This is a genomic window from Micromonospora sp. M71_S20, from assembly GCF_003664255.1.
GTDB lineage: Bacteria > Actinomycetota > Actinomycetes > Mycobacteriales > Micromonosporaceae > Micromonospora.
The window spans coordinates 574,747-632,417 of sequence record NZ_RCCV01000004.1 but is presented as its reverse complement, the minus strand read 5'-3'; the positions used below and the strand labels follow the sequence as shown (position 1 = coordinate 632,417).

Sequence of the window (57,671 nt, the reverse complement as noted above, 5' to 3'; positions counted from 1 at the left end):
AAGGACGTGTTCAGCTCGTGCAGCAGCTGGGCGTTCTGGGCGTCCCCGGAGCTGTTGGCGAACTGCGGCTCGTTGACGCTCTCGAAGTGCAGCTTCGGCGAGGCGTCCCGGAACGCGGTCGCGATCTGGGTCCAGAGCGCGTTGTAGCGGTTGAGGACAGTGGTCCGGTCGGCCGGCATCTCATTGATCCACTGCCACGAGTCGTGGTGAATGTTGATCATCACGTAGAAGCCGTCGTCCAGGGCCCAGCCGACGACCTCCTTGATCCGGTTCAGCCACGCCGGGTCGACGGTGTACGCCGGCGCCGGGCCGTGGTGGTTGCTCCAGGTGACCGGGATCCGGATGCTGTTGAAGCCCTGCGCTCGGATGGCGTCCAGCTGCGCCTGGGTGACCCGCGGGTTGCCCCAGGCCGTCTCGTCGCTGCCGACCGCGTCGAACGTGTTGCCGAGGTTCCAGCCCGGCTGCATCGCGGCCACGTAGGCCAGCGGGTCGCCGACCGGCGGCGGGGTGGTCGGCGGCGGCGTGGTGGGGGGCGGGGTGGTGGGTGGCGGAGTGGTCGGCGGGGCGGTGGTGGGGCCGACGTCGCCGGTGCAGGTGACGCCGTTGAGGGCGAACGACGTGGGGGCGGTGTTGGCGCCCGACCACGAGCCGTTGAAGCCGAAGGACACCGTGGCGTTGGTGCCGATCGCGGCGTTGTAGCCGACGTCGGTCGCGGTGGCGTCGGCGCCGAGGGAGGTGACGTTGGCGTTCCACGCCGAGGTCACCCGCTGCCCGGAGGGGAACGTCCAGGTCAGCCGCCAACCGTCGATGGGGTCACCGAGGTTGGTCACGGCCACGTTCGCGGTGAAGCCACCGGGCCACTGGTTGGCCGAGTACGCCACCCGGCAGCCGGCCGCCGCGTGCGCGCTCACCGCGAACGTCAGACCGAGGCTCACCAACAGCAGGGTGAGGGCGCTGGTGAACAGGCTCAGCCGCCATCGGGTTCTTCTCGTCGTGCCTCGCATCTCGGCCATGACGCTCCTCGCCTGGGGTGCCGCTGGGACGGGCTCGCGGCAGGCGCCACCACGAACGCGGCCGCACCCGATCGCGAACCGCAGATTAAGTTTGGATTCCAAACTTTGTCAATCGGCGTGCCTCTATCTGAGCAAGGAGTGCGGGACAGCGACGCGGGACGGCCGGAGGTCCGGCCGCCCCGCGCCGTGCCTCACTGGTTGCGGCGGTACACCTCGATGTACGCCGCGGCGCGGTACTGCTGCCGCACGTCCTGGGCCAGCACACCGATCCACAGCGGGCCGGTGCCGGTCTTCGAACTGACCGTCGTGTGCGCCTGGTCCAGGGCGCCGGTGGGCAGGAACGCCGGCTGCTCCACCACCGCGGAGTGGTACGCGTCCGTGCCCCCCAGCCACCAGACCAGCACGTCCCTGGCCGCGACGTTGCGCGCGTTGTCGATCCGCCCGAGGGTCTGGTACTCGTCGGCCAGCACCTGCGGCAGGAAGCCGCCCCACACGGTGTACTTGTGCGCCCCGAAGGTGCCCAGCGAGTAGCCGTGGCAGAAGAACCTCTGGTCACCGGTGACGGTGGGCCCCGCCCGCCACGCCTCCACGCGGGTGCCGAGATCGGTCCGTACGGACAGGTTCATCCCGCTGACGTTGTTCGCCAGCGCGGGCTGGTGGAGGATCTGGTCGCCACTGGTCAGGTCGAACGGCTGCATGGGACTCCTCGGACGCACGTGCGGCGGATGTGAGCAGGGTTCGACCCTCGGCCATCCGGTCACGCACGGCAAGCGTGCGGTCACCAACCCGACCCGCGCGGGAGCGTGCGATGCTACGACGCCGGAAAGCCCAGCCGCGCGCTCCGGTCGGGGCCCGCCCGGACCACGTCCATGACCTGTGCCGCCACGGTGGCCGTCCGGCGGTCGCGGAGATCCAGGACGGGGCCGGGGACACTGACCCGCCCGGTCACGAGCAGCCGCATGATGTCCAGCAGGGCGTCGAACCGGCCGGTCAGGTCGAACCGCCGGCCGTCGGGTCCGACCACCACGGCCGGGCTCACCCCCGCGGCGAGGGCGCTGCGCTCCCAGTCGATCTCGTACGACCGGCCGTCCGGGCCGACCCGCACGACGAGCTGCTTCGTGCGGTGCAGCAGCGCGAGGTAGGTCATCGGCACGGTCAACTTCTTCCCGACGTCGATCGGGCGGGTGCCGTCGGCGGGGAAGAGTCGCAGGACGGTCTCCAGCACCGGGCCGGCGTACTGGAAGGTCGTCGTGCCCCGCAGTTGCAGCAACCGGCCGCGGATCAGGTGCCCGCCGCGGCGTGCCCACCGGCGGTCCACGCCGCCGAACGCCCCCTTCTCGCCGGCCAGCAGGTCGACCACCCACCTGGCCCGCCCGTCCGGCACCGGCTCGGGCGTCGGCCATCCGCCGGCGGCCCGTTCGACCAGGCCCTGGAGCCGCCTCGCCACGGCGGGGTCGGCACGTCGCAGGTCGATCGTGTCGCCGTCCATGGCGATCCGGCCGGCGGCCCCGGTCCCGGTGATCCGGCACAGCTCCAGCAGGAGATCCGGGCGTCCGGTCAGCGCGGCGTACCGGCCGTCGAGACCGAGCAGCCCGCACGTCGGGACGCCCGACAGCAGGGCGCTGCGCGGCCAGTCGATGCCGAACTCCTCGGGGACGTCGGGATGGACGACGGCGGCGAGTCGCCCCGCGGTGACGGCCGCCAGGCACAGCGACGGCACGCGCCACGTCTGCGTCGACTCGAACGGTTCGCCGCCGTCGGGGTGAACCCGCAGCCTGAGCCGGATGCGCGGCTTCGGCTCGTCGGGGTCGGCGTCGCTCCCGTACTCCTGGTACGTCGCCTCCCAGTCCTCGCCGTACGACACGAACGTCGCCTCGCGCACCTCGGCCACGGCCAACCGGCCGCCCTGGATCGGGATCCGGGCGCGGGGCGTCCACAGCACGAAGGTGTGATCGTCGCAGTGGAACGCCGTGGAGACCCGGTCCCGGTCGGTGATGACCCGGAAGTGCTTCCGGGTGAAGCGGAACGCCGCGACGGCAATCGCGAGGGTGCACACCAACCCGGTGAGAAGGAAGGCCAGCGGGACTCCCCGTTCGCCGCCGCCGGCATCGGCGACGCCCAGGGCGCCGCAGACGAGCAGGATCGGCCCCGCCACTCCGAGGAGGGTGAAGAGCGCGAGGTTGCCGACGAACGTACGGGCGAAGTTCTGCACTGCCCCTCCTCGGCCGGTGTCGGTCCTTGATACCACCGCGCCAGACTCTCCGGAGGGCAGCGCGCCCGGCCGCAGTCGGGCGGTGCCCGCCGACCGTGCGGGCGGCGGGCACCCTGGTGTCGGGCGTCAGCCGGCGCAGCAGCCACCGGTCTGACCGCCGGCGGGCGCGGCATCGAGGGTCGCCAGGTGCAGCGGCGTGGACAGCAGGCCCCCGGAGAGGCCGGTGGCGAGACCACGACCCGCCGGCTCGACGGCGGGAGCGGGACCGCAGCAGCCGTCGCCGTCGACGGGCTCGGTGGGGTTGCCGTTGCACACCCCGGTCTCGGGCAGCTCCAGCTGGACGTCGCGGGCGGCCTCCCAGTCCCCGGCGAGGGCGGCGACGACGGAGCGGACCTGCTCGTAGCCGGTGGCCATGAGGAACGTCGGCGCCCGACCGTAGCTCTTCATGCCGACGGCGTAGTAGCCGGTCTCCGGGTGGGACAGCTCGTCGACCCCGTGCGGGGGCACGGTGCCGCAGGAGTGCTCGTTGGGATCGATCAGCGGGGCCAGGGCCCGGGTGGCACCCATCACCGGGTCCAGGTCCAGTCGCAGCTCGGAGGCGATCGAGTGGTCGGGCCGGAAGCCGGTCGCGGCGACGATCCGGTCGACCGTGATCGACTCCTCGCCGCCGTCGGCGTGCCGGACGACCACCGCGACGCGGCCCTCGGCCGGGGCGAGCGCGTGCACGGAGAAGCCGGTGAGCAGCCGGATCCGGCCGGCATCGACGTGCCCGCGCAGCCGGGAGCCGAGGGCGCCGCGCGCCGGGAGGGCGTCGGCGTCCCCGCCGCCGTAGGTGCGGGTGGGGCTGGCCGAGCGGATCGCCCAGGTGACCGTGGTGCCGGGTTCGGCGCCCGCCAGCTCCGCCAGGGACAGCAGCGTGTTCGCGGCGGAGTGACCGGCGCCCACGACGAGGGTGTGCCGGCCGGCGAACCGGGTCCGGTCCGCGCCGAGAACGTCCGGCAACGCGTGCTCCAGGAAGGCGGCGACGTCGGCCTCGCCACGGGCAGGCAGGCCGCAGGCGCCGAGGACGTTCGGGGTGGACCAGGTGCCGGAGGCGTCGACGACCGCACGGGCGAGGAGCTCCTCGCCGTCGGCGAGGCGGATCAGGAATGGCGTCCGCTCGCGGCCGGCGGTGCGCAGCCGGTCCAGGCCGAGGCGGCTGATCGCCTCGACCCGGGCGCCGTGGCGCAGGTGCGGCTTGAGACCCGGCAGGTCGGCCAGGGGCTGGAGGTAGTCGCTGACCAGTTCGGCGCCGGTGGGCAGTGCCTCCGGGTCGGGGGCGACCCAGCCGGCGTCGGCCAGGAGCCGGCGGGCGGCGGGATCCACGTTGTACCGCCACGGGGAGAACACCCGCACGTGGCCCCACTGCCGTACCGCCGCGCCCGGGGTGTCGCCGGCCTCCAGGACGGTGAAGGCGATGCCGCGCTCGTGCAGGTGCGCGGCGGCGGCCAGGCCCACCGGTCCGGCGCCGATCACCACGACGGGCAGGTCGTTCAGGTTCTTCATCAGACCACTCCACTGCGTAGACATTTGTCGAATCAAAAGGGCTGAGTGCGGTCCCGTCACCGGGGCGGGACCGGTCAGGTGATGACGGGACTGCGCCGCTCGATCAGGACGACGTCGCGCCACCGGCCCCGGTGGCGACCCACCCGTTCGCGGACGCCGACGACGCGGAAGCCGGCCCGCCGGTGCAGGCCGAGGCTGGCGGTGTTCTCCGGGAAGACACCGGACTGGATGGTCCAGACGCCGGCCGCCTCCGTGGACGCGACGAGCGTGTCCAGCAGGAGCCGGGCCACGCCACGCCCCCGCGCGCCGGGGTCGACGTAGACGGAGTGCTCCACCACGCCTGCGTAGACGGCGCGGGTCGAGGTCGGCGAGACGGCGACCCAGCCGACCACGGTGCCGCCGTCGACGGCCACGAAGCGGTGCTCGGGCAGCCTGGCCGCGTCGAAGGCGGCCCAGGTCGGCGCGCTCGTCTCGAAGCTGGCCTCACCGTCGTCCAGGCCGGCCTGGTAGATCGCCAGCACCCGCTCGGCGTCGTACGGACGCATCGGGCGGACGGTGGTGTCGGCCATCAGCAGCCTCCGTGCGGACCGGAACCGGCGACGGCCGGGGCGGGGCCCGGTTCCTCGCCGGGCCCACCGGCCCTCGCCCGACCCGCCGTCGACCATCGGTCCTCGCCGAGCATGACGTCCCCCTCCTCGAACCCTGCCTTGACGTTCGTCTAAGCAGACGGTTGCACGTTGATTAGAAGAATGTCAACCTAGAGGAATGTCAAAGCAAGCGGCGCCGCTCGCCCTCCTGGATCTCACCGCCGACGCGGCCTGCTGCCCTCCCCTGGCGCAGCGCCGCGTGCCGGCCGAGACGGCCGCGGCGCTCGCTCCCGCGTTCAAGGCGCTCGGGGATCCGGTGCGGTTGCAGCTGATGTCGATGATCGCCTCCGCGGAGGGCGGCGAGGTGTGCGTCTGCGACCTCACCCCCGCCTTCGACCTCACCGGGCCGACGATCTCGCACCACCTGAAGACGCTGCGCGAGGCCGGCCTGGTGGCCGCGGAACGGCGCGGGACCTGGGTCTACTACCGCGCCCGCCCGGCCATCCTGCGCCAGCTCGCCGCGCTGCTCACCGTCGAGCCGGCCCCCGCCCCGTAGACCACGGCTGCTGTTCCCGCACGACGGCGTCGGGAGGCTCCCGGGTCCGGTCACCCGTCGTCGGGCGCCTCGGCTCAGGCTCATGACCGGTCGGGTCGGGATCTCGCCGGCGGCCGGGCCGGGGCCGATCCGCGTCAGCCGGCCGCTTCGACGTACGCCGCCAGGTTGGCCAGCGAGGAGGCGATTCCGGCCTCGTGGTCCGCCTGGTCGATGCCGGGTGGCACGTCCGTGGCGGTGACGGTCACCTCGGTCCCCGCACCGGTGGCGGCGAGATGCCAGGTCATCGTCATGGTTCCCGCGTACGACGGGTCGTCGGCCTCGAACACCGCCCGCTGCACCACGCGCTCGGGCGGCACCAGGACGGCAAACCCGACGTCGACGACGTCCGTCGCATCCGACGTCTTGCCGGGGCTGTCGGTGGAGTCGAGGTAGGTCAGCACCATCCGGAACCCGCCACCGGGCCGGGGATCCCATCGCTCGACCCGCCCGCGCATGCCGTCCGGCGGCAGCCATGCCTCAAGCGACTCCCGGTCGAGCAGGGCGCCGTAGACGGTCGCCGGTGGTGCCGCGATCACCCGGCTGGCGCGGTCGGTCCTTCCCATGACCCGATCCTAGGACCGAGGTTCCGTCCGGCCCGTCCCCGTCGCCCGCACCGGGGCGGTGGGGTCAGCTGAGCTTGGAGCCGGTCACCGTGGGATTGCGGGCGCCGAGGAAGAAGATGCCGGGGTAGCCGCGCGTCTCGAAGCCGTCGCTCGGATTGCGGCGCAGGGTGGAGTTCTCGATCCGCATGGTGCCGGTGCGGTCGTTGCTGACGAAGAAGACGGCCCCGCCGCCCTCGTTCGCCCTGTTGCCCTCGATGATCGTGCCGGCGATCCGGACGGTGAACCCGTTGCCGTCGCAGTAGATCGCCCCGCCGCTGCCGCCGCCCGGCGTGCCGGCCCTGGCCGGGTTGGCCCCGGTGCCGACCGCCCGGTTGTCGCGCAGGACGCTGTTGAGCACCACCCAGCTGACGCCGATGCTGCTCAACGCGCCGCCGTTGGCGCAGACGCCGCCGTCGAACGTGCTGCCCACGACGTACACCGGCTTGTTCTCGTACTGGCTGAGTACCCGGATGGCCGCGCCGCCCAGGTCGGGGCCGGTCCGGTCGCAGCGGTTGCGGACGAAGCGCGAGTTGACCACCTTGAACCGGCCGCCCCGGACGAAGATGGCCCCGCCGCCGCCACCCTCGGCCCGCTCGCCGGTGGAGTTGCCGTCGGCGAAGGTCAGGTTCTGCACGGTGAGCTGCGGGTGGTCCTGGTTCTGGCAGTGCGAGGTGGTCCAGCCCTGCGCGCCGTCGCAGGTGTTCATGTAGAGGATCCGCCGCCGTCCCGCACCGCTGAGGGTGACCCTGCCGCCGCCGTCCAGCACGACCCTGGGCCCGTTGGCGTTGCGGACCTTGGCCGTCGCCGTCATCTTGATCGTCACCGGTTCCGACCCGCAGTCGAACGTGATGACGCCGCCGGCCGCGACCGCCTTGACCACCGCGGCCGAGGTGCAGCTGGCAGCGGTACCGCTGCCGATCGTCCGGGTCGGCTTCGACGTGTCGACGGCCTGCGCCTCGGCCGGCACGGCCGCGCCGCCGTTCGGGTTGCCGGCCTTCAGCGCCCCGGCCTTCGTCGAGGGCTTCGGGCTGGCGCTCGCCCCGGGCCCGCCGAGGCCGGAACGGGCCGCCGGGACCCCGCGGCCGGGCGCCCCGACCCCGCCGGCCGACGTCGGCGCGGCGGCCGGGGCCGGCGGCGGGTCGCCGTCGGGGGCGGAGTCCCCGCAGGCGGGCAGGCCCGCCCCGGCGACAGTCAGGACGAGCAGGGCGGCAAGCGACTTCACACGCACCCCGTGATGCTAGGAGCCACCGGACCGGTGAGCGAATCCGCCGCACGGGCGGACGAGCCCCCGGTCGATCGACCAGCGATCGACCGGGGGCTCGCCGTCCGGAGTTTCGTCAGGCGAGGTCGAACCGGTCGAGTTCCATGACCTTGGTCCAGGCCGAGACGAAGTCGGCGACGAACTTCTCGCGCGCGTCCTGGCTGGCGTAGACCTCGGCGAGGGCCCGCAGCTGGGAGTTGGAGCCGAAGATGAGGTCGACCGCGGTGGCGGTCCACTTCACCTCGTCGGTGGCCAGGTCCCGGATCTCGTACACGTGCTCGTCGGACTCCGACGCCTTCCACCGGGTGCCCGGGGAGAGCAGGTTGGTGAAGAAGTCGTTGGTGAGCACGCCGGGCCGGTCGGTGAGGACGCCGTGCCGCGTGCCGCCGACGTTCGCCTCGAGGGAGCGCAGGCCGCCGACGAGGACGGTCATCTCGGGCGCGGTCAGGTTGAGCATGTAGGCACGGTCGAGGAGCAGCACCTCCGGCTGGGTCTTCTCACCGGGACGCAGGTAGTTGCGGAACCCGTCGGCGCGCGGCTCGAGGACCCGGAAGGACTCGACGTCGGTCTGCTCCTGGGTGGCGTCGGTGCGGCCGGGGTGGAACGGCACGGTGACCTCGACGCCGGCGTCGCGCGCCGCCTTCTCGACGGCGGCCGAGCCGGCCAGCACGATCAGGTCCGCGAGCGAGATCTTCGCGCCGCCGGCGGAGTTGAACTCCCGCCGGATGCCCTCGAGGGCCTCCAGGACCGTCGCGAGCTGCTCGGGCTCGTTGACCTCCCAGCTGCGCTGCGGCTCGAGACGGATCCGCGCGCCGTTGGCGCCGCCGCGCTTGTCGGTGGACCGGTAGCTGGCGGCCGAGGCCCAGGCGGTGGAGACCAGCTGGGCGGTCGTGAGGCCGGCCTGGAGGACCTTCGCCTTGAGGGCGGCGACGTCGGCGTCACCCACGAGCTCGTGGTCGACGGCCGGCACCGGGTCCTGCCACAGCTGGGGCTCGGGGACCCAGGGCCCGAGGAAGCGGCTGACCGGGCCCATGTCGCGGTGCAGCAGCTTGTACCAGGCCTTGGCGAACGCCAGCGCGAACTCGTCGGGGTGCTCCAGGAAGCGGCGCGAGATCTTCTCGTACGCCGGGTCGACGCGCAGCGACAGGTCGGTGGTGAGCATCGTCGGCTTGTGCTTCTTCGACGGGTCGTGGGCGTCCGGGATGATCGCCTCGGCGTCCTTGGCGACCCACTGCTTCGCGCCGCCGGGGCTCGTGGTGAGCTCCCACTCGTAGCCGAAGAGGATCTCGAAGAACCGGTTGCTCCACTGCGTCGGCACGTCGGTCCACGTCACCTCGAGACCGCTGGTGATCGTGTCCCCGCCCTTGCCGCTGCCGTGGGTGCTCAGCCAGCCGAGGCCCTGCGCCTCCAGCGGAGCGGCCTCGGGCTCGGGGCCCACGTGGTCGTCGGCGACGCCGGCGCCGTGGGTCTTGCCGAAGGTGTGGCCGCCGGCGATGAGGGCGACGGTCTCCTCGTCGTTCATCGCCATCCGGGCGAAGGTCTCGCGGATGAAATGCGCCGCCGCGGCCGGGTCCGCGTTGCCGCGGGGGCCCTCCGGGTTGACGTAGATGAGACCCATCTCGGTTGCCCCGACGCCGGCCGCCATCTCCTTCTCGGAGGCGTAGCGCTCGTCGCCGAGCCAGGTGTCCTCCGGACCCCAGAAGATCTCCTCGGGCTCCCAGACGTCCTCCCGGCCGAAGGCGAAGCCGAAGGTCTTGAAGCCCATCGACTCCAGGGCGACGTTGCCGGCGAGCACGAGCAGGTCGGCCCACGAGATCTTCTGGCCGTACTTCTGCTTGACCGGCCACAGCAGCCGGCGGGCCTTGTCGAGGTTGGCGTTGTCCGGCCAGCTGTTGAGCGGGGCGAACCGCTGCCCGCCGTCGCCGGCACCGCCGCGACCGTCCTCGATGCGGTAGGTGCCCGCGGCGTGCCAGCTCATCCGGATCATCAGGCCGCCGTAGTGGCCGAAGTCGGCCGGCCACCAGTCCTGCGAGGTGGTGAGGACCTCGACGATGTCGCGCTTGAGGGCCTCGACGTCGAGCTTGGCGAACTCCCTGGCGTAGCTGAAGTCCGCCCCCAGCGGGTTGCCCTTGGACGAGTGGGCGTGCAGCACCGACAGGTCGAGCTGGTTGGGCCACCAGTCCCGGTTGGTGCGCGGACGGCCTCCGGTCTTCGGCGTCGGCGAGTCGATCGCCGGGTTCTCGCTCTCGCTGCCGTGCGCGGTCACGGAGTCGTGCGCGACCGGGCAGCCGGCCGCCTCCTTCTTGTCCACGCCCTGCGCGCTGACGGGGCCGTTGTCCTGGGTGTCGCTCATGTGCTTCCTTCCGAACTGGCGGATCACTGAACGGTGCGTTCGGTCGCGCAGTCGGGGCAGGTGCCCCAGTAGACGACCTCCGCCTCGTCGACCGCGAAGCCGCGGTCGTCGGAGGCGGTGAGACAAGGGGCATGGCCGACGGCGCACTCGACGTCGGCGATCGCGCCGCAGGAGCGGCACACGACATGGTGGTGGTTGTCGCCCACCCGGGACTCGTAGCGGGCGGTCGCCCCGGCGGGCTGGATGCGCCGCACCAGACCGGCGTCGGTGAGCGCCCGCAGCACGTCGTACACCGCCTGGTGGGAGACCGTGGGCTGCTCCGCCCGCACCAGGGCGATCACCGTGTCGGTGTCGACGTGCGGATGGTCGCGCAGCGCTCTGAGCACCGCCAACCGGGGCCGCGTCACGCGCAACGAGACCGCCCGCAGCTGGGTCTCGAAGTCGGGCGTCACGTGATGAACATAGTCCAGTATTTTGGAACGGATCAAGTTTTTCCCGGGTTCGACCCGCGCACCTCCGACGCGGCCCCCGGCCGCCCGACCGTGGGTCCGAGGTCGATCACCGACGGCTTCCGGATCGGCTGTCGGACCGCAGCAGCTCGTCCACGCTGTCGCGCAGCGCCCTCCGGTTCGCGTGCCCGGTCTTGAGCAGCAGGCTGGCGACGTGCTTCTCGACCGTACGCGGCGAGAGGTGCAACAGCGAGGCCAGGTCCTGGTTGTCGTGGCCCTTCGCGAGCAGCACGAGCACCTCGTGCTCGCGGACGGTCACCCCGACGGCGCGCAGCCGGGCCGGGATGCGGTCGTGACCCGAGCGCCGTTGCCCGAGCGATGCGCCGGCCTGACGGAGCAGGCCCCGGCAGGCGCCGGCGATCACCGGCGCGTCGACGTTGTGGAAGTGATCCTCCGCCGCCCGCAGCCAGGCGACGGGCTCGCCCCACCCGTCGGCGAGCGCGGCCTCGGCGACCAGACGCAACCCCAGGTGGTAGGACATGCGGTACGGCGCCGCGGCCTCCAGGGCCAGCGCGACCTCCGCGGCGGCCCGCTCGCGCTGCCCCGCGCGCCCGTACACCACCGCCTTCGCCAGGTGCAGGAACTGCCGGTTCCAGCGCAGGCTCGCACCCGGCGCCAGCGCCACCGCCTCCATGCCGGTGCGGTCCAGCGACCCGGCCAGCGCGTCGAGCAGTGGCCGCAGTCCGAAGCGACCCGTCATGTAGTAGGTGTTCGGGTGGTCGTCCTCCCACGCCCGGGCCAGGTCGAGGGCCCGGATCGCCGCCGGCCGGTGCTCCTCCAGCAGCGCGCAGACGGCTTCGCAGAAGCCGTAGGCGAGGGGCACGTGCCCGGACTCTCCCCCACCGACCGCCCGGAACTCCTCGAGCCGCTGCTCCATCAGTCGCCGTCGTCCCCGGTGGGCGGCGGAGGCGGCGGCCGTCACCAGCGCGAACTGCTGGTCGTCGATGTTGCGCAGCCGGGCGGTCGCCGCGGCGCACCGGGCGGCGAGTTCGTCACCTGTCGCGTAGTCGCCCTGCATGACGGCACGGATCGCGTACACGCCCTCGATGCTCTGCCCGAGCATGATGGCGCCCGACAGCTGCGCGGCCTGCTCCGCCTGGCGCAGCAGCGTCTGCTCACCGGTCCGCATGCTCTGGTTGACCCCGAGCCGGAACAGCGCGTTGATGCGCCACAGGGGCAGGCGGTGTTCCTCGGCCATCGCCAGCATCCTGGTCAGGTAGGACTCCGCCTCGTCAAAGCTCCGGCTGCGGGCGATCATGGCCAGGAGTTGCAGTGCCTGGCACGCCGTCTCCGCCATCGGCACCCGCTCGGCGACCGCCAGGGCCTGGAGCACGAGCTGCTCGGCCTGCGTGGTCCGGCCGCAGCCGTCGCCGTCACCGAAGATCAGGTGCGCCTCGACCACGTCCACCCGGGCCGCCGGCCCCGGCGGCGGGTTGCTGCCGAGGATCGCCCGGGCGATGCGCACCTGGGACGCGCCGTCGGACCACCGCCCGGTCGTGACCGCGACCCAGGCGAGCCGGGTCCGGATGCTGACGTGCTGCTCGACGCCGAGGGTCACGGCGTTCACCCAGGTCGCGTCGTCGACCAGGGCAAACGCCCGGCTCGCGTGGCCGGCTTCGGCCAGGGCGTTGAGCAGCGACTCGAGGATGCCGGCGCGTGCCTCGGGGTCGGGCGGGTCGGACATCAGCTCGTACGCCCGGTCGAGCAGGGTGACGGCCGAGGTGGTCGCGCCGTCGCCGAGGGCCCGCCGGCCCGCCTCCGCGAACAACAGGCCCGCGGCGTGGTTGTCGCCGGCGGTCTGCCTGAGTTCGGCCGCAAGCTGGCACCAGTGTCCGGGCAGCCCGGCGTACGCCGACTCCAGCGCGTCGGCGGCGCGTTTGGCCAGCGCGGACCGTTCGGCGGGGGTGAGCGTGGCCAGGATCGCGTCGGCGGTCAACGCGTGGCGGAAGGAGTACCAGTCGGGGGTCGACCGGTCGGGCATGATGACCTCGACGTCCACCCCGGAACGCAGGTGGCTCAGCATGGCCCGCTCCGCGAGACCGGTCGCCGCCCGGACCGCGGCCACGGGGAAGCGACGGCCCAGCACCGCGGCGGTGTGCAGCAACGTCCGCGCCTGCGGATCGAGGCTGGCCAGCCGGCGTGTCACGCTGAGCGTGACGGTGTTCGGCAACGCGATGGCCGGGTCGTCGCTGAACCGCCAGCCGTCGCCGTCGCGGACCAGTGCGCGTGCGCCGATCATGCTGTTGAGGAGTTCCTCGGCGACGAACGGGTTTCCTTCGCTGTCGCGTACCAGCCGGTCGGTCAGTTCGGCGGGCAGGGTTTCGGTGTCGAGGCAGGCGGAGGCGAGTTCGTGGACCTCCTGATCGGACAGGGGGCGCAGTTCGACGACGGTCGCGGACCGCCGCACGGCCGCGGCCCAGGCCAGCTCCGTCGCGGGGCCGCTGCCCGGGCGCATGGTGGCCACCATCAGGATGGGCAGGTCGGCGAGGTTGTCGACCAGATACTCCACGACGGCGTGGGTCTCGGCGTCGGCGTCGTGGATGTCCTCGAGGATGAGGACGCAGCCCCGGCCCCCGGCCACGGCGGTGACGAGCCGCAGGACGGCCTCGGCGAGTTCGACGATCGAGGCCACCCGTTCCGGCACCGCGGGGTCCCGCCATTCGGGCACGAGCCGGGCGAGGGCCGGCCGGTAGGGCGCCAGCTCGGTGTTGTCCGGCAGCCGGCCCGTGCGCGACAGCGAGAAGATCGCCTCGGTCAGCGGGCGGAACGGGACGATGGGGCCGGTGGAGCTGCTACGGCCCCGTAGCAGCTCCATACCGGCCTCCGCCGCCGCGTGCGCGCAGTGTTCCGCGAGCCGGGTCTTGCCGATCCCCGCCTCGCCGATCAGGAAGATCGTGCCGCCGGACGAGGCCCGCGTGGCCGTCAGTCGAGCGTTGACGGTGCGGAGTTCGGCATCACGTCCGATCACCACCGGCGAGGAGAAACGCATGCCCGCAGGCTAACGTGAGCGGCACCCGCATTACCGCGTCGAACACGGGGCACCCGCTGTCGATGACACGACACGGGAAGGCGCCGCTCCCCGGCGGGGGCTCACTCCGACGAGTGACCGCCCGTACCGCCGGTGTCGATGATGGCCGCGATGGCGGGCGCGGCGATCATCAGGCCGGTCAGGATGCCCGTCCGCCTCCCGACGTGCCACAGGAAGCTGAGTTTGATCTCGCCCGCCGGGTGCGTGTCGGCCGACCCCGGTTCCTCCACCGCCCCCGCCGGTCGAGGAACAGTCAGGTCGTTCCGCATGTCTTCCCCCTTGTTCCGCATATCTTCCCCCTTATCTGGTTCTCGACACCGCGTCAGGATGTCGTCGGCTCGGCATGCAGCAGCAGTGCCGAGGGCACATGATCGGCGAAGCCGATACGGAGCAGTCCGTGGCCGATCCCGGCCAGGCCGTCCAGCAGGCCGGGGACACTCACGCCGCCGGCGGCACCGCACCTCGGGCCGGCCTGGTCCAGCGCGGCGACCAGTTGCCCGGCCTGGTCGGAGCGAACGCTGACGGCGGCCCGCCGACCGCGTGCGGCGGCGACCGACAGCATCTCCTGCCTGCCCAGCTCCCCGTGGCAGAGGCTGTGGTCGCCGACCAGCCCCGATCTCGACACGGCGGTCGCCGCGCGGTCCACGAAGGCGGCCAGCGCGGGGTCCGCCAGCAGCCGGCCCTGGTCGGCGATGGCGACCGCGATTCCGGGGACGCCGTGGCACCACGAGTGCGCCGACAGGTCCGGGAAGGGGCCGGTGGCGGCACGGGCCAGCATCTCGCTTCCGGCCTCGGCGTACCGTTCGTCGCCTTCCGCCTGCGCGAACCGCAGCAGGGCCCAGCCGATCCCGGCCGTACCGGTGGCGAAGCCGGGCTGTGCGGGCAGCGACGGAGCGGCCGCCAGCAGCCGCTTGGCGCAGTCACGGGCCGTCTCGGCGGCGAGCGGCAGGCCGGTCAGCTCGCTGACGGCGAGCATCGCGGCGAGGCAGCCGGCGAGCCCGTCGAGCACGCCCAGCTGGGGTTCCGTCGCGGCGGCGATCGCCGCGAGGCGTACCGCCGGCTCGACGGAGTCGCCGAGCGCGTCGTCCTGGAGCAGGTCGGCGAGCCGGGCCGCCGCGTAGGCGATGCCCCCGAGGCCGGTGAACCCGCCGCTGCCGACCGTGCTCGCCAGGTGCGGCCGGGCCTCCATCGCGGTGAGCAGCACGGGGAGCTGGCGCACCGCCCGGTTGGCGGCCTCGGCGTAACGGTCGACGTCCGTGAGCCGGGCCAGTTCGGCCAGGAAGAGGGCGGTGCCCGGGTATCCGTTACCCAGCCCCGCGCCCAGCGGCATGATCGTGCTGTGCCCGCCGTCCACCGGTTCGAGGCCGAGCCAGTTGGCGAACACGCCGTCGTCGTACGCGTCCGCGATGATCTTGTCGGCGATGCCGCAGGCGACCGTGAGCAGCCTGCCCGGGTCCGGTGCCGTGGCCTCCCACCGGACGGGCACCGGCTCGGCGCACTCGTGGCGTGCCCCGCCGAGCCGGCCGGCGAGCGCGGCCTGGACGATCCACTCCTGGTCGCGCTGGTCGACGGCGCCCATCGCGGCGATCTTGCGCAGCGTGGTCGCCAGCACCGGCTCGTCGAGCACGTCGACGAATCCGACGCCGTCGCCACCGGTCAGGTCGCGGTCCTCCGGGCGGCAGGTGAACAGGGGGACGTCGCCGTCCCAGAGCTGTTCGATCTCGCGGGACACCAGGCGGTTCCGCACCGGGTCGTCCACCGAGGCCGCCCAGAGCAGGTCGAAGATCTGATCACGGTCGAGCGCGTCGCGCAGCACGTCGGGATGGGTGGACTCGCTCAGCAGCACGGTGTAGGTCCGCGTCGACCGGGCGATGACCCGCAACTCGTCGGCGGCGAACCGCCGGAGCAGGCCGTCCGGGCCGGTCAGGTCGCCGGCGCACCGGGCGATGGCGCGGTAACCGGCACGGAAGCCGGCGAGCAGCTCGCCCGTGTACTCGGCGGCATCGGCCGGGACGCCGTGCAGCGTCGGGCGGTTCTCGGCCGCCCGCACGGGCGCGGCACCACGTACCAGGTGCATCGTGTCGGTGCCGGCCGCGGCCCACTCGACGGCCTCCCGGAGCTGTTGCGCGCCGGGGTCGCCACCGAGGCCGGAGATGTCCAGCAGGCCGCGCTCGCCGATGAGCGGCTGCGGCAGCAGGGCGGTGCGGTACACCGATGTCCGCAGCGCCCGGGCGGCGGGGTCGGGCGCGGCGGTCGGTACGGGCAGGTCGGGGTGCAGCAGCGTCTCGACGTCGACGAGGACGGGCTGGTCGGCGCAGGCGATCAGGTTCTCGTGGTGGATGTCCGTCATGCCCAGCAGATAGAGCAGCGCGAGCAGCACCCCCTGCCGGCGGTAGAACGCGCCCACCTCGACGGCGTCGGAGCAGGCGGCACGGTCGACGACCTCGATCCACCCGTAGCCGTCGCGGGCGAGCACCGTCAACGTGCGCAGCTCCAGCTCCGGCAGCAACCCGTTGAGCCAGTCCAGGACCTCGTTGAAGTGCACGTGGACGGCGACCGAGCGTGGCCGGTAGACCACCCGGGCGCCCGAGGCGAAGCGCAGGAGCGCCACGGCCCGCCCGTGCCCGTGCGAGTCCCCCGCCACGTCGACTCCGGCCAGCGGTCCCGGATCCCGGCCGGGGAACAACCGCCGGAGGATCTCCGCCCGGTCCGCGACGAACCGGTCGAGCAACTCGGCCGTCGCCTCGACGGCGTGCCGGCAGGCGGTCGCCAGGATCCGCGCCAGCACGGGGTAGTCCGTCATCACCCGGGTCAGCCGCCCGCGCTGGGCGAGGTCGGCCACGAAGGCCGCGAACCGGTGCTCGGGCGTGGGACCCACCAGCCGGCCGGCGGCGCGGGCGGCGTTGAGTTCCAGGACGAAGGTACGCGAGGCCATCGCGACCAGCCTCCTGCGGAGCGCGTCGGCGAACCCGGCGTACACCGCGGCGAGGTCCACCACCGTGGACGTCCCGGGAGCCCGTACCCGCTGCCGCAGGTCGGCGCAGGCGGCGGTGACGAACGGTGCCAGCACGCCGGCGAACGCGTCGGACCACGGGGTGCCCGTGGGCGGGTGGGAGGCGCCGTCGGGGGCGAGGCCGAGCGCCCGCTCGGTGAACTCGGCCCAGGCGGGCGCATCCGACCCGTCCGCCAGCGCCGCCGGCGGGGTGTCGAGGAGGGCCAGGAACTGCCGCTCGGTGATCCTCAGGGCCGCCAGGCGGTGCGCGAACTGACCCGTCGTCCCCAGCTCGTACGCCGAACGCCAGTCCCGCAGCCGCCGCACGGCGTGCTCGGAGACGGCGTCGGCGGCGACGGGCCCGCCGTGCTCGGCTGCCCGTACCCGTTCGGCGAGCGTGAGGCCGGGCGCCCACCACGCGCCGCCCGCACCGCCCACCGCCGTCGTGTCCCGCGTCCCCGATCTGTCCACGCCGATATCGTGCCGGCGCCCCGGAGGGGTCACATGGGTAACCGGTACCCATATTTCGCCGGCGCTGGCGCACCGCCTCCGACCTGCGGCGATCCGCTACGCGACGAGGGCGACCGGCCCGCCGGTGCTCCCGCTCCCGTCATCGGGGCTGCCGTGGTGCGGGTCGGACAGGTACCGCACCGACCGGCGGTCGGGCTCACCCGGCGCACCACTCCAACGCGGCCTGGGCGCTGGACATCTTGTGCTTGGCCTGGTCGAAGGCGATGCTGCGGGGACCGTCCAGCACCTCGGCGGTGACCTCCTCGCCCCGGTGCGCCGGCAGGTCGTGCATGAACACCGCCTGCGGGCTCGCCGCCAGGACCGATTCGTCGACCCGGAACGGCGCGAAGACGCGCCGCCAGTCCGGGTCCGGCTTGCTGGTGCCGGTGGTCTGCCAGCGGGTGGTGTAGACCACGTCGACCTCCGGCAGGTCCGACATGTGGTGCGCCTCGGTGACCGACGAGCCGCTCCGCCCGGCGGCCACCCGGGCGGCGGCGAGGACGCCCGGGTCCAGCCCGTACCCGGGCGGCGTGCGCAGGTGCAGCCGCGTCCCGGTGAACCGGCTGAGGGCGAGCGCGAGCGCGGCGGCGGTGTTGTTGCCCTCCCCCACGTAGAGCACCCGCAGCCCGTCGACCCGGCCGAACCGCTGGGTCATGGTGCTCAGGTCGGCCAGCGCCTGCGTGGGGTGCTCCTCGGCGCTCATCGCGTTGATCACCCCCATCCGGTCCTGCGCGGCGAAGGCCCGCAGCTCGGCGACCGGGTCGGCGGTCCGGGCGACGAACAGGTCGACCATCCCGGACAGCACCCGGGTGGTGTCCCCGACCGTCTCACCGGTGTTCAGTTGCAGGTCCCCGGGGCCGTAGCTGATCAGCTGCGAGCCGAGCCGCAGGGCTCCGCTGGAGAAGGCGGTGCGGGTCCGGGTCGAGGTGCGGCGAAAGTAGACCGCCGTGACCAGGCCACGCAACCGGTCGGCGGGGCGGACCCGACCGGCGGCGTAGTCGGCGCTGCGGGCCACCAGATGCCGTAGGTCGGCGTCGGCGAGGTCCTGTATCGACAGCAGGTGACGGCGGGGACGGCGGTCCATCGGGGTCCTCCGGGATCGGTGACGGGAGGCGGTCAGCTGGCCTGGATGGCCCGGTGCAGGACGGTGAGGCCCCGCTCCAGCCGGGCGAGGTCGATGGTGAGCGGCGGCATCACCTTGATCACTTCGTCGTCGCGTCCGCAGAGTTCGACGATCAGCCCGGTCTCGAAGCAGCGCCGCTGGATCCGGTCGGCCCGCTCGGCGCCGCCGGCCGCCCGCAGGTCGATGCCGAGGACCATGCCCAGGCCCCGGACGGCGAGCGCCGGTTCGCTGTCGCGCAGTTCGGCGCCGAAGCGCTCCAGTCGCCGCGCGCCGACTGCGGCGGTGGTGCGGAACCCTTCCTGGCCCCAGAGTTCGCAGGCGGCGGCACCGGCGACGAAGGCGAGCTGGTTGCCCCGGAAGGTGCCCGTGTGTTCCCCCGGCGACCAGACGTCGAGTGCCGGTCGGAACAGCACCATCGACAGCGGCAGCCCGTAGCCGCCGATCGCCTTGGAGACGGTGACGATGTCCGGCACCACGCCGGCGTGCTCGAAGCAGAAGAACGTGCCGGTCCGTCCGCAACCGGACTGGATCTCGTCGAAGATGAGCAGGACGCCGTACCGGGTGGTCAGCTCGCGCAGCCGGCGCAGCCAGTCGGCCGAGGCCGGGTACACCCCACCCTCCATCTGCAACGGTTCGACGATCACCGCGGCCGGGAGGTCCAGCCCCGACGACGGGTCGGACAGCATCCGCTCCAGGTAGCCGATGGAGTCGAAGGGCCCCGCCGGACCGTCCTCGTACGGCACGAACGTCACGTCCGCCGTGCCCACCTGCCCGGCGGCGCGAGCCCGGCGGCCGCCGCTGACCGCCAGCGACCCGCGGGACATACCGTGGTAGGCCCCGGTGAAGGAGACGACGCCACGGCGTCCCGTGGCCCGGCGGGCCACCTTCAGCGCCGCCTCCACCGCGTCGGTGCCGGTCGGTCCGCAGAACTGCACCTTGTGGTCCAGCCCTCGCGGGGCCAGCACCTGTTCCCGGAGCCGGCTCAGGAAGGTCCGCTTCGCCACGGTGTACATGTCCAGGCCGTGCATCACGCCGTCCCTGGCGAGGTACTCGGTGAGGCGACGCTTGAGGTGGGGATGGTTGTGGCCGTAGTTCAGGGTGCCGGCGCCGCAGAAGAAGTCGGTGAACATCCGGCCGTCCTCGGCGTAGAGCTCGGCGCCCCGGGCCCGGTCGAACACCACCGGAAACTTGCGGCAGTAGTAACGCACCTCCGACTCCATCGCCTCGAAGAGGGAGAAGTCGTAGGCCGCCTTGTGCGGCGGGACGGTCTCGTCCACCAGCATGGTCATCGGTCCGGGGTCTCCTCGGTGGTAGTCGTCTCGTCGTCGGAACAGGTCGTCGGGTGCGTGCTGCCCGACCGGCGGGCGGTCGATCGGTCCCGGCCGGGCCGGGACATGTGCGGGGGCGAGACCGGAACGGGCCGGGGCCCTCCGGGACCCCGGATCACGTCAGCCGCGGGTGGTCAGCGCGACCTGACCCAGGGCGCCGAAGGAGGCCCGCACGGTGTCACCCGGTACGAGGTCCACGGCCGCCGCCCAGGAACCGGAGAGCACGAGCTGCCCGGCCCGGATCCCGGTGCCGAACCCGGACAGGATGCGGACCAGAAACGCCACGGACTCGGCCGGGTGACCCATCACGGCGCGGCCCCGCCCCGCCTGCACGCCGTGGCGGCTACGCAGCTCCATGCGCGCGTCGGCCAGGTCCGTCGTGTCGGGCGGCACGCCGGCGCCGAGGACGGCCAACGCCGACGAGGCGTTGTCGGCGACGGTGTCCACGAGGCCGATCCGCCAGTCCTGGATCCGGCTGTCGAGCACCTCCAGCGCCGGCAGGACCTCCGCGGTGGCGGCCAGCACGTCCTGCGCGGTCACGGTCGGGCCGGTGAGGTCCGCCGCGAACCGGAACGCGATCTCGCCTTCGACCTTCGGCGCGATGAACCGGCCCAGGTCGAGGTCGGCACCGTCGTCGAGCACCATCCGGTCGGTCAGGTAGCCGAAGTCGGGATGGTCGATGCCGAACATCGACTGGATCGCCTCGCTCGTCGCACCGATCTTGAGCCCGGCCAGGACCGCGCCGTCCGCCAGCTCCAGCTCGCGCAGCTCGCTCTGGACGGCGTAGGCGTCCGCCAGGTCGAGCTGCGGATGCCGGGCCGAGATCGGCGGCACGGCACGGAGGGTCCGCGCCGCCGTCCGGAGCTCCCCCGCGAGTTCGCGGTGCAGCGACGGCGTGGCGGCCACTACCTGGCCGCCACGAAGAGCCGGCCGCCGGGCACGCCGAGCGGTACGCACCCGGTCTCGGAGAAGCCGGCGGCCCGGAACGTGTCCAGCCACTGCCGCTCGGTCGGGAGGGTCACCCGCATGAAGCTGGCGTGCAGGTAGGTGAAGAGCGCGCTGAACCTCCGCTCCGCCGGATCGGGCGCGTAGGAGACCGCGTCGGCGACCGCCATGAACCCGCCCGGAGCGAGTGCGTCGCGGCAGGCGCCCAGCACGGCCTTGGCCACCGACTCGTCCGCCACGATGTCGTGCATGACGAAGCACGCCAGCACGGCGTCCGCGCCCTCGACCGGCCCGGGATCGTCCGCGAGGGACTGGACCGTACGCTCGACGACCTTGAGCCGGTCGTCCACCCCCGCGGCGGCGGCGGCCTCCCGCGCCGCGGCACACGCGGCGCCGCTGCTGTCGAGCGCCACACCCGTACGCCCCGGGTCCCGCCCGAGGAGCTCGATGAGCAGTCCGCCGGCGCCGGCGCCGAGGTCGGCCACGTGCGAGGCACCGGCCGAGGCGACCCGGTCGACGATCGGCGGATAGAACGCCCGCTCGCCGATCCACCGCGAACTGACCGCCACCCGGCGCCCGTCGCGGCGATGGACCCGGGCGGCCGCGTCGCGGTCGGTGAGGAACTCCCGCGCGTTGGCGAGGAACGGGCCGTTGGCGCTCATGGCCCAGGACACGTATCCGGCCGCGTACCGCCGGTCCGGGTAGTCCTCGGCCGCCTGGAAGCGGTTCGGCACGTCCGTGCCGACCACCAGCCCGGCGGCGACCAGCGCGGCAAGGTAGTCGTCCACGCCGGCCTGCGGAAGCTCGGCGGTCCTGGCCAGATCGGCGGCGCTGAACGTGCCGCCCGAGTCCAGCAGTCGGTCCACTCCGATCTCCGCGCCGATCTGCAGCAGCGCGGCGACCGCGGCCAGGTCGGCCGCCTCGTCGAGCGGGGAATGGCGTTGCATTGCTCCTCCTACGTCCTGTGATGTGAACCCTGACGACCGCTCACACCTGGCTCGATGCCTCCTGCTCGGCGGCCAGCGACATGGCGACCTCGATGATGGTGTCCTCCTGGCCGGCCACCACCCGGCGGTTGCCCAGCTCCAGCAGGATCCGGCGGGGGTCGACGCCGAAGCGGGCGCTCGCGCGCCGCACCGGCGCGGCGAACCCGGAGAACACGCCGGCGATCCCGCTGGCGATGGTGACGCTGTCGTTGGTGGGCACGTGCTTGACGAAACGCTCCTGTGCCACGTCGGCCGCGTCGAGCGCGCCGAAGAGCTGGATGTCGGTCTCGACCTGACCGACGTGCAGGTTGGCCGCGACGAGCTCGATCGGTGCGTTGCCCGCGCCCGCGCCGAAGCCCCGCGCCGTGACGTCGACGATGGTCGCCCCGGCCTCGATCGCCGCCATGCTGTTGACGACCGACATGCCGAGGTTGTTGTGCGCGTGGAAGCCGACCGCGATGTCGAGGTTCTCGACGAGCTCGCCGACCTTCTCGCGGACCTTCTCCGGCGTGTACGCGCCGGCGGAGTCCATCAGGATGACCGCCTCGGCGCCGTAGCCCTGCATGAGCCGGGCCTGTTCCACCAGCTTCGCCGCGGAGGCCATGTGGCTCATCAACAGCATTCCCTTGACGGCGACGCCCAACGCCCGCAGCATCGTGACCTGCTGCCGGGTGACGTCCGCCTCGGTGCAGTGCGCGCCGACCCGGACCTCGTCCACGCCGCAGTCCAGCGCCGGCTTGAGGTCGCGCTCGACGCTGGCGAACCCGGGGATGGACAGCACGCCGAGACGGGCCGTACGCAGCTCGGCCTTGGCGGCCCGCAGCATCTCGGCGTCGCTGAGCGCGGCCATGCCGACCTGGATGGACGAGGCGCCGAGCCCGTTGCCGTGGCCGACCTCGACGACGTCCACGCCGGCCGCCTCGGCCGCCCGCGCGTACGCGCTGATGTCCGCGCGGCCGAGTTGGTGGCCGACCGCGTGGTTGCCGTCGCGCAGGGTCGTGTCGCAGATGCTGAGTTTCGGTGCGCCGCTCATGACCGCCGCCGTTCCGCCCGGGCCTCCGCCACCGCGAGCGCGGCGCAGGTGATGATGTCGAGGTTGCCGGCGTAGCGCGGGAACCAGTCGCCCCGGCCCTCGACCTCCACGACGATGGTGGTGCGGTCACCGACCGCCACCGGCGGGACGACGACGCGGTAGCCGGGCACGTACGACCTGATCAGCTTCTCCATCATGGCGACGGAGGCGCGCAGGGCGTCCAGGTCGAGCCGTTCGGCGTTCGTCACCGAGATGGAGTTGCGCATGACGATGCCGGGGTCGGCGGGGTTGATGATCAGCACGGTCTTGGTGCGCCGCACGCCGCAGAACTCGATGGTCGCCTGCTCGGTGGTGTGCACGTACTCGTCGAGGTTGGCCCGGGACGCGGGGCCGACGGTGGCCGAGGCGCTGGCCGAGACGATCTCCAGGTAGTCGATGCCCTCCGCGGCCTCCGCCATGCAGTGGGCCATCGGGACCGCCGCCTGTCCCCCGCAGGTGACCATGCTGAGGTACTGCTCGTCGAGGCAGTCGTCGAGGTTGAGGGCCGGCACGCAGAACTTGCCGAGGTGCGCCGGCGTGAGGTCGACGAAGGGCAGCCCGGTGGGCGCGACGACCGACCAGTGGCGGGTGGCGTCGTCGGCCGAGGTCGCGTCGAAGACCAGGTCGACGTGTTCGGCGCGGGCGGCGACGGCGTCGATGCCGGCCACGCTGGTGGGCACCCCGTGGCGCTCGGCCAGCTCGATTCCGGGGGATCCGGCGCGGCGTCCGGCGAACAGGACGCACTCCAGCAGGGGGGACGCCCCGACCTTCAACAGCAGGTCGGTTCCGATGTTGCCCGTGCCCACGATGGCTACCCGTAGGGGTGGCGGGCTCGTGTGGGTACTCATCCGGTTCTTCCTCTCGTCCGGCCGCGCCCGTCGGGCGCGGCCGGCATCCGTGACAACGGTCAGCCCTCACCCAGCACGTCGGCGATGACGCGGGCGAGCCTGGTGACGTGCGGCGGCTTGATGACGCTGAAGTGGTCGCCCGGCACCCGGTGGACCCGCACGCCGCCGGTGCAGAGCTCCTTCCAGCGCGCCAGGTAGTCCGGGTAGCTCTGGCCGGAGGTGACCTCGTGCCGGCCGTCGGCGAGCTCGTCGCTGACGATCAGTTCCAGCCGCCCCGGCCAGGGGCGCTGCCGGTACTCGACGTCGACCTCCATGACCTCGCGCCAGATCCGGACCTGCCGCGGCCACGAGTCCCCCACGCCGCGCTCGGGCAGCGCGATGCCGGTCTCCTCGTCGACGTCGTCCACGAGGTGCTCGAGCAGGTCGAGGATCTCCCGGCGGCGTTCCGGCGTGTCGGCCTCGTCGCCGCCGGTGCCCACCTCCGCCAGCAGCAGTTCGAGGCGGCGGATGAGGGCGAGCTCGTTCCAGGCGTCGGCGCGGGTGTGGATGTCCAGGCCCGGATCGAGCAGGATCAGCGTCACCTCGTGCCCGTCCTCGACCAGCCGGTGGGCCATCTCGCTGGCGATGCCGCTGCCACCGCACCAGCTGAACAGCCGGTACGGGCCGTGCGGTTGGGCCCGGCGGAGTTCGTCGCCGTAGCGTTCGGCCATCTGCGCCGTGGTGGGCGTGCCCTCCGGGTGCGGGCCCGGCCATTCGAACGCCGCCACCGGCTGGCCGGGGGGCAGGTGCGGGGCCAGGCGTAGATACCAGTGGGCGCTGCCGCCACCGGGGTGCACGCAGAACAGCGGGGGCCGGCCGTCGCCGTCGCGCCGCAGCCACATCATCGCGCCGGCCGTCGCCGCCGGATCCTGAAGTGTCGCGGCCAGCCCGGCGACGGTGCGGTGTTCGACGAACGAGCCGAAGGTCAGCTCGTAGCCGTGCCGGCTGCGCAGCGTCGCGGTCAGCCGCATCATCGCCAGCGAGTGGCCGCCGAGCGCGAAGAAGTCGTCGTGCACACCGATCCGCTCGATGCCGAGCGCCTCGCTCCAGGCGGTGGCGATGTGCTGCTCGACGTCCGAGCGTGGCGCGACGTACTCGACGTCGGTCACCGGCCGCGAGCCGTCCGGCGCCGGGAGGGCGGTCCGGTCGACCTTGCCGTTGCGGGTGTACGAGAAGTCGTCCACCCAGAGGTAGTGGTGCGGGACGAGGTGCTGCGGCAACCGCTCACGCAGGTGGTCGCGCAGCGCGGCCGCGGACGCCGCGGTGCCGTTCGCGGGGCGGGCGTACGCGACGAGCGAGGCGTCCGGGGTGCCGGCCCGGTGCACGGCGACCACGGCGGCGGCGACCGCCGGGTGGGTGGCGAGGGCCTGCTCGATCTCGCCCAGCTCGATCCGGAACCCGCGGACCTTGACCTGGTGGTCCCGGCGGCCGTGGAAGTGCAGGGTGCCGTCGGGGTCGCGGGAGACCACGTCGCCGGTGCGGTACATGCGCTCGCCCGGCCGGGACGCGTACGGGTCCGGCACGAACCGCTCGGCGGTGAGTGCCGGCCGGTTGAGGTATCCGCGCACGACGCCCGCCCCGCCGAGCACCAGTTCCCCGCGTACGCCGGGGGGCAGCAGGCGCAGTTCGTCGTCGACGACGTAGGCGCGCACGTTGTCCAGCGGGAGCCCGATCGGCGGCGGTGCCGTGTCCGTGGCCCGCAGCTCGGCGATGGTGGCGACCACGGTGGTCTCGGTGGGTCCGTACGCGTGCAGGACCCGAACCCGGTCGGCCCATCGCGCCGCCTGGTCGGCCGTGCACGCCTCGCCGCCGGTGACCAGCACCCGCAGGCGCGGGAAGGCGGCCGGGTCGAGGCGGTCCAGCAGCGGCGGCGGCAGGGTCATGTGGGTCAGCTCGGCCGCGTGGCGGCGGAGGTCACCGGGGTCGGCGTCCGGCGGGGGCAGCACCAGCGTCGCGCCGTTGGCGAGGGCCAGCAGGATCTCCCAGACCGACGCGTCGAAGCTGGGCGAGGCGAACTGGAGCACCTCGTCCCCGGCGTGGGCGGTCAGGACCCGCCGCTGGGCGTGGCAGAAGTTGAGCACGCTGCGGTGGGTGACCGCGACGCCCTTGGGCCGTCCGGTGGAGCCCGACGTGTAGATGACGTAGGCGAGGTTGTCCCCGCTGAGCCGTACCGCCGGCGGGTAGGCCGCCCGGGGTCGGCCGTTCGCGAGGTCGGCGACCAGCACCGTCGCGGTCGTGCGCGGCAGCCCCGGGGCGAGGTCGCCGTCGGTCAGCACCACCACGGGCGCCGCGTCGCGGATCATGTCGCCGACCCGCTCGGCGGGGTAGGCCGGATCGAGCGGCAGGTACGCCCCGCCGGCCTTGAGGACGGCCAGCATCGCGACGATGAGGTCGATCCCGCGGGGCAGGTGGATGCCGACGACCGTGTCGGCCCGGACGCCCAGCTCTGCCAGGCGCGCGGCGAGGCGGTCGGACCGGTCGTCCAACTGCCCGTAGGTGAGCGTGGCGTCGCCGTGCCGCAGCGCCACCGCGGCGGGCGCGGCGGCAGCGCGCGCGACGACGAGGTCGTGGACGAACGGTTCCGCCGGGAACCGCTCGACGGGCTGGTTCGCCTCGACCGCCCAGGCCCGGTCGGCGGCGCTCAGCCCGACGTCCGTGTCGCCGTCCGGGTCGGCGGCCATCGCCTCCAGCACGTGCCGGTAGGTCCGGGCCAGCAGTTCGAGGTACGGCCGGTCGATGTCGGCGGGCCGGGCGCCCAGCCGCAGGACTCCCGGGAACGTCCACACGTCCAGCCCGACGCTGCTCGGGCTGAAGTCGTCGACCATCTCGACCGACTCGGCGGGGCCGTCGAGCACGTGGAAGTCCAGGTACGAGAAGCCGACCCGCAGCAGCGGCGTGCCGTTGCCCCACTGGCGTTGCATGGTCGGCAGCGGGTAGCGGCGGTGCGGCCAGAGGCGCGCCTCGCCGGCGAAGACGGCTTGGACCAGGGCCCGCCAGGTACGGGCGGAGGTGTCGGCGGCGAACGGCACCGTGTTGAGGTACATGCCGAACACCTCGTCGCCGCGCAGCCGCTCGGGCCGGCCGTTGCAGAGCAGGCCGCTGAAGAACCGCTGCCGGCCGGTGACGATGCTCATCACCTTGAGGTGCGCGGCGTGCAGCACGCTCTTCAGGGAGGTGCCGGCGGCGGCGGAGAGGCGGCGCAGTGCGGGACGCAGGTCGGCCCACGGCACCTCGATGACGGTCGCCGGGGCGTCCGACCCGGTGCCCCACTCCGGCGGGAGTTCGAGCCGGTCCGACCCGGCGACGATCGCCGCCCAGAAGCCGCGGTCCGTCGCCGAGGCGAGGGACTCGCGCTCGCGGGCGACGAGGTCGGCGAAGCGCACCGCTGGCGGGGGCGGCAGGTCGGGCCGCTCGTCGCGGCGCAGCGTCCGGTACAACGAGATCAGCATCGCCACCGTGGAGGTGTGGCTCCAGCCGTCGAGGATGGCGTGGCTCTCCGAGTGGGTCAGTCGCCATTCGGAGTCGCCGAGCTGGTGCACGTGGTAGCGCAGCAGCGGCGCCGTGGTGATGTCGAACGGCCGGACGCGCTCGGCCCGCAGGTGCGCGCGTACCGCCTCCTCCTGCTCGTCGGGCCGCAGCCCGCGCAGGTCGTCGTAGCCGATCGGCAGGTCCACCGACGCGTGGACGAGCTGCATCAGCTCGGAGTAGCCGGACAGGTCGAACGACGTACGCAGGATCTCGTGCCGGTCCGTGAGCAGCCGGCCGGCCTCCCGCAGCGCGTCCAGCGAGAAGGGCAGCTGGTCGGTGATCCCGTAGCAGGAGACGTTGCGGTAGACCGGCCGGTCGCCGCCGGAGAGCATCTCGAACAGCATGCCCGCCTGGTTCTGGGTGATCGGATAGGCGTCGACGAGCCCGTCCGGCAGCCGGCTGCGGTCCGCGTCGCCCACCAGCGCGAACCGGCCGACGGTCGACTCCGCCTCCTCGGCCGGCCCGGTCCGCCCGACCACGCCCGCCAGCTCGGCCACGCTCTGGTGCGTGAACAGGTCCTGGACCGACACCGCGAGGCCGGCCGCACGCAGCAGCCCCACCATCCGGATCGCCCGCATCGAGTCGCCGCCGAGCAGGAAGAAGCTGTCCGTCACACCGACCGTGTCGATGCCGAGCGCCACGCCGAACGCGTCGGCTATCCGCTTCTCGGTCTCGTCGCGCGGGGCGACGTGGCCGTCGCTCCCCGCGCCCGGCACCGGGTCGGGCGCCGGCAGGGCGCGGCGGTCCACCTTGCCGCTGGCGGTCAGCGGCAGGGCGGGCAGGATCGTCCAGCGCGCCGGGACCATCGCGTCCGGCAGCCGAGCCAGCAGGTACGCGCGCACCCGGTCGACGGTCTCCGGCCCGACGAGGTGGCCGACGAGCTGCCCGTCGTGGACGGCCACCGCCGCCGCAGTGACGCCGGGAGCCTCGTGCAGCACGGCCTCGACCTCGCCGAGCTCGATGCGCTGACCCCGGATCTTCACCTGGTCGTCGATCCGGCCGAGGTACTCGATGCTGCCGCAGGGGCGGTAGCGGGCCAGGTCACCGGTGCGGTACAGGCGCCGCCCCGGCACGGTGGCGAACGGGTCGGGGACGAACCGTTCGGCGGTCAGCGCCGCCCGGCCGAGGTAGCCCCGGGCGAGCTGCACGCCACCGATCAGCAGCTCGCCGGGGACGCCGACCGGGGTGGGCCGCAGGGCCGCGTCGACGATGTGGGCGGTGGTGTTGGCGATCGGGCGGCCGATGGTGACCGGCTCGCCGGGCTCGCACCGCGTCGCGGTGACGTCGACCGCGGTCTCCGTCGGGCCGTACAGGTTGTGCAGCTCGCAGCCGATCCGCTCGTGCACCTTGGCGGCCAGCTCGGCCGGCAGCGCCTCGCCGCTGCAGATCAGTCGCCGCAGGGACGGCAGCGCCCCGACGGGCTCGGCCAGGAAGGCCCGCAGCATCGACGGCACGAAGTGGAGGGTGGTGATCCCCTCCGTCCGGATCGTCTCGGCCAGGTATGCCGGGTCGCGGTGCCCGCCGGGGCGGGCGAGGACCAGCGTCGCGCCGGTGATCAGCGGCCAGAAGAGCTCCCACACCGACACGTCGAACCCGACGGGCGTCTTCTGCAACACCCGGTCCGAGGCGTCGAGGCGGTAGGCGTCCTGCATCCACAGCAGGCGGTTGACGATCGCGCCGTGCTCGATCAGGGCGCCCTTGGGCCGGCCGGTCGACCCGGACGTGTAGATGAGGTAGGCGGCGTGCCCGGGCGTGATCCGCTCCGACGGCGACGGATCGCCGGCGGGGGACGCCCGGTCCTCGGCGGCCAGGAAGTCCTCGGTGACCACCAGGCGGGCGCCGGAGTCGCGCACCATGAAGGCGCGGCGCTGCGCCGGGAGGTCCGGGTCCAGCGGCAGGTAGGCGGCGCCGGCCTTCAGGACCGCCACCAGCGCCCGCATCAGGTCCAGGCCGCGGGGCAGGCAGACGGCCACGACGGACTCCGGGCCGACCCCGGCGTCGCGCAGGCGCCGCGCGAGGACGCCGGCCTCGGCGTGCAACCGGCGGTACGACAGCTCCTCGCCGTCGAAGCGCAGCGCGACCGCGTCGGGCGTACGGGCCGCCTGCGCGTCCAGCAGCTCCGTCAGGGTGTGGTGGGGGTGCTCGACGGCGGTGTCGTTCCAGGCCGCGAGTTGGGCCGTCTCGGTGTCGGTGAGCATGGGCAGCCGGGTGACCGGGGCGTCCGGGTCGGTGACGACGGCGCTCAGCAGCTGCCGGTAGTGCCCGGCCAGTCGCCGCACGGTCGCGTCGTCGAACAACGCCGTCGGGAAGTCCACCCCGCCGGAGAGGGAGCCGTCCGCCTCCTCGACCAGCCCGAGCGTCAGGTCGAACTTCGCCGTGGTGGGACCGGCGGACAGCTCCTCCCCCACCAGGCCGCCCGCGTCGAAGCGGGCCGACCCGCCCTCCTCGAAGAGGAACATGGTCTGGAACAGCGGGTTGCGGGACAGGTCCCGCTGCGGGGACAGCGCGTCCACGATCCGCTCGAACGGCACGTCCTGGTGCGACTGCGCGTCCAGCACCGCCTCCCGGACCCGGGCCAGCACCTCGACGAAGCTCGGCTCGCCGGACAGGTCGGTCCGCAGCACCAGCGTGTTGAGGAAGAGTCCGACCAGACCGTGCACCTCCAGGCGCTCCCGGCCGGCGGCCGGGGTGCCCACCGCGACGTCGGTCTGCCCGGTGTAGCGGGCCAGCAGGAGCTGAAACGCGGCCAGCAGCACCATGAACGGGGTGGCGTTCGACGCCCGGCCCAGCTCCCGCAGCCGGCCGGCGACGGCGGCCGGCACCGTGAAGGTGACCAGCCCGCCGGCCGGGTTCCACACCGGCGGCCGGGGCCGGTCGGTCGGCAGCTCCAACGGCCTCAGCCCGGCCAGCCGGTCCCGCCAGTGCTCGACCTGCCGGTCCAGCCGGTCCCCGGCGAACCGGGCCCGCTGCCAGACCGCGAAGTCCGCGTACTGGATGGGCAGCGGGGCCAGCGGGGAGGGCCGGCCGGCGACGTACGCGTCGTACAGGGCGGCCAGTTCGCGGAGGATGATCCCCTCGGACCAGCCGTCGGAGGAGATGTGGTGCATGGTGAGCACCAGGGCGTGCTCGTCCTCGGCGAGCCGGACCAGCCGGGCCCGCAACGCCGGGCCGGCGGCCAGGTCGACCGGGTCCGGCGCGCCGAGCAGCTCGGTGAGGCGCTGCCGGGCCGTCTCCCGGTCGGTGTGGCCGAGATCGGTCACCGTCAGCTCGACCGGGGCCGGCGGGCCGACGACCTGTGCCGGCTCACCGTCGACGACGACGTACCGGGTCCGCAGGATCTCGTGCCGGGCGACCAGTTCGGTCAACGCCCGGCGCAGCGCGGCGGAGTGCGGCGTGCCGCGCAGCCGTAGGCCGACGGACATCAGGTATCCGGCGCCGCCGGGCTGCAACTGGTCGAGCACCCAGAGCCGGTGCTGCCCGAAGGACAGCGGCAGCGGGCCGGTGCGGGGCGCCGGGGCGATGGTGTCGGCGCGGCGGGACAGACCGGCACCGCGCAGGCGCCGCTGGAGCAGTTCCTGTCGCGGGGACGCGCTCGGGGTGTGGCTGGCGGTCACAGGTTGCCCTCCTTCAGCAGTTCCGCCACCTCGGCGTCGGAAAGCCGTGAGATCTCGTTTTCGATGGCCGTGTGCACCGCGTCGGCGAGGTCGGCCACGGTCGTCTGCTCGAACAGCAGGCGCAGCGGCAGGTCGAGGTCGAAGCTCTGCCGCAGGTGCGCGAGCACCCGGGTGGCGAGCAGCGAGTGACCGCCGAGGTCGAAGAAGTCGTCGTGGACGCCGACCCGGTCGACCTCCAGCACGGTGGCCCAGATGTCGGCCACGGCCTCCTCCAGCGGGGTACGGGGTGCCTCGTACGCCCGGCCGGTGCCGGCGCGGACGGGTGTCGGGGCGGGCAGTGCCCGGCGGTCGACCTTCTTGCTGGTGGTCAACGGCAGTGCGTCCAGCACCATCCACTGGGCCGGCACCATGTAGTCCGGCAGCCGGTCCCGCAGGTGGGCCCGGAGTTCGGCGACCGCCGGCGGGGTGCCGTCCCGGCAGACCAGGTAGGCCACCAGGCCCTTCTCCCCCGGCTGGGTCTCGCGGGCCACCACCGCGACCGCGCGGACCGCCGGGTGCTCGGCCAGGGCCGACTCGATCTCGCCGAGCTCCATCCGGAAGCCCCGGATCTTGACCTGCTGGTCGATCCGGCCGAGGAACTCGATCGTCCCGTCCGGCCGGTACCGGACCAGGTCGCCGCTGCGGTAGAGCCGGCCGCCGGAGCCGTCGCCGAACGGGTCGGGCACGAACCGGTCGGCGGTCAGCGCGGGCCGGTCCAGGTAGCCCCGGGCCAGCCGTGCCCCGCCGATCAGCAGCTCACCGGGCACCCCGACCGGTACGAGGTTCAGGTGCTCGTCGACCACGTAGGCGCGGGTGCCGGGGACCGGGCGGCCGATCGGCAGCGCCTCGGTCCGCTCGCCGGGCGGGTCGCCGGTGACCGGGTGCAGCAGGCAGGTGACGGTCGCCTCGGTCGGGCCGTAGTTGACCAGGAACCGGCCGGGCAGCCCGGTGGCCGCCCAGCGCCGGGCGTCGGCGACGGTGACCACGTCGCTGCCGACGTTCATCAGCTTGAGGTGCCGCAGCCGGTCGTCGCCGGCCGGCAGGGCGTCCATCACCTCCCGGTAGTAGGCGGGGGTGATCTCCATGTGGGTGATCCGGTGCCGGGCGAGCCGGTCCGGCAGCTCGGCCGGGCTCCAGAAGACCGGGTCGCTGACCACCAGGGTCGCCCCGGCCAGCAGGGTGGCCATCATGCCGTCCATGGCCACGTCGAAGGTGAGCGCGGAGAGCAGCACCACCCGGTCGCCGGGCTCGATGTCGTACGCGCGGGCGATGACCTCGCAGTGGTGGGCGTACGCGCCGTGCGGGATCATCACGCCCTTGGGCCGGCCCGTGGAGCCCGAGGTGTAGATGACGTAGGCGAGATCGTCCGACCCGGTCGACGGGTCCGGCGCGGTGGCGTCCCGACCGGCGATCACCGCCCGGTCGGCGTCCACGGCGACCACGGCCACGCCGTCGGCGGCGACCCGGTCGGCGAAGCGCGCCTCGGTGACCACCACCGCGGCGCCCGCGTCGGCGAGCATGAAACGCAGCCGCTCGGTGGGGTGGTCCGGGTCGACCGGGAGGTACACCCCGCCCGCCTTGAGCACCGCGAGCAGCGTGACCACCACCTCCAGGCCGCGTTCGAGGCAGACCGCGACCGGGACCTCCGGGCGTACCCCGAGTCCGCGCAGGTGGTGGGCGAGCCGGTTGGCCCGGGTGTCCAGCTCGGCGAAAGTCAGCCGCCGGCCGTCGAACTCCACCGCCACGACGTCCGGGTGCTGCCGGACCCGCCGGCCGAACAGCTCCACCACGCCGGCGCCGGCCAATCCGGCGTCGCCCAGCGGCCCGGCCGGCTCGCCGGCCCACGGCCCGACGAGGTACGCCCGCTCCGCGCCGGTGGGCAGGGTCAGGTCACGCAGGGCGGTTCCCGGCGCGGTCGCCACCTGGGCGAGCAGGTGCAGGTAGTGCCCGGCCATCCGCTCGACGGTGGAGCGGTCCCAGAGCGCGGTGGCGTACTCGAACCAGCAGCGCAGCCGGCCGTCCGGGTGCTGCTCCACGGAGAGGGTGAGGTCGAACTTGGCCACCGGGCAGGCGCTGTCGACGTGCTCGATGGTGGTCGAGCCGAGGGTCGGGGTCATCCGTTCCAGGTGTTGCAGTTCGAACATCACCTGGAACAGCGGGTTGCGGGACAGGTCCCGGTCCGGCCGCAGCGCGTCGACCAGCCGCTCGAAGGCGACGTCCTGATTGCGGAACGCGTCCGTCACGGTGCGGCGCACCTGGTCGAGCAGGACCGCGAAGGGCTGGTCGTCGACCAGCTCGGCGCGCATCACCAGGTTGTTGACGAAGAAGCCGAGCAGGTCCTCGGTCTCCTGCCGGGTCCGGCCGGCGACGGGGGTGCCGACGGCCACGTCGCGCTGCCGGGCGTACCGGCCGAGCATGATCTGGAAGGCCGCCAACAGCACCATGAACAGGGTGGCGCCCTCCCGGTTGCCCAGCTCGGCCAGCGCCCGCCCGACGTCGGTCGGCACGTCGACGACGACGTTGTCCCCGGCCGGGTCCCGCAGCGCCGGGCGGGGCCGGTCTGTGGGCAGCTCCAGCGGGGTCGACCCGGCCAGCTGCCGGGACCAGTAGGCGAGCTGCGCGTCCAGTTCCGGGCTGTCCTGGCGGGCCGCCTCCCAGGCCGCGAAGTCCGCGTACTGCACGGGCAGGTCGGGAAGGACGGCGGCGGCGCCGCCCCGCGCGTACCTGCGGTAGAGGGTGTCGAGTTCGCGCAGGAGGATCTCCATCGACCAGACGTCGAACGCGATGTGGTGCAGGGTCAGCGCGACCAGGTGCTCGTCGGCGGCGACCCGGATCACCTGGGCCCGGATCGGGCGTTCGGTGGCCAGGTCGAAGGGCCGGCTGGCCGCGACCCGCAGCAGCACCTCGGCACCCTCGACGACGTCCGGCGCGCCGCTGAGGTCGATCAGCTCCCACCCGACCGGTCCCGGCGGGTCGACCACCTGCGCCGGCTCGCCGCCGATCGAGCGGTAGCGGGTGCGCAGGATCTCGTGCCGGTCGATGACCTCGTCCACCGCCCGCCGGAACACCGCCACGTCGAACGGGCCGGTCAGCCGCATCGAGATCGGGATCAGGTATTCGAGGCTGCCCGGTTCGAGCTGGTCCAGGAACCACATCCGGCGCTGGCCGAGGGAGAGCGGCAGGTCCCCGTCCCGCGCCACCGGTCGGATCGCCGTGTCGGCCGGCTCGTCGGTGGACCCGCCGGCGCCGGGGCGGGCCTCGTCGACCAGGGCGGCGAGCGCGGCGACGGTGGGGGCGGTGAAGAGCTGCCCGACGGTCAGCTCCACGTCGAGTGCCCGGCGCACCCGGAGCACGCCCCGGATGGCGAGCATGGAATGGCCGCCGAGGGTGAAGAAGTTGTCGTCCCGGCCGATCCGTTCGACGCCGAGCAGCTCCGCCCAGATCCCGGCGACGACCCGTTCGGTGTCGGTGGCCGGCGGCAGGTACCTCCGGTCGGCACCGGGGCGGGGGCCGTCGGGCGCCGGCAGGGCCGCCCGGTCCAGCTTGCCGTTCGCGGTCAGCGGAAGGGTCTCCAGGCTGATCACGGTGGAGGGGACCATCGCGGCGGGCAGCCGGTCGGCGAGCGCGTCGCGCAGGCTGTCCGGATCGATCCGGGCACCGCCGGCGGGGACCACGTACGCGACCAGCTCGGCGTCGCCCGACGGCGGCCGGTGCAGGGTCACCACCGCCGCGTCGACGCTCGGGTGCCGCCGCAGGGCCGCCTCGACCTCGCCCGGCTCGATGCGTACCCCGTGCAGCTTGACCTGGTGGTCGAGGCGGCCCAGGTACTCCAGGCTGCCGTCGTCGCGCCACCGGGCCAGGTCCCCGGTCCGGTACAGGCGCTCGCCCGGTGTGGTGCCGTACGGGTTGGGGGTGAACCGCTCCCCGGTCAGGGCGGGCCGCCCCAGGTAGCCTCGCGCCAGGCCGACCCCGCCGAGGCAGAGCTGACCGGCCACCCCGACCGGCACCGGCCGGTCGCCGGCGTCGAGGACCAGGACGGTGCAGCCCGGCAGCGGCGCGCCGATCGGCACGGTCCCGGTTCCCTCGTCGCCGCGGTAACGCCAGGCGGTCGCGTCGATCGCGCACTCGGTGGGGCCGTAGGTGTTCCAGATCTCCACGGCCAGCAGGGCGTGAAGCTGCTCGCAGAGCGCCGCCGGCAACGGCTCCCCCGCGGAGCAGACCACCCGCAGCGCGGCACACCCGGACAGGTCGGATTCGTGCAGCAACACCCGCAGCACGGACGGCACCAGTTGCAGCACCGTGACGTCGTGTGCCCGCACCGCCCGCAGCATCGCGCCCGGGTCGCGGTGGGCGTCCGGGGCGGCCAGCACGACCGCGCCGCCGCTGACCAGTGGCGCCAGGAACTCCCACATGGAGGCGTCGAAGCCGAGGGCGGTCTTCTGGAGCACCCGGTCGGCGGCCGTGAGCCGGTACTGCTCGACCGACCACAGCACCCGGTTGCGGATACCGGCGTGGGTGACCACGACCCCCTTGGGCCGGCCGGTCGATCCGGAGGTGTACATGACGTAGGCGGCGGCGTCGGGGTCGGTGGCCGGCGGCGACCAGGCCGCGGCGCCGTCGCCGCGACCGGCGTCGGCCCCGGTGTCCTGGCCGGCGTCGGCCCCGGTGTCGTTGCCGGCGGCGGTTCCGGTGTCGTTGCCGGCGTCGACGAGCACCACCGGGGCGTCACCGGCCGACAGCAGGCCCCGCAGGGCCGATTCGGTGACCAGCACCGACACCCCGGCGTCGGCCGCCATGAACTCCAGCCGGCCCACCGGCTGGTCGGGGGCGAGGGGCACGTAGACGCCGCCGGCGAGCAGCACCCCGAGCAGCGCGGTCACCAGGTCCGGTCCACGGTGCACCGCGACCCCGACCGGGGTGCCGACGCGGACCCCGACGGTGTGCAGGTGCGCGGCGAGCTTCCGGGCGCGTCCGGCCAGCTCGGCGTAGCCGACCTCGGTGCCGTCGTCGGCGATCAGCGCGGTCGCGTCGGGGGTCGCCGCCGCCTGGGCGAGGAAGAGTTCCGGCAGCCGCGGACCCGCGGCCCGGTCGGCGCCCCGGCTCCACCCGCCGAGCACCTCCCGGCGCTCCCGGGGGGCCAGCAGGTCCAGCTCGTCCAGGGGGACCTGGCCGGCGGCGACGACGACGGTCAGCAGTTGCAGGTAGTTGGCGACCATGCGGTGCACCCGGGGGCCGTCGAACAGCGCGGTGGGAAAGACCACCTCCCCGTGGTACGAGCCGTCCGGTCGCCCCACCAGTTGCAGGGAGAGGTCGAACGCGGCCGAGGTCCACGAGGTGGGCTGCTCGGTGACGGCCAGGCCGGGCAGGGCGAAGGGTGCCCGGTCGGCGTTGTGCAGCCCGAACCCCACCTGGAACAGCGGGTTGCGGGACAGGTCCCGCTCCGGGGACAGCTCGGCGACGATCCGGTCGAACGGCACCTGCTGGTTGTCGTAGGCGTCCAGGGTGGTGCCGCGGACCTGGTCGAGCAGGTCGAGGAAGCACGCCGGGGCGGCCAGGTCGGCCCGGAGCACGACGGTGTTGACGAAGAGGCCGATCAGGTCCTCCAGCTCGACCTCGTGCCGCCCGGCCACCGACACCCCGACCGCCACGTCGGTCTGACCGGCGTAGCGGCCGAGCAGGAGCTGGAAGGCGGCGAGGAAGACCATGAAGGGGGTGGCGCCCCGGTCCGCGCCGAGCCGGGTCAGGGCGGTCGCCAGGTCCGCCGGCACGGTGAAGGTGAGGCCGTCGCCGGCGGCCTGCCAGTGCGCGGGCCGGGGCCGGTCGGTCGGCAGGTCCAGCGGAGCGAGCCCGGACAGCCGCTCCCGCCAGTAGCCGACCTGGGCGTCGACGTGCGGCCCCGACAGCCAGTTCTCGCGCTGCCAGGCGGCGAAGTCCGCGTACTGCACGGGCAGCGGCGGCAGCGGGCCGGGCCGGCCGGTGACGGACGCCCCGTAGAGGGCGTGCAGTTCCCTGGCGAGCACGCCCCAGGACCAGCCGTCGAAGGCGATGTGGTGCACCACGAACAGCAGGACGTGGTCGTCCGCCGCGAGACGGATCAGCCGGGCCCGCAGCGGTGCGTCCTTGCGCAGGTCGAACGGGGCGTCGAGGGCCGCCTCCAGTGCCTCGTCGAGGCGGCTGTCCCGGTCGCCGGCCGGCGGGTCGCCCAGGTCGACGAGGTCGATGTCGACCGGGCCGGGCGGGTCGATCACCTGCACGGCACGCCCGTCCACGGTGTCGTAGCGGGTCCGCAGGATCTCGTGCCGCGCGCCGATCCCGGTCAGCGCGGCCCGCAGCGCGGTGGTGTCGAGTGGGCCGCGCACCCGTACCGCCTGGTGCAGGAGATACTCGCTGGCACCGGAGCGCAGCTGGTCGACGAACCAGAGCTGTTCCTGCGCCGACGACACGGCATGGCCGTCCTCGTGATCGGGCAGCACCGCCCCGCCGGTGCCGACGTACCGGCTGTCGCCGTCTGCCATCAGTCTTCGCCTCCGTGTCCTGGCCGGGCATCGCTGCGATGCCGTGGGGAGTTGCCGTGGGCGGCGCCGGCCGCCGCGAGCGCCGCGCGGTACGGCTCGGCCATCGCCACGGCGATCCTGCGGTCGCCGGTGAACGGTTCCCGGGCGTGCGCGGCGAGCATGTTGTCCACCACCAGGACGTCGTCGCGCTGCCAGTCGAAGCGCCGCTGGGCCGCCCGGTAGCAGTCCCGCAGGTGGGCCACCACGTCGTCCGGGATCCGCCCGCCGTCGCCGTAGTAGGTGTTCGTGGGCAGCTCGGTCTCGTCGAACAGTTCCCGCAGCCCGGCGCAGACCTCCTCGGCCAGCGTGGTCACGTGGAAGAAGGTCACGTGGTTGAACCAGAGCAGCTCACCGGTCCCCGGGTGCCGGTGCACGGCATCGCGTCGGGCGCGGGTACGCAGCCCCGAGCCGGTCCACTCCACCTCGATGCCGCTGCGGCCGCAGTAGCGCGCCACCTCGTCGCGGTCGTCGGTGTTGAACGCCCGCTGCCAGGGCACACCGAAGCCCTCGTGGAAGTTGCGCACCACGAGCCAGCCCCGGGCGATGAACTCGGCGGACACCGCCGGGTCGATGCGCTGGCGCACCAGGCGGGTGTCGGCGAGCGGGGTGGCCCCCAGGGTGGCCGGCGTGCGCAGGCAGTAGAAGTAGAGCGTCATGGGCCAGTCGGCCTGGTAGGAGTTCTCGTTGTGCAGGAAGATCTCCTCGGCCGGCGGAAAGTCCGTCGAGGTGTAGACCCGCCCCTGGATGGTGCTGCGGGGCGACGAGCGCTCGGCGTAGTCCAACGGCTCACCGGAGAGCGCCCGGACCACCCCCTCGAAGCCGGCCACCCCGCCGACGTCGAACCCGCGCAGCAGGACGGCCCCGTGCTCACGCAGCCGGCCCCGGATCGCGGCCCGGTCGGCGGCCAGCCGCCCGCCGATCGGCTCCCCCGGCGTGCCGGCGGTCAGGACGAACGGAAGCGGTTTCTCGGCCGGCCCGCGCGGCAGCGGCGGCACCGTCATCCGGGGCGTACTCATCGCTTCTCCTGTCGGCCTCTGGGCTGCCGGTCACGCGGCACGGCTCAGCCTGTCCGCTGAGGCACGGGTCAGAAAGAGAATCCCCGGCAAGGCTCGTACGCGTTTTTCTGCCAGTTCTTCTCTACGTACGGCGATCGGCGTCCCGGCAGGGTGTGACCGGCAGTGGGACCAGTGTCGTGTCGTACGACACGGCTGCCCTTTCCCGAGGAGGAGCCGGCATGTCCGACGAGAACATCGATGAGCGCGCGTACCGGGTCGTGATGAACGACGAGGAGCAGTACTCGATCTGGCTGGGCGACCGGGAGCTGCCGCTGGGATGGCGCGCGGAGGGCACCGAGGGCACCCGCGAGGAGTGCCTGAAGCGGATCGACGAGGTGTGGACCGACATGCGCCCGCTCAGCCTGCGCCGGCGTATGGAGCAGGCGGCGGGCCGGTAGTCGTGACCGCCATGGCGAAGCTGACCGCGGCCGACGGGCACCGGGTCCCGGCAGGGTGGAACGACACCGAGGTCGGGTACCCGACCGACCCGTGCCTGCACGAGCTGGTCGAGGAGCAGGTACGGCGTACCCCGGACGCGATCGCCGTGGTGTCCGACGAGCGGACCGTCCGCTACGTCGAGCTGAACCGCGAGGCCAACCGGCTCGCGCGCCGGCTGCGGGCAGCCGGGGTGCGCGCGGAGTCGGTGGTGGGAGTGTGCCTGCACCGGGGGGTCGACCTGGTGGTGGCCCTGCTGGGGGTCCTCAAGGCGGGCGGCGCCTACCTGCCGGTGGACCCGGACCAGCCGGCGGACCGGATCCGCTACCTGCTGACCGACTCCGAGGCGACGACCGTCGTCACCGGCCCGGGTGTCGACCACGGGCCGCTGGCCGCCGCCACCGACGCCCCGATCCGGGTCGACGACGACCTCCGGGGGCTGCCGGACGGCGACCCGGAACCGGTCGTCGGCCCGGCCAACGCCGCCTACGTCATCTACACCTCCGGCTCCACCGGCCGCCCGAAGGGCGTGGTCGTGGAGCACCGGTCGATCGTCAACCGGGTGCGCTGGAGGCCGGACGCCCGGGGCGCCGACGGCGGCGTGGTGCTCCAGAAGACGCCGTTCGGCTTCGACGTCTCGGTGTGTGAGCTCTTCTCCCCGCTGACCACCGGGGCGACGCTGGTGATGGCCCGTCCCGGCGGGCACCGCGATCCGGCGTACCTGGCCCGGGTGGTGGCCGAACGGCAGGTCACCTCGATCCGGTTCGTGCCGTCGATGCTGCGCGCCTTTTTGGACGTGCTGCCCGCCAACCGGACCAGCCTGCCGTCGATCCGGCAGGTGCTGTGCAGCGGCGAGGCGCTCCCCGCGGACCTGGTGGCCGCGGCGCACGACCGGCTCGACTGCGAGGTGTTCAACCTCTACGGACCGACCGAGGCGGCGGTCGAGGTGACCAGCACCCGCTGCCTGCCCGGCGAGGCGGTGACCATCGGCCGGCCGGTGGCCAACACCCGCACGTACATCGTGGACGGCGAGCTGCGGCCGGTGCCGGCCGGCGAGCCCGGGGAGCTGGTGCTCGCCGGGATCCAGCTCGCCCGGGGCTATCTCGGCCGGCCGGGTCTGACCGCCGCCTGCTTCGTCCCCGACCCGTTCGCCGACCGGCCCGGACAGCGCATGTACCGCACCGGCGACCAGGCCCGGTACCTGCCGGACGGCAGCATCGAGTACCTGGGCCGGCGGGACCAGCAGGTGAAGATCAGGGGCTTCCGGATCGAACTGGGCGAGATCGAGTCGGTACTCGGCCGGCACCCCGCCGTCCGCGCCGCCGTCGTGGACGTGCGCCACGGCGCGGCCGGCGGCCCGCAGCTCGTCGCGTACCTGCTGCCGGCCGGCCCGGAGCCGGCCGACAATCGGGCGGTTCGCGCGTACCTGGCCGAGCGGCTTCCGGAGCACATGGTCCCGCAGAGCTGGGTGACGCTCGACGACCTGCCGCTGACCGGCAGCGGAAAGGTCGACCGCCGGCGGTTGCCGGAGCCCGCCCCGGCCGGCTCGGTGACCGGCGGACCGACGGTGGCGCCGCGTACCCCCACCGAACGGGCCGTCGCCGAGGTGTGGACCGAGGTGCTGGGCGTCGACCGCTGCGGGACACACGACGACTTCTTCGACCTCGGCGGTCACTCCCTGCTGGCCACCCAGGTCGTCGCGTTGCTGCACGAACGGTTCCCGGTCGACCTGCCGGTCAGTGCGGTCTTCGAGGCACCGACCGTGGCAGAACTGGCGACGGTGCTCCAGCGGGCCGTCGAGGAACGGGTGGCGGGAATGTCCGAGTCCGAATTGGAGACGATGTTGGCACAGGTGGGCGAGGAATGACGATTCCCGAGGACCCGTCCCCGACCACGACCGACGCCCGTCGTCGGGCGCTGGTGGAGGCGCTGTTGGCCGGGCGGGCCCCGGACCGGTCGCCGGCCACCCCGAGTTCGCCGCAGCGGCCGACCGGCCCGCTGCCGCTGTCCTACCCGCAGCAGGGGGTGTGGCTGCTCGACCAGATCCGGCCCGGCGGCGCGGAGTACGTCGTGCCGTTCAGCTGGCGGTTGACCGGCCTGCTGGACCCGGTGGCCCTCCGCGACGCCTGGCGGGAAGTGGTCCGGCGGCACGAGGTGCTGCGGACCCGCTACCAGGTCATGGACGGCCGGCCGAGCCAGGTGGTCGGTCCGGCCGTGCCGGTCGAGCTGCCCGTCGTCGACCTGACCGGGTGCGTCGCGGCGGAGCGGCGGGAGCGGCTGGACGCGCTGATCCGCAACGAGGCGAGCATCCCGTTCGACCTGGGTCGGGACGCGCCGCTGCGGGTCCGGCTGGTCCGGCTCGCCGAGGACGAGCACGTCATGGTGCTGGTCGCCCACCACATCGCGTTCGACGGCTGGTCGGTCGGCGTACTGGCCCGGGAACTCGGCGCGCTCTACCCGGCGCTGGTCGCCGGCGAGCCGTCCCCGCTCGCCCCGCTGCGGTTCCAGTACGCGGACTTCGCGGTGCGGCAGCGGGACCGGGCGGCCGGCCTGGCCGGGCAGCTCGACCACTGGCGCGACCGGCTGGCCGGCCTCGTGCCGCTGGAGCTGCCGACCGACCGGCCCCGCCCGCCGGTGCAGGATCCCCGGGGCGCGACGCTGCCGTTCACCGTGCCGGCCGACCTCGGTCGCACCCTCGCCTCGATCGGGCGGCAGCACCGGGCGACCCCGTTCATGGTGCTGCTGGCCGCGTTCCAGGTCCTGCTGACCCGCTACACCGGGCAGACCGACGTCGCGGTGGGCACCCCGGTCGCCGGGCGTACCCGCCCCGAGGTCCAGGACCTGATCGGGTACTTCGTCAACACGCTGGTGCTGCGGACCGACCTGTCCGGCGAGCCGAGCTTCGTCGAGGTGCTGGCCCGGGTCCGGGAGGCGGTGCTGGACGCGCAGTCGCACCAGGACGTGCCGTTCGAGCGGATCGTGGACGCGCTGTCCCCGCAGCGGGACCTGTCCCGCAACCCGCTGTTCCAGACCATGTTCGTCATGCAGAACGCCACGGCGGCCGACTTCGCCGGGGCGGGGCTGCGCGCGCGGCAGGTGCCGACGCTCTGGCACACCGCGAAGTTCGACCTGACCATGCAGATGACCGAGGAGGCGGACGGCTCCTTCTCCGGGGTCGTCGAGTACGCGACGGCGCTGTTCGACGACGCGACCGTGCGGCGGCTGGCCGGGCACTACCGGCAGCTGCTGAGCGCCGTCGTCACCGCCCCGGACGCCCCGGTCACCCGGCTGCCCATGCTCACCGACACCGAGACGGCCCAGCTCGCGGCCTGGAACGACACCGCCGTCGACCACCCCCGCCACACGCTGCTGCACCAGCTGATCGAGGCCCAGGCCGACGCCACCCCCGACGCGGTCGCCGTGGTCGACGAGCGCCACGAGCTGACGTACGCCCAGCTCGACGCCCGCGCCAACCAGCTCGCCCACCGGCTGATCGCCCTCGGCGCCGGCCCCGAGCGGATCGTCGCCGTCAGCGCGCGACGCCGCGTCGCCCTCGCCGTGGCCCTCGTCGCCGTGCTCAAGACCGGCGCGGCCTACCTCCCGCTCGACCCCACCCACCCCGTCGACCGGCTCCGCTGGACGCTCGCCGACGCCGGCGACCCCGTCACCCTGGTGGATGCCCCCGACCAGCACGACTGGCACCCCGGCCCGCTGGTCCACCTCGACGACCCGACGCTCGCCGACGAACCCGCCGCACGACCCGGCGCCACCGTCGACGACCGTAGCCCCGCCTACCTGATCTACACCTCGGGCTCCACCGGCCGCCCCAAGGGCGTCCTCGTCGACCACCGCGCGATCGTCAACCGGCTCCGCTGGATGCAGGGCACCTACCGCCTCGACCACACCGACCGGATCCTGCAGAAGACCCCGCACACCTTCGACGTCAGCGTCTGGGAGTTCTTCTGGCCCCTGACCACCGGCGCGACCCTCGTCATGGCCCGCCCCGACGGGCACCGCGACCCCACCTACCTCGCCGAGACCATCAACCGGCGGCACGTCACCACCGTCCACTTCGTTCCCTCGATGCTGCGCGCCTTCGCCGCCCACCTCGTCACCACCCGCACCGCCCTGCCCCACCTCCGCCGCATCGTCTGCTCCGGCGAGGCTCTCCCCGACGACCTCGCCACCACCGTGCACGCCCACCTCGACGTCGAGCTGCACAACCTCTACGGACCCACCGAGGCCGCCGTCGACGTGACGGCCACCCGCGTCCACCCCGGACAGAGCGTCACCATCGGCTCCCCCATCGCCAACACCGGTACCCACATCCACGACCCCTGGGGCAACCCGGTCCCCGTCGGCGTACCCGGAGAACTCCTCCTCACCGGCGTCCAACTGGCCCGCGGCTACCACCGCCGGCCCGCGCTCACCGCCGCCCGCTTCATCCCCACCGACGACGGGCATCGCGCATACCGCACCGGCGACCAGGCCCGCTGGCGTCCGGACGGCACCATCGAGTACCTCGGCCGCCTCGACCATCAGGTCAAGATCCGCGGCAACCGCATCGAACTCGGCGAGATCGAGACCACCCTCGCCGACCACCCCGCCGTCCAGGCCGCCGTCGTCCACCCGCACGGACCCGGCGACGACCGGCGACTCGCCGCCTACCTCGTCGCCGCCGACGGCCACACCGTCGACGCCGACACCCTGCGCGCCCACCTGCGCGCGCGGCTGCCCGAGTACATGGTCCCCACCCACTGGATCACCCTCACCGAACTCCCGCTCACCAGCAGCGGGAAGATCGACCGCAACGCGCTTCCCCCGCCTGACGCCCCCGTCGCCCGGAGCGCCGACCACACCCCGCCCGGCACCCCCACCCAGCACCTCATCGCCACCGCCTACGCTTACGCCCTCACCGACGGTCGTGGGGCCGACCCCGCCGACGCGGGCGGGCACGACCGACCGGTCGGCATCCACGACCGCTTCTTCGACATCGGCGGCGACAGCATCCGCGCCATCCGGGTCGTCGGACACCTCCGCGAGCAGGGGCTCGACCTCACCGTCACGGACCTCTTCCGGTACCGGACGGTCGCCGAACTCGCCGAGGCCGTCGACGCCCGGCAGTGCGGGCTGCCGGCCGAGGCCACCCGCCTGGTGGACCGGTTCGCGCTGATCGGCGAGGAGGACCGGGCCCGACTTCCCGAGGGCGTCGTCGACGCGTACCCGCTGTCGATGGTGCAGGCCGGCATGGCGTACGAGACGCTCGCCGACCCGACCGGCGACCTCTACCTGAACAGCCTCTGCTACCCGGTCGAGGGCGACGCGTTCTCGCTGCCCGCCCTGCACGCCGCCGCCCAACTGCTCGCCGCCCGGCACGAGATCCTGCGGGCCTCGATCGACCTGACCGGGTACCGCGAGCCGCTCCAGCTCATCCACCCGACCGCGGAGATCCGGGTCGGCCACACCGACCTGCGGGGCGTACCGGCCGCCGAGCAGGAGAGCACGGTGGCCCGGCTGGTCGCCGAGGAGCGGCGGGGCCGGTTCGACCTGGGCACGCCGTCGCTGCTGCGGCTGCACGCCTACCAGCTGGGCGACGACCGGTGGCGGCTGCTGGTCAGCTACAGCCACGCCATCCTGGACGGCTGGAGCCAGAACTCGCTGGTCCCGGAGCTGCTGGCCTACTACCGCCGGATCCGGGACGGGCAGGATCCGCGGCCCGCCCCCGTACCGGCCGTCCGGTTCGCCGACGCGGTGGCGCTCGAACGCCGGGCGGTGGCCGCCGGGGTGGACCGGGAGTTCTGGGGGTCCCGGGTACGGACCCATGAGCGGCTCGGCATCCCGGCGGCGTGGGCGGGCGAGGGGGCCCGGTACCGGGCGGTGCGGTTGCCGTTCGCCGACCTGGTGCCGGGCCTGCGCGAGCTGGCTCGGACGGCGGACGTACCGCTGAAGAGCCTGCTGTTCACCGCGCACCTGACCGTGCTGGGCATCCTGACGGGGCAGCGGCGCTTCCACACCGGACTGGTCTGCAACGGACGACCCGAGCTGACCGACGGCGACCAGGTGCGCGGGATGTTCCTCAACACCGTGCCGTTCGCGGTGGAGCTGACCGCGTCGACGTGGGCCGAGCAGGCCCGCCTGGTCTTCGCCGGGGAGGTCGCGCTCTGGCCGCACCGGCACTACCCGCTGCCGGCGATGCAGCGCGAGTGGGGCGACCAGAAGCCCCTGGTGGACGTCTTCTTCAACTACACCGACATGCACGTGCTCGACCTCGACGGCATCGACCGGTCGGCCATCACCGACACCACCCCGAACGAGTTCGGCCTCTCCGTGTCCAGCGAGCCCGGTCAGCTGATCATCGAGGCCGGCACCGACCGGATCTCCGACGGCCACCTGGACCTGGTCACCCGCAGCTACCGGTGGGTGCTGGAGGCGATGGTCGCCGACCCGTCGGGTGACCCGCGCCGGTGCGGACTGCCGGAGCCCGACCGGCGCGCCCTGCTCGACCTCGGCGCCGGCGGAGCGCTGCCGGTCCCGGACGGAACGCTGCCCGAGCTGGTCGCCCGGCAGGTGGCGGCCACCCCGGACGCGGACGCGGTGGTCTTCGGCGACGACGTGCTCAGCTACGCCGAGCTCGAGCGGCGGACCAACCGCCTCGCCCACCACCTGCGGGAGCTGGGCGTCCGGCCGGGGACGCTGGTCGGGGTGCACCTGAACCGGAGCGCGGACCTGGTCGTGGTGTTCCTCGCCGTGCTGGCCGCCGGTGGCGCGTACCTGCCGCTGGACCCGGACCACCCGGCACAGCGGACCGCCTTCATGCTGGCCGACGCCGGTGCGCGGGTGATGGTGACGGAGACCGCGCTGGCCGGGCGGCTCGACGCCGCCGGAATCCGGACGGTACTGCTGGACGCCGAGCGCGCGGCGGTCGCCGCCCGTCCGGAGCAGCGGCTGCCCGACCGGCCGGCCGCCGACGACCTGGCGTACGTCATGTACACCTCGGGGTCGACCGGTACCCCGAAGGGGGTGATGATCAGCCACCGGGGGCTGGGCAACTTCCTCGCCGCGATGCGGCACCGGCCGGGTCTGCCGGCGGGGGCCACCGTGGTCGGCCTGACCACCGTGTCGTTCGACCCCTCGGTGCTGGAGCTGTACCTGCCGCTGCTGGTCGGCGGCCGGGTGGTGATCGCCGACGCGGAGCAGACCCGCGACCCGCAGCGGATGGCCGAGCTGATCGACCGCGCCGGGCCGACGGTGCTCCAGGCCACCCCGGTCACGTACCGGATGCTGCTGGACTCCGGCTGGTCCGCACCGCCGGGTGCGACCGTGCTCTGCGGCGGCGAGAAGCTGCCGATCGAGCTGGCGGTCCGGCTCGCGTCGACCGGGGCCACCGTGTGGGACATCTACGGGCCGACCGAGACCACGGTCTGGTCGACCACGACCCGGCTGGCCCCCGACGGCCGACCCGTCGACTTCGGCATGGCCCCGAACGCCGGGCTCCACATCCTGGACGAGCGGCTGGAGCCGGTCCCGGTCGGCGTCCCCGGTGAGGTCCACATCGGCGGGGACGGGGTGTCCTGGGGCTACCGGGGCCGGCCCGCCCTCACGGCGGAGAAGTTCGTTCCCGACCCGCACTCCACGGCGCCGGGCGCGCGCATGTACCGCACCGGCGACCTGGCCCGCTGGCACGCCGACGGGCACCTGGAGATCCTCGGCCGCGTCGACCACCAGGTGAAGATCCGGGGGCACCGGATCGAACCGGCCGAGGTCGAGGCGGCGCTGCTGGCCCACGAGCACGTCCGGGCCGCCGTGGTGCACCCGCAGCGGTACGGCGGGGAGCAGGAGCTGGTCGCGTACCTGGTCGGCGGGGGGCGGCACCCGGTGCCGACCGGCGAACAGCTGCGCGAGTTCCTGCTCCGTACGCTGCCGGACTACCTGTGCCCGGCCGCCTACGTGACGCTGGACGCCTTCCCGCTCACCCCGACCGGCAAGGTCGACCGCAACGCCCTGCCGGTGCCGCGACCCGGTGCCGGCAGCCGGCGGGAACCCGTGCGGGTGGCGCCGCGTACCGCCGACGAGCGGACCGTCGCGCAGGTGTGGGGCGAGGTGCTCGGCACCGGCGAGGTGGGCGTGCACGATAACTTCTTCCAGGTCGGCGGGCATTCGCTGCTGGCCACCCGGGTCGCGGTCCGGCTGCGGGACCTGCTCCGCGTCGACGTGCCGGTCCGGGCCCTGTTCGACCACCCGACCGTCGCCCGGCTGGTCGGGGCGCTGCCCGGCTACCCGAAGCTGGACGACCGGCCGGCGGTCCCCAGGCTGACCGCCCGGAGCCGGCTGGCCGACGTCGCCGCCCGCCGGGGTGCCCGGTGACCGCGCGCGGGGGCACCGCCGGTCGCCGCCGGATCGGTGGCGACCGGTGAGCCGGGTCGACGCTCCGGTCGTCGGGGAGCGGATCCCGCCGCTGCACCGCAACCGGGACTTCCTGCTGCTGTGGAGCGGCTCGGCGGTCTCCATGCTCGGCTCGACCGCGTCGCTGGTGGCGTACCCGCTGCTGGTGCTGGCGCTGACCGGCTCGCCGGGCGCCGCCGGCCTGGCCGGTTTCGTGGCGCTGCTGCCGACGCTGCTGTTCCAGCTGCCGGCCGGGGCGCTGGTGGACCGGTGGGACCGCAAGCGGGTGATGATCTGGTGCGACGTGCTGCGGGCCCTGGGGGTGGGCAGCATCGTGGCGGCGATCGCCGTCGACGAGCTGCACCTGTGGCACGTGCTGGCCGTCGGTTTCGTCGAGGGGACGCTGTCGGTCGGGTACGAGCTGGCGGCCGGCGCCGCGATCCCGAACGTGGTGCACCCGAGCCAGGTGACCACGGCGCTGTCGCGCAACGAGGCCCGTGAGCGGGCCGCGGTGATGGCCGGCACCCCGCTCGGCGGCGCGCTGTTCGGGCTGGGGCGGATCTGGCCGTTCGTGCTGGACACCGTCTCCTACCTGGTCTCCCTGCTGACGCTGCTGTTCATCCGCCGCGACTTCCAGGCCACGCCGGGTGACGCGACCGACCCCGACGCCCGTCCCGGGAAGCTGGCCGCCGAACTCACGCACGGGCTGCGGTGGTTGTGGGGGCAGCCGTTCCTGCGCACGGCCACCCTGCTGGTCGCCGGCAGCAACCTGCTGTTCCGCGTCCTGTTCCTGATCATCATCGTGGCGTTCGAGGCCGCCGGGGCGGCCCCGGCCGCCATCGGCCTGCTGCTCGGTGTGGCCGGCACCAGCGGGGTGCTCGGCTCGCTGGTGGCGACGTGGTGCGCCGGGCGGTTCCCGATGCGCGCGATCGTCATCGCCGCGAACTGGGTGTGGGCGCTGATGACCTGCGTCATCGCCCTCACCGACGACCGCTACCTGATCGGCGCCGCGTACGCCCTGATGTGGTTCGTGGGGCCGATCTGGAACGTGGCGGTCGCCGGATACCAGATGGCCCTGACCCCCGACCACATCCAGGGCCGGGTGCTCAGCGCGGTCAGCCTGCTGGCCAACGGCGCGGTCGCGCTCGGTTCCCTGGCCGGGGGCTACCTGCTGGAGTCGCTCGGGCCGGCACACGCCGCGTGGTCGATGGCCGTCTGGATGGTCCTGCTCGCCGCCCTGGCGACGCTGAGCCGCTCGATACGTCGAGCGAGCTTTCTGCCGATCGAGCCCCCAAGGAGGAGCTGAAGGTGTTGCGCACCATACTCAAATCGAAGATCCACCGCGCGGTGGTCACCCAGGCCGACCTGCACTACGTCGGCTCGCTGACCATCGACGAGGACCTGATGGACGCCGCCGACCTGCTCGCCGGCGAGCAGGTGCACGTGGTGGACATCAACAACGGCGCCCGCCTGGAGACGTACGTGATCCCCGGCAGACGCGGCAGCGGGGTCATCGGGATCAACGGGGCCGCCGCCCGGCTGATCCACCCCGGCGACCTGGTCATCATCATCAGCTACGCGGCGATGATCGACCCGGACGCCAAGGGGTACTCGCCCCGGGTGGTGATGGTGGACGAGGCCAACCGGATGCTCGGCACCACCGACGACCCGGCCGAGGCGATCCCCGGCACCGCGACCGTTCCCGGTGACACCCTGCGGGCCGCTGCGGATCCCCGTAGCGGGAGTGAACATGCGGGCCGATGAGACCGACGTCGGCGGGGTGCTGAACACGATCGGCGGCTCCCCGCTGGTCCGGCTGGACAAGCTCATGCCGGACGCCCCGTTCACCCTCTGGGCGAAGTTGGAGGCGCACAACCCGGGCGGCAGCATCAAGGACCGCTCGGCGCTGGGCATGCTGATCGACCGGCTCCGGGCCGGGGAGCTGCGACCCGGCCGATCGGTGGTGGTCGAGTCCAGTTCGGGCAATCTCGGCATCGGGCTGGCCCAGGTGTGCCGCTACTTCGGCATCCGGTTCATCTGCGTGGTGGACCCCCGGACGAACGCGCAGAACATCGCGGTCATGCGCGCGTTCGACGCCGAGGTGGAGGTGGTGACCCGTCCCGACCCGGCCACGGGTGAGTACCTGCCGCAACGGATCCGCCGGGTCCAGGAACTGGTCGACACCATCCCGAACGCCTGGTGGCCGGACCAGTACGCCAACCCGCTGAACCCCCGCGCCCACGAGACCACCATGCGGGAGATCGTCGAGGGGGTGCCCGCCCCGTTGGACTTCCTGTTCTGCGCGACCAGTTCCTGCGGCACGTTGCGCGGCTGTGCCGACTACGCGCGCCGGCACGAGCTGGCGCTGACCATCGTCGCGGTGGACGCCGCGGGCAGCGCGATCTTCGGTGACCACCCCCCGCGCAAGCGGCTCATCCCCGGCCACGGCGCGGGGGTCCGACCGAAGCTCTACCGGGACGGGCTGGCCGACAAGGTGATGCACGTCGACGACCTGGACTGCGTGGTCGGGTGCCGCCGGCTGGCCCGCCGGGAGGCCATCCTCGCCGGTGGTTCGTCCGGCGCGGTGGTGGCCGCCCTGGAGCAGTTGCGCGACCTGATCCCGGCCGGCGCGACCTGCGCGCTGATCTTCCCCGACCGGGGTGAGCGCTACCTGAACACGATCTACGACGACGACTGGGTGACCGGGCACTTCGGCGACGTCACCCACCTGTGGAGGGACCGGACCATGGAAGTGCCGCCATGCTGATCGTATCCGCCGGCGAGGTCCGGCAGATCCTGGCCGACCGGGAGGACGCCGTCCTGGACGCGGTCCGCCGCGCCTACGTCCTGCACGCGCGGGGGCGTACGGTGCTGCCGCACTCGGTGTTCCTGCGGTTCCCGGAGGACGCCCGCAACCGGATCATCGGACTGCCCGCGTACCTGGGCGACGACTCCCCGGTCGCCGGCATGAAGTGGATCTCGTCGTTCCCCGGCAACATCGACCGCGGGCTGGCCCGCGCCTCCGCCGCGATCGTCGTGAACTCGATGGCGGACGGTCACCCGGTCGCGCTGATCGAGGGCTCCACGATCTCCGCCCGCCGGACGGCCGCCAGCGCCGCCCTGGCCGCCGGCGCCCTCGCCCCGCCGGCCGTCGGCGTCTCCCTGATCGGCTGCGGCGTGATCAACTTCGAGGTGCTGCGGTTCCTCCGCGCGGCACTGCCCGGCCTGACGGAGGTGACCCTCTTCGACCTGGACGCCGGGCGGGCCGCCGCGTTCGCCCGGCGCTGCGCGCGGTGGGACCTGAAGGTGAGCGTCGCCGCCGACGTCGAGGAGGCGCTCGGCGCCCACCCGCTGGTCTGCCTGGCGACGACGGCGGGCGTACCGCACCTGGGGCTGGCGCACTGCCGGCCGGGGGCGCTCGTGCTGCACCTGTCGCTGCGCGACATCTTCCCGGCGGACATCCGCACCGCGGTGAACGTGGTCGACGACGCCGACCACGTCTGCCGGGCGGCCACCTCGCTGCACCTGGCGGAGCAGGAGAGCGGCGACCGGGACTTCATCGCCGCCGGCATCGGCGAGATCCTGGGCGGGGCCGGCTGGCGGCACGACCCGGAACGGGTCACCGTCTACTCGCCGTTCGGGCTGGGCGTGCTCGACCTCGCCGTGGCCGAGCTGGTGCGGCGGGCCGCGGAGCGGGACGGCGTCGGCACCCGGCTGCCGGACTTCCTGACCCTGCCGCCGGAGGACCCGGATGCCGACTGAGCCGGGCGTCGCGCCGTGGAACGACACGGCCAGGAGCTGTTCGGGACGACCGGCCCTGCACGAGCTGGTGCGCGAGCAGGCGGCGCGCACCCCGGACGCCGTGGCGGTGGCCGCCGAGCGCGGACGGCTCAGCTACGCCGAACTGGTGGGGCGGGCCGACCGGCTCGCCGACGTGCTGGTCGCCCGGGGCATCGGTCCGGAGTCCCGGGTCGGGGTGTGCCTGCACCGGGGCGGCGACATGGTGGTGGCCCTGCTCGGCGTCCTCACCGCCGGAGCCGCCTACGTGCCGCTGGACCCGGACCACCCGGCCCGGCGGCTCGCCTTCCTGGTCACCGACGCGGGGCTGGACACCGTGGTGGCCGACCCGGACCTGCCGGTGCTCGCCGAGCTGGGCCGGAGCGTCGCCACCGTGTCGGTGAGCCGGGACACCACCGGTCGGCCGGCCCGGGGACCGCGGGTCACCGTCGACCCGGAACACCCGGCGTACGTCATCTACACCTCCGGGTCCACCGGCCGGCCCAAGGGCGTGGTGATCCCCCACCGGGCCATCGTCAACCGGGTCCGCTGGGGGCTGGACGCGCATCCGCTGGGCCCCGACGACCGGGTGCTCCAGAAGACCCCGTACGGCTTCGACGTCTCGGTGCCGGAGGTCTTCGGCACCCTGGCCGCCGGCGCGCGGCTGGTGATGGCCCGCCCGGGCGGACACCGCGACCCGGCCTACCTGATCGACACGATCGGCCGGTACGGGATCACCGCGATCCACTTCGTACCGTCGATGCTGCGGGTGTTCCTCGCCGAGGTCCGCGACACCGGCGCCCGCTTCCCCACCCTGCGCCGGATCGTCTGCAGCGGCGAGCAGCTCACCGACGACCTGGTCACCGAAGCCGACGAGCTGATCGGCTGCGAGCTGCTCAACCTCTACGGCCCGACCGAGGCGGCGGTGGAGGTGACCGGGTCGCGCTGCCGGGCGGGTGAGCCGGTCAGCATCGGCCACGCGGTGGCGAACACCCGCACCCACGTCCTGGACAAGCGTGGCGAACCGGCGGAGGTCGGCGAACTCTGCCTGGCCGGCGTGCAGCTCGCCCGGGGCTACCTCGGCCGGCCCGGGCTGACGGCCGAGCGGTTCGTCCCTGACCCGTTCGGCCCGCCCGGCTCCCGGCTGTACCGCACGGGAGACCTGGCCCGGCGGCTGCCCGACGGGGCGGTCGACTACCTGGGCCGGATCGACCACCAGGTCAAGATCCGGGGCCACCGGGTCGAGCTGGGTGAGATCGACGCCGCGCTGCGTACCGTGCCGGGGATGCGGGCCGCCGCCACGGCCGTGCACGCCGGGCAGCTCGTCGGGTACGTGGTGGCCGACACCGTGCCCGGCGTCCGGGTGCTCCGGGCCCACCTCGCCGAACGGCTGCCCGGGCACATGGTCCCGTCGGTGTTCGTGGCCGTACCGGCGTTGCCGGTCGGCCCGAGCGGCAAACTGGACCGGGCGGCCCTGCCCGCGCCCGACGGCCACCGGCTCGTGGGCGGCGGGGAGCGGGTCGACCCGCGTACCGACGACGAGCGCCGGCTCGCCGGCATCTGGGCCGAGGTGCTCGGCGGCGGACCGGTCGGGGTGCACGACACCTTCGTCGAGCTGGGCGGCGACTCGCTGGCGGCCACCCGGGTCTGCTCCCGCGTCCGGCACCTGTGGGGCCGGACGCTCTCCCCCGCCGACGTGCTCACCGCCACCGTGGCCGAACTCGTCGGGTTGACTGCCGAGGGTGGAACGGCGGCCGGCGGGGGTGCCGCAGCCGGCCGGCCCCGGTCGGCTGCGCGGGACGTCGACGCCGACCGGCCGGCCACCGGCTCGCTCAGCGCCGCCCAGCACCGGATCTGGTTCGCCGACCAGCTCGACCCGGGGTCGACCACCTACACGATCACCGAGTCCTACCGGCTGCGCGGACCGGTCGACGTCGACGCGCTGCGCGCCGCCCTGGCGGACACGGTGCGCCGGCACCCGGCCCTGCGGACCACCTTCCGGTCCCGGCGCGGCGTGCCGTACGCGGAGACCGGGCCGGACGCCCGGGTGCCGATCGAGGTGCGCACCGTCGCCGACCTCGCCGAGGCGCGGGTGGCCGTCGACCGGCTCGCCGCCGAGCCGTTCGCGCTCGCCGAGGGGCCGCTGCTCCGGGTCGCCCTGCTGCGGCTGGCCCCCGAGGAGCACGTCCTGGCCGCCACCATCCACCACATCGTCGCCGACGACTGGTCGATGGACGTGCTGTGGAGCGACCTCTGCCAGGCGTACGCGCGGCGCCGCCAGGGCGACACGGCGGCCGGCGACCCGCTGCCGCCGGCCCCGCCGCCGCCGACCGACCCGGCCGACCTGGACTACTGGCGTCGGCACCTCGCCGGGGCGCCGCCCACCCTGGAGCTCCCGACCGACCTGCCCCGACCGGCGCGGCTGCGGCAGACCGGGGCCACCGTCCGGTTCGGCCTGTCGGCGGAGACGACCGCCGGGGTGCGGACGCTGGCCCGGGCCACCGGCGCGACCCCGTTCATGGTGCTGCTCACCGCGTTCACCGTCCTGGTCGGACGACTCGCCGGCCGCGAGGACCTGGTGGTCGGCACGTTCGCCGCGAACCGCGACACGGAGCAGGCCGAGAACGGAATCGGGATGTTCGCCAACACCCTCGCCCTGCGGCTGCCTTGCCCGTCCGAGGCGGCCTTCACCGACCTGCTGTTCCGGGTACGGGACGTGGCGCTGGCCGGGTACCGGCACCAGGGACTGCCCTTCGACCGGCTGGTGACGGCGCTGCGTCCGAAGCGCGACCTGCGCCACAACCCGGTGGTCCAGGTCGCCTTCCAACTCCTCGGCGACCTGACCGGCCGGCTCCGGCTGCCCGGGGTCGCCGCCGAGCCGTTCGGGCACGGCCAGGGCGGTTCCCCGTTCGACCTGCTGCTCACCGTGCGGGAGGAAGGGCCGCGGCTGGCCGGGTGGTTGCAGTACCACGACGACCTGTTCGCCGCCGACCGGGCGGCTTCGTTCGCCGACGGCTTCAGCGCGATCCTCGCCGCGGCGGTGCGTCGTCCCGAGCAGCCGGTCGGGCGGCTGGCCCGGCAGTGGGTCGGGGACCCCGGCGTGGACAATGCGGGGGCGGCGGCCGGCAATCTGGGGGAAGCGGCCCGATGAGCGGGCGACGAGCCGTTTCTAGCCTGGGTCGGTAGGCCACCCCACACCGCCCAGGAGACGATCATGAGGAACGCGTCGAAGCCCGTGCTCACCGCCCAGCAGCTCCGGGTGCTCGAACTCGTCGCCGAGGGGTACGACAACGCGGGCATCGCGCGGGAGCTGCGCTGCTCACCACACAGCGTGAAGAACATGATCTACGACCTCATGGCCCGGTTGCAGGTCTCCAACCGGGTCCATGCGACCGCGTACGCCATCCGGCACGGGCTGATCTGACCCGGCTCAGATCAGCCCTTCGCGCAGGGCGCAGGCCACGGCTTGCGCCCGGTTGCGCACCTGCCAGCGGCGGGTGATCGTGTGCACGATGCCGGTCACCGTACGGACCGAGTAGGCCAGCGAGCGCGCGATCTCCTCGGTCTCGTGCCCGTCGGCGAGCATGAGCAGCACCGCCCGCTCCCGCTTGGTGAGCTGCCGGGCCGCCGGCCGTTCCGGCACCCGGTCGGCGGCGCGGGTGAGCAGGTCCGACGGCACGGTGAAGCTGCCGTCCGCCGTCGCCCGGATCGCCGGACGCAGCCGGTCCGGGCTGACCTCGCACCGGCGCAGCAGCCCGCCGGCCCCCGCCTCCACGGCCTCGACCACGTCCGACTCCCGCAACCTGTCGGCCACCAGCAGCACCCGCCGGCCGGCGCGGGACAGCGAACGCACCAGGACCAGCACCGCGTCGCCGACCTCGTCGGTCACCATCAGCACCACGTCCGGCCGGTCGACCACCACGGTCAGCTCGGGGCACACCTGCACCATGTCGTCGACACCGACCCGTACCGCCGGGTCGACGGCGACGACCTGCACCCGTATCCGCTCGTCCATGCACCACTCCAGAGACTCGTCGCTGACGGACGGCAACGAGAATGTCACCGGGGCTGCGGCGAGCGGTACGGGGAACGGCCCCCATATTCCTCATCGGCCGGCGCCCCGGCCGCCCCTAGGCATGGTCGACACTGCCGTGTCACTTGCGCTTGCGGATCTCCTCCGCGGCCTGCGGGACGATCTTGAACAGGTCGCCCACCACACCGAAGTCAGCCAGCTCGAAGATCGGCGCCTCGCCGTCCTTGTTGACCGCGACGATCGTCTTCGAGGTCTGCATACCGGCCCGGTGCTGGATCGCACCCGAGATACCGAGCGCGACGTAAAGCTGCGGAGACACCGTCTTACCGGTCTGACCCACCTGGAACTGGTGCGGGTAGTAACCGGAGTCGACCGCCGCGCGCGACGCCCCGACAGCACCACCGAGCAGGTCGGCCAACTCCTCGACCAGCTTGAAGTTGTCGGCGTTACCGACACCACGACCACCCGAGACCACGATGCCGGCCTCGGTCAGCTCCGGACGCGAGCCCTTCTGCTCGGCAACCCGCTCGACGACCCTCGCCAGCTTGTCGGTGTCGGCGACCGCGACGGTGAGCTGCTCCACCGCCGGGCTGGCCGCCGCCGGGGTCGGGTTGACCGAGTTCGGCCGCACCGTGACCAACGGCAGACCCCGGGTGACCTTCGACTTGACGATCGCGGAACCGGCGAACGCCACCTGCGTGGCGGTGCCGTCGGCGGCCAGACCGACCACGTCGGTCAGGATGCCGTTGTCCAACTTCACCGCCAGCCGGGCGGCGATCTCCTTGCCCTCCTGCGACGACGCCAGCAGCACAGCGGCCGGCTGCACCCGCGACACCAACTCGGCCACCACGGTCGCCTTCGGCGCCACCAGGTAGCCGTCGATCTCCTCGCTCTCGGCCGCGTAGACCTTCTCCGCACCGTACTCGCCCAGCCTGGCGCTCAACGCCTCGGCAGCGCCGGGGCCGCCGAGCACGACCGCGCTCGGGCTGCCCAGCTCGCGGGCGAGGGTGAGCATCTCCAGGGTGACCTTCTTGACGCCGAACTCCCGGGTGGCTTCGACGACGACGAGAACCTCAGACATGTCCAGACCCCTCACACGAACTTCTCGGCAGCGAGGAACTCGACCAGCTTCACGCCGCCGTCGCCCTCGTCGGTGACCTTCGCGCCGCCGGAGCGCGGCGGACGCTTCGAATGCTCCAGCACGGCGCTGGTCGCGCCCTCGAAACCCACCTCCGCCGCAGCCACCCCGAGATCGGCCAGGGACAGCGTCTGCACCGGCTTCTTCTTCGCGGCCATGATGCCCTTGAACGACGGATACCGCGGCTCGTTGATGGTGTCCCAGACGGAGACCACGGCGGGCGTGGTGGCGGTGACCACCTCGTAGCCCTCCTCGGTCTGCCGCTCGACGGTCAGGGTCGCACCGTCGACGGTGAGCTTGCGGGCGCCGGTCAGCGCCGCGATGCCCAACCGCTCGGCGAGCATGTGCGGCATCACCTGCACCCGGCCATCGGTCGACTCGCTGCCACACAACACCAGATCGGCGTTCAACTGACCGAGCGCGGCGGCGAGGACCTTCGACGTGGCCACGGCGCAGGAGCCGTGCAGGGCGTCGTCCAGCACGTGCACCGCCTTGTCCGGGCCCATCGACAGCGCCTTACGGATCGACTCGGTCGCCCGGTCCGGACCCATCGTCAGGACCGTCACCTCACCCCCGTGCGCCTCCTTGATCTTCAACGCCTCCTCGATGGCGTACTCGTCCATCTCGTTGATCACGTTGTTCGCCGAACCGCGGTCGACGGTGTTGTCGTCAGTACGCAGGCTGCGGTCCGCGCCCGAATCAGGCACCTGCTTGACGAGTACGACGATGTTCATCGCTCACCCTTCCCTTCTCGCGGCGTCACGCATGCTCCGGGCGTCCTGGCCGCCGAGGGGATCATTGCCCACCTCGGCGTTGTGCGCGTGGGCCGCGTGGTGCAGCCCGAACACCGAATCCATCCCGTCCCGCAGGCCCATGAGGTCCTCGGCCTGGTTGACCGCCCTCTTGGTCAGCGCGAGACCCAGCCGCGGCATCTGTGCGATCCGGGCGGCGAGCCCCATGACCTCCGCCTCGAGATCGTCCCTGGCGACAACGCGGTTGACCATGCCGAGCTCGGCCGCGCGGGCCGCCGCCATCCGGTCACCGGTGAAGAGGAACTCCTTGGCGAACCGCGGACCCAGCACCCACGGGTGGGCGAAGTACTCGACCCCGGGGATTCCCATGCGCACGACCGGGTCGGCGAAGAACGCGTCGTCCGAGGCAACGATCAGGTCGCACGCCCAGGCGAGCATGAGGCCACCGGCGACACACGCTCCCTGCACCATGGCGATCATCGGCTTGGGCAGCTCACGCCAGCGGCGGCACATCCCGAGGTACACCTCGGACTCGCGGGCGAACCGGCTGTCCACCCCGGCCTTTCCGACGTGGTCCCACCACAGGCCGGCGCGCCGGTCGAACGACGAGTCGACGTCGCGACCCGGCGTGCCGATGTCGTGGCCGGCCGAGAAGTGCTTGCCCGCACCTGCCAGGACGATGACCTTCACCTCGTCGTCGGCGGCTGCCCGGTAGAACGCGTCGTCGAGGGCGTAGGTCATCGCCGAGTTCTGCGCGTTGCGGTACTCCGGCCGGTTCATCGTCACGACGGCCACCGGCCCCCGCGTCTCGTACCG

34 protein-coding genes and 1 pseudogene (2 of these 35 only partly in view) are annotated in these 57,671 nt (G+C 73.5%); 10 read left to right on the top strand and 25 right to left on the bottom strand.

From position 1 onward, the window contains the following. The 5 genes from DER29_RS31800 to DER29_RS31780 form a co-directional block, all read right to left on the bottom strand. Positions 1-1,013 carry the 5' portion of a cellulase family glycosylhydrolase gene (locus DER29_RS31800; protein WP_233600288.1) on the bottom strand. It extends 1,117 nt beyond the left edge of the window, so the window shows 1,013 of its 2,130 coding nt (coding positions 1-1,013); the start codon lies at positions 1,011-1,013; the stop codon falls past the left edge of the window. A gap of 191 nt (positions 1,014-1,204) precedes the next feature. Then, positions 1,205-1,711, bottom strand: a complete 507-nt coding sequence (locus DER29_RS31795; protein WP_121401304.1) for a hypothetical protein — start codon at positions 1,709-1,711, stop codon at positions 1,205-1,207. Positions 1,712-1,824: 113 nt separating this feature from the next. After that, positions 1,825-3,225 (bottom strand): hypothetical protein, encoded by a 1,401-nt coding sequence (locus DER29_RS31790; RefSeq protein WP_121401303.1) that lies wholly within the window; start codon positions 3,223-3,225, stop codon positions 1,825-1,827. 126 nt (positions 3,226-3,351) lie between these two features. Then, positions 3,352-4,770 (bottom strand): FAD-dependent oxidoreductase, encoded by a 1,419-nt coding sequence (locus tag DER29_RS31785; RefSeq protein WP_121401302.1) that lies wholly within the window; start codon positions 4,768-4,770, stop codon positions 3,352-3,354. Between the two features lie 74 nt (positions 4,771-4,844). Continuing rightward, entirely contained in the window at positions 4,845-5,339 is a 495-nt protein-coding gene (locus DER29_RS31780) for a GNAT family N-acetyltransferase (protein ID WP_121401301.1), read from the bottom strand. Between the two features lie 196 nt (positions 5,340-5,535). Here DER29_RS31780 and DER29_RS31775 point away from each other — a divergent pair, with 196 nt between their 5' ends. Continuing rightward, entirely contained in the window at positions 5,536-5,913 is a 378-nt protein-coding gene (locus tag DER29_RS31775) for a metalloregulator ArsR/SmtB family transcription factor (protein WP_121401300.1), read from the top strand. A 134-nt stretch (positions 5,914-6,047) separates the two neighbouring features. Here the strand turns inward: DER29_RS31775 and DER29_RS31770 are convergent, their stop codons facing one another. From DER29_RS31770 to DER29_RS31700, 16 genes and pseudogenes are all read right to left on the bottom strand, one after another. Further along, entirely contained in the window at positions 6,048-6,515 is a 468-nt protein-coding gene (locus DER29_RS31770) for an SRPBCC family protein (RefSeq protein ID WP_121401299.1), read from the bottom strand. 64 nt (positions 6,516-6,579) lie between these two features. Continuing rightward, entirely contained in the window at positions 6,580-7,782 is a 1,203-nt protein-coding gene (locus DER29_RS31765) for a hypothetical protein (RefSeq protein ID WP_121401298.1), read from the bottom strand. Positions 7,783-7,891: 109 nt separating this feature from the next. After that, a complete protein-coding gene (gene katG / locus DER29_RS31760; RefSeq protein ID WP_121401297.1) occupies positions 7,892-10,168 on the bottom strand; it encodes a catalase/peroxidase HPI in 2,277 nt (758 codons plus the stop codon). Between the two features lie 23 nt (positions 10,169-10,191). Then, on the bottom strand, positions 10,192-10,620 hold the full coding sequence (locus tag DER29_RS31755) for a Fur family transcriptional regulator (protein WP_121401296.1): 429 nt from the start codon (positions 10,618-10,620) through the stop codon (positions 10,192-10,194). 106 nt (positions 10,621-10,726) lie between these two features. Further along, positions 10,727-13,666, bottom strand: coding sequence for a LuxR family transcriptional regulator (locus tag DER29_RS36140; protein ID WP_121401295.1), 2,940 nt, complete (start codon positions 13,664-13,666; stop codon positions 10,727-10,729). Positions 13,667-13,767: 101 nt separating this feature from the next. Continuing rightward, entirely contained in the window at positions 13,768-13,974 is a 207-nt protein-coding gene (locus DER29_RS34020) for a hypothetical protein (protein WP_148710159.1), read from the bottom strand. A gap of 53 nt (positions 13,975-14,027) precedes the next feature. Next, on the bottom strand, positions 14,028-17,168 hold the full coding sequence (locus DER29_RS31745) for a type 2 lanthipeptide synthetase LanM family protein (protein WP_148710158.1): 3,141 nt from the start codon (positions 17,166-17,168) through the stop codon (positions 14,028-14,030). A 196-nt stretch (positions 17,169-17,364) separates the two neighbouring features. Beyond that, the gene (locus DER29_RS31740; RefSeq protein ID WP_121401293.1) at positions 17,365-18,291 is read right to left on the bottom strand and encodes an ornithine carbamoyltransferase; all 927 of its coding nucleotides are present in this window, start codon (positions 18,289-18,291) and stop codon (positions 17,365-17,367) included. Between the two features lie 32 nt (positions 18,292-18,323). Next, positions 18,324-19,619, bottom strand: coding sequence for an aspartate aminotransferase family protein (locus tag DER29_RS31735; protein ID WP_121401292.1), 1,296 nt, complete (start codon positions 19,617-19,619; stop codon positions 18,324-18,326). Between the two features lie 159 nt (positions 19,620-19,778). Beyond that, a complete protein-coding gene (locus DER29_RS31730; RefSeq protein WP_148710157.1) occupies positions 19,779-20,492 on the bottom strand; it encodes a 2-keto-4-pentenoate hydratase in 714 nt (237 codons plus the stop codon). Between the two features lie 71 nt (positions 20,493-20,563). Beyond that, on the bottom strand, positions 20,564-21,550 hold the full coding sequence (locus tag DER29_RS31725; RefSeq protein WP_121401290.1) for a class I SAM-dependent methyltransferase: 987 nt from the start codon (positions 21,548-21,550) through the stop codon (positions 20,564-20,566). 40 nt (positions 21,551-21,590) lie between these two features. Then, positions 21,591-22,622, bottom strand: a complete 1,032-nt coding sequence (gene dmpG, locus DER29_RS31720) for a 4-hydroxy-2-oxovalerate aldolase (protein WP_121401289.1) — start codon at positions 22,620-22,622, stop codon at positions 21,591-21,593. After that, a complete protein-coding gene (locus DER29_RS31715; protein WP_121401288.1) occupies positions 22,619-23,509 on the bottom strand; it encodes an acetaldehyde dehydrogenase (acetylating) in 891 nt (296 codons plus the stop codon). The genes dmpG and DER29_RS31715 overlap by 4 nt, the downstream gene beginning before the upstream one ends. A gap of 59 nt (positions 23,510-23,568) precedes the next feature. Continuing rightward, positions 23,569-30,690 carry a non-ribosomal peptide synthetase gene (locus tag DER29_RS31710; protein ID WP_121401287.1) on the bottom strand — a complete coding sequence of 2,374 codons (7,122 nt, stop codon included), beginning with the start codon at positions 30,688-30,690 and terminating at the stop codon, positions 23,569-23,571. Then, positions 30,687-37,199 (bottom strand): non-ribosomal peptide synthetase, encoded by a 6,513-nt coding sequence (locus DER29_RS31705; protein ID WP_121401478.1) that lies wholly within the window; start codon positions 37,197-37,199, stop codon positions 30,687-30,689. The genes DER29_RS31710 and DER29_RS31705 overlap by 4 nt, the downstream gene beginning before the upstream one ends. 125 nt (positions 37,200-37,324) lie before the next feature. Beyond that, a pseudogene (locus DER29_RS31700) lies at positions 37,325-38,299 on the bottom strand (TauD/TfdA family dioxygenase); the annotation flags it as partial. Between the two features lie 218 nt (positions 38,300-38,517). Between DER29_RS31700 and DER29_RS31695 the strand changes: the two are divergent. The 9 genes from DER29_RS31695 to DER29_RS31655 all read left to right on the top strand — a co-directional run bounded on the left by DER29_RS31695 (position 38,518) and on the right by DER29_RS31655 (position 54,356). Beyond that, on the top strand, positions 38,518-38,736 hold the full coding sequence (locus DER29_RS31695) for an MbtH family NRPS accessory protein (RefSeq protein WP_121401285.1): 219 nt from the start codon (positions 38,518-38,520) through the stop codon (positions 38,734-38,736). Between the two features lie 11 nt (positions 38,737-38,747). Continuing rightward, on the top strand, positions 38,748-40,640 hold the full coding sequence (locus DER29_RS31690) for an amino acid adenylation domain-containing protein (RefSeq protein WP_199729664.1): 1,893 nt from the start codon (positions 38,748-38,750) through the stop codon (positions 40,638-40,640). Beyond that, positions 40,637-47,137, top strand: coding sequence for a non-ribosomal peptide synthetase (locus DER29_RS31685; RefSeq protein WP_121401283.1), 6,501 nt, complete (start codon positions 40,637-40,639; stop codon positions 47,135-47,137). The genes DER29_RS31690 and DER29_RS31685 overlap by 4 nt, the downstream gene beginning before the upstream one ends. Positions 47,138-47,183: 46 nt before the next feature. Further along, positions 47,184-48,461: an MFS transporter gene (locus tag DER29_RS31680; protein WP_121401282.1), complete on the top strand. Its 1,278-nt coding sequence runs from the start codon at positions 47,184-47,186 to the stop codon at positions 48,459-48,461. 2 nt (positions 48,462-48,463) lie between these two features. Beyond that, complete coding sequence (gene panD, locus DER29_RS31675; RefSeq protein WP_121401281.1) at positions 48,464-48,919, top strand: aspartate 1-decarboxylase; 456 nt, start codon at positions 48,464-48,466, stop codon at positions 48,917-48,919. Then, positions 48,906-49,922, top strand: a complete 1,017-nt coding sequence (gene sbnA / locus DER29_RS31670; protein ID WP_121401280.1) for a 2,3-diaminopropionate biosynthesis protein SbnA — start codon at positions 48,906-48,908, stop codon at positions 49,920-49,922. Before panD ends, sbnA begins: the two co-directional genes overlap by 14 nt. After that, a complete protein-coding gene (sbnB, locus tag DER29_RS31665) occupies positions 49,916-50,917 on the top strand; it encodes a 2,3-diaminopropionate biosynthesis protein SbnB (RefSeq protein WP_121401279.1) in 1,002 nt (333 codons plus the stop codon). The genes sbnA and sbnB overlap by 7 nt, the downstream gene beginning before the upstream one ends. Then, positions 50,907-54,083, top strand: coding sequence for a non-ribosomal peptide synthetase (locus DER29_RS31660; protein ID WP_121401278.1), 3,177 nt, complete (start codon positions 50,907-50,909; stop codon positions 54,081-54,083). The genes sbnB and DER29_RS31660 overlap by 11 nt, the downstream gene beginning before the upstream one ends. Before the next feature lie 63 nt (positions 54,084-54,146). Next, positions 54,147-54,356, top strand: coding sequence for a response regulator transcription factor (locus tag DER29_RS31655; RefSeq protein ID WP_121401277.1), 210 nt, complete (start codon positions 54,147-54,149; stop codon positions 54,354-54,356). A 6-nt stretch (positions 54,357-54,362) separates the two neighbouring features. On the opposite strand, the gene DER29_RS31650 is transcribed toward DER29_RS31655, so the two are convergent. The 4 genes from DER29_RS31650 to DER29_RS31635 form a co-directional block, all read right to left on the bottom strand. Further along, on the bottom strand, positions 54,363-54,947 hold the full coding sequence (locus DER29_RS31650; protein WP_121401276.1) for a response regulator transcription factor: 585 nt from the start codon (positions 54,945-54,947) through the stop codon (positions 54,363-54,365). A gap of 139 nt (positions 54,948-55,086) precedes the next feature. Then, entirely contained in the window at positions 55,087-56,046 is a 960-nt protein-coding gene (locus DER29_RS31645) for an electron transfer flavoprotein subunit alpha/FixB family protein (RefSeq protein WP_121396203.1), read from the bottom strand. A gap of 11 nt (positions 56,047-56,057) precedes the next feature. Further along, positions 56,058-56,837: an electron transfer flavoprotein subunit beta/FixA family protein gene (locus DER29_RS31640; protein ID WP_121396204.1), complete on the bottom strand. Its 780-nt coding sequence runs from the start codon at positions 56,835-56,837 to the stop codon at positions 56,058-56,060. A 3-nt stretch (positions 56,838-56,840) separates the two neighbouring features. Beyond that, positions 56,841-57,671 carry the 3' portion of an enoyl-CoA hydratase gene (locus DER29_RS31635; protein ID WP_121401275.1) on the bottom strand. It continues 36 nt past the right edge of the window, so only the last 831 of its 867 coding nucleotides appear in the window; its start codon lies off the right edge, out of view; its stop codon occupies positions 56,841-56,843.

Coding starts and splice junctions, on each gene's coding strand:
- dmpG (WP_121401289.1), bottom strand. CDS start 22,622: ATGAGCGGCGCACCGAAACTCAGCATCTGCGACACGACCCTGCGCGAC.
- DER29_RS31690 (WP_199729664.1), top strand. CDS start 38,748: ATGGCGAAGCTGACCGCGGCCGACGGGCACCGGGTCCCGGCAGGGTGG.
- DER29_RS31785 (WP_121401302.1), bottom strand. CDS start 4,770: ATGAAGAACCTGAACGACCTGCCCGTCGTGGTGATCGGCGCCGGACCG.
- DER29_RS31740 (WP_121401293.1), bottom strand. CDS start 18,291: ATGGACCGCCGTCCCCGCCGTCACCTGCTGTCGATACAGGACCTCGCC.
- DER29_RS31715 (WP_121401288.1), bottom strand. CDS start 23,509: ATGAGTACCCACACGAGCCCGCCACCCCTACGGGTAGCCATCGTGGGC.
- sbnA (WP_121401280.1), top strand. CDS start 48,906: ATGCGGGCCGATGAGACCGACGTCGGCGGGGTGCTGAACACGATCGGC.
- DER29_RS31685 (WP_121401283.1), top strand. CDS start 40,637: ATGACGATTCCCGAGGACCCGTCCCCGACCACGACCGACGCCCGTCGT.
- DER29_RS31645 (WP_121396203.1), bottom strand. CDS start 56,046: ATGTCTGAGGTTCTCGTCGTCGTCGAAGCCACCCGGGAGTTCGGCGTC.
- sbnB (WP_121401279.1), top strand. CDS start 49,916: ATGCTGATCGTATCCGCCGGCGAGGTCCGGCAGATCCTGGCCGACCGG.
- DER29_RS31795 (WP_121401304.1), bottom strand. CDS start 1,711: ATGCAGCCGTTCGACCTGACCAGTGGCGACCAGATCCTCCACCAGCCC.
- DER29_RS31650 (WP_121401276.1), bottom strand. CDS start 54,947: ATGGACGAGCGGATACGGGTGCAGGTCGTCGCCGTCGACCCGGCGGTA.
- DER29_RS31770 (WP_121401299.1), bottom strand. CDS start 6,515: ATGGGAAGGACCGACCGCGCCAGCCGGGTGATCGCGGCACCACCGGCG.
- DER29_RS31655 (WP_121401277.1), top strand. CDS start 54,147: ATGAGGAACGCGTCGAAGCCCGTGCTCACCGCCCAGCAGCTCCGGGTG.
- DER29_RS36140 (WP_121401295.1), bottom strand. CDS start 13,666: ATGCGTTTCTCCTCGCCGGTGGTGATCGGACGTGATGCCGAACTCCGC.
- DER29_RS31780 (WP_121401301.1), bottom strand. CDS start 5,339: ATGGCCGACACCACCGTCCGCCCGATGCGTCCGTACGACGCCGAGCGG.
- DER29_RS31640 (WP_121396204.1), bottom strand. CDS start 56,837: ATGAACATCGTCGTACTCGTCAAGCAGGTGCCTGATTCGGGCGCGGAC.
- DER29_RS31695 (WP_121401285.1), top strand. CDS start 38,518: ATGTCCGACGAGAACATCGATGAGCGCGCGTACCGGGTCGTGATGAAC.
- katG (WP_121401297.1), bottom strand. CDS start 10,168: ATGAGCGACACCCAGGACAACGGCCCCGTCAGCGCGCAGGGCGTGGAC.
- DER29_RS31660 (WP_121401278.1), top strand. CDS start 50,907: ATGCCGACTGAGCCGGGCGTCGCGCCGTGGAACGACACGGCCAGGAGC.
- DER29_RS31725 (WP_121401290.1), bottom strand. CDS start 21,550: ATGCAACGCCATTCCCCGCTCGACGAGGCGGCCGACCTGGCCGCGGTC.
- DER29_RS31775 (WP_121401300.1), top strand. CDS start 5,536: ATGTCAAAGCAAGCGGCGCCGCTCGCCCTCCTGGATCTCACCGCCGAC.
- DER29_RS34020 (WP_148710159.1), bottom strand. CDS start 13,974: ATGCGGAACGACCTGACTGTTCCTCGACCGGCGGGGGCGGTGGAGGAA.
- DER29_RS31735 (WP_121401292.1), bottom strand. CDS start 19,619: ATGACCATGCTGGTGGACGAGACCGTCCCGCCGCACAAGGCGGCCTAC.